Origin of the sequence: Anaerorhabdus sp. (assembly GCF_036657415.1) — a bacterium.
Classification (GTDB): domain Bacteria; phylum Bacillota_I; class Bacilli_A; order Erysipelotrichales; family Erysipelotrichaceae; genus Anaerorhabdus.
Window position 1 is genome coordinate 1 of sequence record NZ_JAVXGL010000011.1, and the last position, 42,064, is coordinate 42,064.

44 protein-coding genes and 1 tRNA gene are annotated in these 42,064 nt (G+C 31.3%); 36 read left to right on the forward strand and 9 right to left on the reverse strand.

The annotated features are described in order from the left end of the window. The 15 genes from RSB60_RS02705 to feoB all read left to right on the forward strand — a co-directional run. A partial coding sequence (locus RSB60_RS02705) for a PTS sugar transporter subunit IIC (protein WP_332614424.1) occupies nt 1–368 on the forward strand: 368 nt, incomplete at its 5' end. Continuing rightward, a complete protein-coding gene (locus RSB60_RS02710; protein ID WP_332614426.1) occupies nt 361–1,173 on the forward strand; it encodes a PTS system mannose/fructose/sorbose family transporter subunit IID in 813 nt (270 codons plus the stop codon). The genes RSB60_RS02705 and RSB60_RS02710, both read left to right, overlap by 8 nt. Before the next feature lie 16 nt (nt 1,174–1,189). Continuing rightward, nucleotides 1,190–2,035: a class II fructose-bisphosphate aldolase gene (locus RSB60_RS02715; protein ID WP_332614428.1), complete on the forward strand. Its 846-nt coding sequence runs from the start codon at nt 1,190–1,192 to the stop codon at nt 2,033–2,035. A gap of 8 nt (nt 2,036–2,043) precedes the next feature. Next, on the forward strand, nt 2,044–2,496 hold the full coding sequence (locus tag RSB60_RS02720) for a PTS sugar transporter subunit IIA (protein WP_332614430.1): 453 nt from the start codon (nt 2,044–2,046) through the stop codon (nt 2,494–2,496). Nucleotides 2,497–2,504: 8 nt separating this feature from the next. Further along, nucleotides 2,505–2,972: a PPC domain-containing DNA-binding protein gene (locus RSB60_RS02725; RefSeq protein WP_332614432.1), complete on the forward strand. Its 468-nt coding sequence runs from the start codon at nt 2,505–2,507 to the stop codon at nt 2,970–2,972. A gap of 53 nt (nt 2,973–3,025) precedes the next feature. Continuing rightward, nucleotides 3,026–4,249, forward strand: a complete 1,224-nt coding sequence (locus RSB60_RS02730) for a four-carbon acid sugar kinase family protein (RefSeq protein ID WP_332614434.1) — start codon at nt 3,026–3,028, stop codon at nt 4,247–4,249. 4 nt (nt 4,250–4,253) lie between these two features. After that, complete coding sequence (locus RSB60_RS02735; RefSeq protein ID WP_332614436.1) at nt 4,254–4,862, forward strand: class II aldolase/adducin family protein; 609 nt, start codon at nt 4,254–4,256, stop codon at nt 4,860–4,862. A 697-nt stretch (nt 4,863–5,559) separates the two neighbouring features. After that, complete coding sequence (locus RSB60_RS02740) at nt 5,560–6,258, forward strand: cytochrome c biogenesis CcdA family protein (RefSeq protein ID WP_332614438.1); 699 nt, start codon at nt 5,560–5,562, stop codon at nt 6,256–6,258. 13 nt (nt 6,259–6,271) lie between these two features. Next, complete coding sequence (locus tag RSB60_RS02745) at nt 6,272–6,901, forward strand: redoxin family protein (protein WP_332614440.1); 630 nt, start codon at nt 6,272–6,274, stop codon at nt 6,899–6,901. Nucleotides 6,902–6,916: 15 nt separating this feature from the next. After that, on the forward strand, nt 6,917–7,987 hold the full coding sequence (gene msrB / locus RSB60_RS02750; protein ID WP_323382831.1) for a peptide-methionine (R)-S-oxide reductase MsrB: 1,071 nt from the start codon (nt 6,917–6,919) through the stop codon (nt 7,985–7,987). Between the two features lie 52 nt (nt 7,988–8,039). Next, nucleotides 8,040–8,804: a response regulator transcription factor gene (locus RSB60_RS02755; protein ID WP_323382832.1), complete on the forward strand. Its 765-nt coding sequence runs from the start codon at nt 8,040–8,042 to the stop codon at nt 8,802–8,804. 2 nt (nt 8,805–8,806) lie between these two features. Next, nucleotides 8,807–10,510 carry a cache domain-containing sensor histidine kinase gene (locus tag RSB60_RS02760; RefSeq protein WP_332614442.1) on the forward strand — a complete coding sequence of 568 codons (1,704 nt, stop codon included), beginning with the start codon at nt 8,807–8,809 and terminating at the stop codon, nt 10,508–10,510. 191 nt (nt 10,511–10,701) lie between these two features. Next, a complete protein-coding gene (gene brnQ, locus RSB60_RS02765) occupies nt 10,702–12,045 on the forward strand; it encodes a branched-chain amino acid transport system II carrier protein (RefSeq protein WP_323382530.1) in 1,344 nt (447 codons plus the stop codon). 191 nt (nt 12,046–12,236) lie between these two features. Beyond that, entirely contained in the window at nt 12,237–12,452 is a 216-nt protein-coding gene (locus RSB60_RS02770) for a FeoA family protein (RefSeq protein ID WP_323382531.1), read from the forward strand. Nucleotides 12,453–12,506: 54 nt separating this feature from the next. Further along, complete coding sequence (gene feoB, locus RSB60_RS02775; RefSeq protein ID WP_332614444.1) at nt 12,507–14,519, forward strand: ferrous iron transporter B; 2,013 nt, start codon at nt 12,507–12,509, stop codon at nt 14,517–14,519. A 265-nt stretch (nt 14,520–14,784) separates the two neighbouring features. On the opposite strand, the gene RSB60_RS02780 is transcribed toward feoB, so the two are convergent. The 6 genes from RSB60_RS02780 to RSB60_RS02805 all read right to left on the reverse strand — a co-directional run bounded on the left by RSB60_RS02780 (nt 14,785) and on the right by RSB60_RS02805 (nt 18,562). Continuing rightward, complete coding sequence (locus RSB60_RS02780) at nt 14,785–15,435, reverse strand: hypothetical protein (RefSeq protein ID WP_323380418.1); 651 nt, start codon at nt 15,433–15,435, stop codon at nt 14,785–14,787. A 112-nt stretch (nt 15,436–15,547) separates the two neighbouring features. Next, on the reverse strand, nt 15,548–16,069 hold the full coding sequence (locus RSB60_RS02785) for a hypothetical protein (RefSeq protein WP_332475226.1): 522 nt from the start codon (nt 16,067–16,069) through the stop codon (nt 15,548–15,550). After that, entirely contained in the window at nt 16,062–16,289 is a 228-nt protein-coding gene (locus RSB60_RS02790) for a hypothetical protein (RefSeq protein WP_323380416.1), read from the reverse strand. The genes RSB60_RS02785 and RSB60_RS02790 overlap by 8 nt, the downstream gene beginning before the upstream one ends. 1 nt (nt 16,290) lies before the next feature. After that, nucleotides 16,291–16,659 carry a hypothetical protein gene (locus RSB60_RS02795; RefSeq protein ID WP_323380415.1) on the reverse strand — a complete coding sequence of 123 codons (369 nt, stop codon included), beginning with the start codon at nt 16,657–16,659 and terminating at the stop codon, nt 16,291–16,293. A 167-nt stretch (nt 16,660–16,826) separates the two neighbouring features. Next, nucleotides 16,827–17,894: a HAMP domain-containing sensor histidine kinase gene (locus tag RSB60_RS02800; RefSeq protein ID WP_332475227.1), complete on the reverse strand. Its 1,068-nt coding sequence runs from the start codon at nt 17,892–17,894 to the stop codon at nt 16,827–16,829. Then, the gene (locus RSB60_RS02805; protein ID WP_323380413.1) at nt 17,891–18,562 is read right to left on the reverse strand and encodes a response regulator transcription factor; all 672 of its coding nucleotides are present in this window, start codon (nt 18,560–18,562) and stop codon (nt 17,891–17,893) included. Before RSB60_RS02805 ends, RSB60_RS02800 begins: the two co-directional genes overlap by 4 nt. A gap of 752 nt (nt 18,563–19,314) precedes the next feature. Here RSB60_RS02805 and RSB60_RS02810 point away from each other — a divergent pair. The 14 genes from RSB60_RS02810 to RSB60_RS02875 all read left to right on the forward strand — a co-directional run bounded on the left by RSB60_RS02810 (nt 19,315) and on the right by RSB60_RS02875 (nt 33,141). Beyond that, nucleotides 19,315–21,516 (forward strand): bifunctional diguanylate cyclase/phosphodiesterase, encoded by a 2,202-nt coding sequence (locus RSB60_RS02810; RefSeq protein ID WP_332614448.1) that lies wholly within the window; start codon nt 19,315–19,317, stop codon nt 21,514–21,516. Nucleotides 21,517–21,673: 157 nt separating this feature from the next. Beyond that, nucleotides 21,674–22,393 carry a GntR family transcriptional regulator gene (locus RSB60_RS02815; protein ID WP_332614450.1) on the forward strand — a complete coding sequence of 240 codons (720 nt, stop codon included), beginning with the start codon at nt 21,674–21,676 and terminating at the stop codon, nt 22,391–22,393. A 58-nt stretch (nt 22,394–22,451) separates the two neighbouring features. Continuing rightward, on the forward strand, nt 22,452–23,438 hold the full coding sequence (locus RSB60_RS02820) for a sugar ABC transporter substrate-binding protein (protein WP_323382548.1): 987 nt from the start codon (nt 22,452–22,454) through the stop codon (nt 23,436–23,438). 57 nt (nt 23,439–23,495) lie between these two features. Then, on the forward strand, nt 23,496–24,989 hold the full coding sequence (locus RSB60_RS02825) for a sugar ABC transporter ATP-binding protein (protein WP_323382549.1): 1,494 nt from the start codon (nt 23,496–23,498) through the stop codon (nt 24,987–24,989). Between the two features lie 10 nt (nt 24,990–24,999). Further along, nucleotides 25,000–25,938 carry an ABC transporter permease gene (locus RSB60_RS02830; RefSeq protein WP_323382550.1) on the forward strand — a complete coding sequence of 313 codons (939 nt, stop codon included), beginning with the start codon at nt 25,000–25,002 and terminating at the stop codon, nt 25,936–25,938. 6 nt (nt 25,939–25,944) lie between these two features. Beyond that, nucleotides 25,945–26,652, forward strand: coding sequence for an N-acetylmannosamine-6-phosphate 2-epimerase (locus RSB60_RS02835; RefSeq protein WP_332614453.1), 708 nt, complete (start codon nt 25,945–25,947; stop codon nt 26,650–26,652). Next, nucleotides 26,649–27,563 (forward strand): ROK family protein, encoded by a 915-nt coding sequence (locus RSB60_RS02840; RefSeq protein ID WP_332614455.1) that lies wholly within the window; start codon nt 26,649–26,651, stop codon nt 27,561–27,563. Before RSB60_RS02835 ends, RSB60_RS02840 begins: the two co-directional genes overlap by 4 nt. 137 nt (nt 27,564–27,700) lie before the next feature. Next, entirely contained in the window at nt 27,701–28,552 is an 852-nt protein-coding gene (locus RSB60_RS02845) for a metallophosphoesterase (RefSeq protein ID WP_332614457.1), read from the forward strand. 73 nt (nt 28,553–28,625) lie between these two features. Beyond that, a complete protein-coding gene (locus tag RSB60_RS02850) occupies nt 28,626–29,348 on the forward strand; it encodes a GntR family transcriptional regulator (protein ID WP_332475228.1) in 723 nt (240 codons plus the stop codon). A gap of 91 nt (nt 29,349–29,439) precedes the next feature. Continuing rightward, nucleotides 29,440–29,883 (forward strand): PTS sugar transporter subunit IIA, encoded by a 444-nt coding sequence (locus tag RSB60_RS02855; RefSeq protein ID WP_332491854.1) that lies wholly within the window; start codon nt 29,440–29,442, stop codon nt 29,881–29,883. Between the two features lie 12 nt (nt 29,884–29,895). Further along, the gene (locus RSB60_RS02860) at nt 29,896–30,630 is read left to right on the forward strand and encodes an SIS domain-containing protein (protein ID WP_323382557.1); all 735 of its coding nucleotides are present in this window, start codon (nt 29,896–29,898) and stop codon (nt 30,628–30,630) included. 18 nt (nt 30,631–30,648) lie between these two features. Then, on the forward strand, nt 30,649–30,927 hold the full coding sequence (locus RSB60_RS02865; protein WP_323382558.1) for a PTS sugar transporter subunit IIB: 279 nt from the start codon (nt 30,649–30,651) through the stop codon (nt 30,925–30,927). 15 nt (nt 30,928–30,942) lie between these two features. Then, a complete protein-coding gene (locus RSB60_RS02870; RefSeq protein ID WP_323382559.1) occupies nt 30,943–32,271 on the forward strand; it encodes a PTS ascorbate transporter subunit IIC in 1,329 nt (442 codons plus the stop codon). A 132-nt stretch (nt 32,272–32,403) separates the two neighbouring features. Next, a complete protein-coding gene (locus tag RSB60_RS02875; RefSeq protein WP_332614460.1) occupies nt 32,404–33,141 on the forward strand; it encodes an HAD-IIB family hydrolase in 738 nt (245 codons plus the stop codon). Here RSB60_RS02875 and RSB60_RS02880 read toward each other — a convergent pair. After that, nucleotides 33,138–33,980 carry an AraC family transcriptional regulator gene (locus RSB60_RS02880; protein ID WP_332614462.1) on the reverse strand — a complete coding sequence of 281 codons (843 nt, stop codon included), beginning with the start codon at nt 33,978–33,980 and terminating at the stop codon, nt 33,138–33,140. The genes RSB60_RS02875 and RSB60_RS02880 overlap by 4 nt on opposite strands. Before the next feature lie 147 nt (nt 33,981–34,127). Here RSB60_RS02880 and RSB60_RS02885 point away from each other — a divergent pair, with 147 nt between their 5' ends. The 5 genes from RSB60_RS02885 (at nt 34,128) to gnpA (ending at nt 39,664) form a co-directional block, all read left to right on the forward strand. Further along, nucleotides 34,128–35,474 (forward strand): carbohydrate ABC transporter substrate-binding protein, encoded by a 1,347-nt coding sequence (locus RSB60_RS02885; RefSeq protein ID WP_332475230.1) that lies wholly within the window; start codon nt 34,128–34,130, stop codon nt 35,472–35,474. Nucleotides 35,475–35,542: 68 nt separating this feature from the next. Further along, nucleotides 35,543–36,436 (forward strand): carbohydrate ABC transporter permease, encoded by an 894-nt coding sequence (locus tag RSB60_RS02890; RefSeq protein ID WP_323382565.1) that lies wholly within the window; start codon nt 35,543–35,545, stop codon nt 36,434–36,436. 11 nt (nt 36,437–36,447) lie between these two features. Further along, a complete protein-coding gene (locus tag RSB60_RS02895) occupies nt 36,448–37,317 on the forward strand; it encodes a carbohydrate ABC transporter permease (protein WP_323382566.1) in 870 nt (289 codons plus the stop codon). A gap of 9 nt (nt 37,318–37,326) precedes the next feature. Further along, nucleotides 37,327–37,500 carry a DUF6903 family protein gene (locus RSB60_RS02900; protein ID WP_323382567.1) on the forward strand — a complete coding sequence of 58 codons (174 nt, stop codon included), beginning with the start codon at nt 37,327–37,329 and terminating at the stop codon, nt 37,498–37,500. Nucleotides 37,501–37,510: 10 nt separating this feature from the next. Next, nucleotides 37,511–39,664: a 1,3-beta-galactosyl-N-acetylhexosamine phosphorylase gene (gene gnpA / locus RSB60_RS02905; RefSeq protein ID WP_332614465.1), complete on the forward strand. Its 2,154-nt coding sequence runs from the start codon at nt 37,511–37,513 to the stop codon at nt 39,662–39,664. Nucleotides 39,665–39,779: 115 nt separating this feature from the next. Here the strand turns inward: gnpA and RSB60_RS02910 are convergent, their stop codons facing one another. Both RSB60_RS02910 and RSB60_RS02915 read right to left on the reverse strand, forming a co-directional pair. Beyond that, complete coding sequence (locus RSB60_RS02910; protein WP_332614467.1) at nt 39,780–40,022, reverse strand: TM2 domain-containing protein; 243 nt, start codon at nt 40,020–40,022, stop codon at nt 39,780–39,782. Between the two features lie 108 nt (nt 40,023–40,130). Further along, a complete protein-coding gene (locus tag RSB60_RS02915) occupies nt 40,131–41,036 on the reverse strand; it encodes a nucleotidyltransferase family protein (RefSeq protein WP_332614469.1) in 906 nt (301 codons plus the stop codon). 65 nt (nt 41,037–41,101) lie between these two features. On the opposite strand from RSB60_RS02915, the gene RSB60_RS02920 reads away from it, so the two are divergent. Together RSB60_RS02920 and RSB60_RS02925 are read left to right on the forward strand one after the other, a co-directional pair. Next, complete coding sequence (locus tag RSB60_RS02920) at nt 41,102–41,668, forward strand: Maf family protein (protein ID WP_332475231.1); 567 nt, start codon at nt 41,102–41,104, stop codon at nt 41,666–41,668. Nucleotides 41,669–41,701: 33 nt separating this feature from the next. Further along, nucleotides 41,702–41,775 (forward strand) — tRNA-Thr (locus RSB60_RS02925). The last annotated feature ends 289 nt before the right edge of the window (nt 41,776–42,064 follow it).

A 42,064-nucleotide genomic window follows, 5' to 3' on the forward strand; every position in this document is an offset into this window, starting at 1 on the left:
GGTATGGTTTCGGAGCAGTAACAATATTCATAGCATTAGCTGCAGGTGCTGATGCTACTCAAGCGTTTATTAGTTCATTACCACCATTTGTTATGGGGGGACTTCAAACAGCAGCAGGATTATTGCCTGCATTAGGATTGGGAATTTTATTAAGTATGCTTTGGGATAACAAAAAGGCGATTTATTTCATTTTGGGATTTATCTTAGTAGTATATTTGAATATTCCAACATTAGCTTTAGCGGTGATCGGAACATTCTTAATGTTGACAGATTTTTATAAAAATCAAGAACTTTATAGTATTAGAAAATTAGCTACAAGTAAATCTGCTGAAGTTAGAACAGAAGAGGAGGACTTCTTCAATGAGTAGCATAAAAGATAATAAGATGTTGAAAAAAATATTAAATAGAAGCTGGACTGTTGGTGCTGCATATAATAATTTACGTGGACAAGGACATGGTGCAATTTATTGTTTATTTCCTATATTCGATAAATTATATCCTAATCCAGAAGACCATGATAAAAAGGTAGAAGCAATAAAAAGGCATGAAGTATTTTATAATATAACTCCTCAAGTAAATACTGTAGGGTTAGGATTATTTGCGGCTTTAGAAGAAAAAATAGCAATTGATGATAGTTTTGATAAGAAAACTGTTAATGCTATTAAAACTGCAATTCAGGGTCCAGCAAGTGGCATAGGAGATGCTTTATTCCAGGTAACAATTAAACTGATTGCAGCAAGTATAGGATTAAGTTTTGCACAAAATGGTTCACCTATCGGAGGTATTCTATTTTTCTTGATATTTAATCTTTGTAGTTATTTTTCGCGCAAATATTTATTAAAGTTTTCTTATAATGCAGGAGAAAAAATTGTTGCAGCAGCATCGGAAAGCGGTGTATTGAAAATGTTAACTGGCGCAGCATCAATTATTGGATTATTCATGGTTGGAGCAATGGTAGCAAATTCTGTAAAATTAAATATTGGATTAAGTTGGGAAGCAGCAGGAGGAGTAATTGCAGTACAAAGTTTCTTTGATTCAATTATGCCACAATTCTTACCATTTGTAGTTACTTTATTAGTAACTTATGCAATACGCAAAAAAGTGAATGCAAATTTAATAATGATTTTAATAATTGTTATATCAATTGGTGGAAAGGCTGTAGGACTATTTTAACTAGGAGGAGAGAAAAATGTTAGTAACAATGGCAGAGATTTTAAATAAAGCTAGAAAAGAGAACTATGGTGTTACAGCTCCTAATGTTCAAAGCGAAGACACAGTAAGAGCAGTTATTAGAGTTGCAGAAGAATTAAATGCTCCTATGATTATTGATGTAAATGCTTTTATTCATCCAGATTTACCGTGGTTTATAAATATGATTAGAGAGTTAGCAGCGTTATCAACTGTCCCAATTGCTATCAATCTAGATCATGGAAGATCTTATGAAGATGTAATGATAGGTATTCGTTCAGGTTGCACATCGGTAATGGTAGATCGTTCAAGTTTGTCATATCAAGAAAATGTTGATCAAACTAAAGAAGTGGTAAAAATGGCGAAAGCTCTAGGGATAAGTGTTGAAGCGGAATTAGGTCATGTAGGAATGGGCGATAATTACGCGGTAGATGGAATCAGTAATTTAACAGAACCTGAAGAAGCCGCTAAATTTATTAAGGAAACAGGAGTTGACTGCTTAGCGGTTGCTATTGGAACAGCACACGGTAGATATAAAGGAACACCACATATTGATTTTGAAAGATTAGCTAAAATTGTAGAAGCATGTGGAGAAGTTCCGTTAGTTTTGCATGGTGGATCAGGTACTGGTGATGAAAATTTAGCAAGAGCAGTTAGAAGTGGTATTCAAAAAGTTAATTTAGCAACTGAATTAGTGGTTGCAGGAAAAGAAGAGCTAGAAAAATTCATTGAAGATCCAAATTTTGATAAATGGAAACTAATTCCTACTTTTATTAAAGGGTATAGTGATCGTTTAGCACATTATGTAAAACTATTTGGACAAGATGGAAAAGCTTGGACTAAATAGAGGAAAACATGATTAAATTTCTTATTGCAGGACATGGATATTTGGCAGATGGAATTAAAAGCACAATATCAATTATTATGGGTGATGAAATAGCTAATCAAATAATGACATTAAATGGGTTTGTTGAAGATGGTTCGATGGATGTGAATGGAGATATCGAAAAAATTATAAACTCAATTGATGAAAATGATAAATTGATCATTTTTAGTGATTTAATGCATGGTAGTATTAATCAATTTTTAATTCCATATATTGATGAAAATAGAATATATATCATATCAGGAATTAACTTTCCATTAGTGTGCGAAATAATTTCAAAATATATATTCGGTAATTTGGAAGAAGTTAATGTTGATGATTTAAAGGATGACATAGAAAAAGCTAAACAAGAAATTATTTATGTAAATGAATATGTAAAAGAAAATTCATTTGAAAAGAGTGATGATGAATTCTTTAGTTAGGAGAAGAAATGATAAGATTTGTAGATGCATGCGGTAAAGCAGGAAAAACAATCGTAGCACGTTTATTACCGAGTACTGATTTAATAGAAGGTATTGAAGAAGTATGTAAAAAAAATAATGTGAAACATGCTTATGTTTCATGCTTTGGTAGCTTTTCAAAAACAGGGTATATGTATTTAGTTCCCAAAGAGGATGCAAAAGTTGGAGCGGGATATGGAGATGTTATTACGGTTGATGGACCTGTAGAATTTTTAAATGGAACAGGTGTTGTATGTCAAAATAAAGAAATATATGATATTCATTTCCATGCAACAATGTGCGATAAGACAGGTAGAGTATTTGGAGGTCATATAGTAAAGGGATATACACCAACATTAACAACAGTAGATTTGATGATTTTGGAAATAGAAGATGTTGAGATGTTGAGATGTTTTGACGAAGAAACAGGATTAACCCAATTTTTGCCAACTAAATAATGTAATGTTGAGAGGTTAGCGTAAGTTAACCTCTTAATTATCTTGGAGGTTATATGAATGAATTGATAGAAAAAAAACTATTTGGCGTGATTGCAGATGATTTTACAGGAGCGAGCGATGCAGCTTCTTTTCTTGTAAAATCTGGAAATCGAGTTGTTATGGTGACGAGTAATCATATTAATAATATAAATGATTGTGATTGTATCGTTGTCGCATTAAAAATAAGAAGTGTGAAACCTGAAATTGCAATTGAGCAAGTAAAAGAAGTTCTCCAGTTATTTAATGAACTTAATGTAGATAAAATTTATTATAAATTTTGTTCAACATTTGATTCTACACCAAAGGGTAATATAGGTGTTGTTATGGACTACTTACTGGAAACGTTTAACGAGCGATATACTATTCTAGTTCCTTCGCTACCAATCAATGGCAGAATAGTTAAAAATGGGTTTCTATATGTGAATGGGACATTATTGTCTGATAGTTCAATGAAGAATCATCCGCTGAATCCAATGTGGGATTCATATATACCAAATTTGATGAAGCCACAGTCAAAATATGATTGTTATGTAATCAGTGAAAATAATTCTGATATTATTAATCATATAAAGGATGATAAATTCTATTTGATTCCAGATTATGAAAATGAAGATGATGGAATGAAAATAGCATTTAAGTTCAAAGATTTAAAGATATTTGGTGGAGGCTCTGGAATCTTAGAGTATTTTTGCTTTAATCAAATGAAAAAATGTCAATATACTGATAATAAAACTAAAAATGAAAAAGCGATAATTGTTTGTGGAAGTTGTTCCAAAAATAGTGCTTTACAAATAGCTAAATTTAAGGAAAATAATAAAACCATAAAAATAAACTCTTTGGAATTACTGGAAAATAAAATTAATGCAAATTCATTAATAAATATTGTAGAGAAAAATTTACCTGATGTAACATTGATTTATAGTGATGGAATCGAAAAGGACATGAGTGATTTTGGCAAGCACAAAGATTTTAGTAAAATATCAAATCTTGTTGAACAACTGAATGCTGATATATGTGCATTAGCAATTAGACGAGGCTTTAATAAAATTATTGTAGCTGGTGGTGAAACATCAGGCGCAGTTATTTTGAAAATGGGATATGATTCTTTTATAATTGGAAAATCGATTTCACCAGGAGTTCCTATTCTTATTCCGATAGAAAATAACGAAATAAAGCTTGTATTAAAATCTGGTAATTTTGGAGATGAAGATTTCTTTGAGAAAGCAATAAGAGGATAGTGGTATGAAAGAAAAACTAATAAGAGTAATTGAGATTGCTAAAGAACTTTTTGACCGCAAATTAGTAAATGGAATGACTGGGAATATAAGCTTTAGAGATAATGAATTCATATATATATCAAAAAGTGGCACTTGCTTTAAATATTTAAATGAAGATTCATTTGCTAAGATTTCGTTAAATGGTAATTTTATAGAAGGTAAACCAAGTAAAGAGTATCCGCTTCATTTAGAATTATATAAAAATGATGAAAATATTAATTGTGTTATTCATACACATAGTTTTAATAGTGTTTTAGTGTCAATGTTGAAAAACATAGATGTTGAAAAAAAAGAATTATTTTCATATACTCCTTATTTAAAAATGAAAGCAAAGAATCATATAAGTATTGTGGATTATTTTAATCCAGGATCAAGTGAGTTGTTTGAAAATTTTTCAAAAATTGTAAATGAAAATTGCAATGTATATTTGTTAAAAAATCATGGGTTAATAGTTAGAGGAAAAGATGTATTGGAAGTTTTTGATATAATTGAGGAATTTGAACAAAGTTGCAAAATTTTAATTTCAATTAAACAATACAATGAAAATGATTTTGATAAAATCAATAAATGTTAATACGATGATGAAAAGCTCTAGAATGTTATCAATTATCGAATCTTCTTTGGATAAACAAAATGGTTAGGTTATTTAACTCATATCTGTGGAGTAAAGATACTCTTTATTTATCCATATTTATAGTGCTATTTACAAAAAAGATTTCATTCTGTATTAAACTATTTATAACAAATTTAGTTTGAGAAAAATAAAAAAATGAAACTAACTTAATTGTTGTTTCATTTTTTTATAATATACCTTTTCTAAGAGACTCATAGAGCAAATTATAGATTTTCCAATAATCCAACTACAACATTATTTATAATATTCACGCTCATAATCATATTATCCGCCAAGATAAATTTTTTTCTTTGTCGGATTGAAATATATTTAGTTTTTGTTTATCCAATCTTCAAAATCAATTAATAATTGCTATCACCTGTGTACATAAAATAGTAAACAGAATTTTTTTTGATTTGTCACGTAAATTGCCGAGATAGCTAGGAATATTATTAGAGCCAACTAGAGTTATGGTTTTAGTTTCATTCCATCTGAATCAAATACAGAAAGGCAAAAAAATTAATCGTACTTGTTTCTCCATCAGAATTCTTAATGTAACCAAAATATAAAAAAATCTAAGATTTATCCAATGTGAGTCCATAGATAGTTTTACAGAAACAGATAGAATTTAATTGTATAAACGAGGAGGTGAAAAACGATGAATGATACATTATATCTTAGTACAGTATTTATTGGCGGGTTCTTGTCCTTTATGTCACCTTGTATATTGCCTTTATTACCTGTTTACTTTTCCATGTTTGCTGCTGAAGCAACAGGGAGTGTCAAAAAAGATAAATCAAGGCGAATACGAATGATTCATAAAACATTAGTCTTTGTATTGGGAGTATCAACAACATTTATTGTTTTGGGATTTGGCGCTGGACAATTTAGTGCAATTATTAACAATCGTTATTTCTTAACAGTGATGGGGATAATTGTAATCATACTGGGTATTCATCAAACAGGATTGATTAATTTCAAAATACTTAATTTTGAAAAAAGAATTCAGCTAAAGAAACAAACTAATAATAATTACATCAGTATTTATTTGCTAGGATTAACGTTTAGTTTTGGGTGGACACCGTGTATTGGACCTATACTTACGGCAGTACTAAGCTTGGCGGCAAGTGGTAGTAACGCAACTTATGGTGCAATTCTCATGACAATCTATTCACTGGGATTTGCGTTACCGTTCATCATAATTAGCTTTTTCGCAGATATACTCTTAAGCAAGATGAAGAAGCTAAATAAACATTTGCATACGATAAAAGTAGTAGGTGGGATTATCATCATTCTCATGGGAATCTTGTTGATGAGTGACAGTTTATATTTAATTACAACTCTATTTGAGAGATAAGGAAGGTAAAATTATGAAAAAAGGAATAAAATTAATTACAAGTGTATTGGGGTTATCGTTACTGTTAGTGGCATGTAGTGCTGCACCTAAAACAGACAAAATGGAAAAGACCCAAGAAAAGGATATGATGGAAACAACAGCGGCAACAATGGATGACAAAATGATGGATGAAACTAAAAAAGATGATACGATGATGGACAAAGAAAAAACAGATATGATGAATTCTGAAATGTCTTCTGTATTTGAGTATACTGATTTTGATGGTAATATGGTTTCTTCAAAAGATTTCGAAGGTAAAAAAGTATATATTAAATACTGGGCTTCATGGTGTCCAATCTGTCTTGGTGGTTTAGAAGATATTGATAAACTATCAACTATGGATAATGATTTTGTTGTATTAACTGTTGTAACACCAGGATATAAAGGTGAAAAAACTGCTGCAGAATTTAAAGAATGGTTTAATGGATTAGAGTATAAGAATATCAAAGTATTGTTTGATCAAGATGGTAAGATTGCAAAGGAATTAGGTGTTAAAGGATTTCCAACATCTGCCTATATAAGTAGTGATGGTTCATTAGTTAAAGTATCTCCAGGACACTTTGATAATGACGCAATTATTGAATCATTTACATCTATAAAATAAGTGTAAATAACAATAATGAAAAAAATATTATCTTTACTAGGTATATCACTACTACTTACAGCATGTACAGCATCACCAAAAAATGAAGTAGATCAAACAAAACAAACAATTGCAAAAAATAAATATCAAACAGAAGACACAAAGGAAATATACTTAGCAGGAGGATGTTTCTGGGGTGTTGAAGAGTTCATAGATAGAATTGATGGTGTTGTTGATGCAACATCTGGTTATGCCAATGGGAATACTGTAAACCCTTCCTATGAGGATGTGAGTTATCGTAAGACTGGACATGCAGAAACAGTTCGTGTAACTTATGATCCAACAATCATTTCTCTTGAAGGTATTTTGAATAAATATTTCTTAGTCATTGATCCAACAAGTATAAATAAACAGGGTAATGATACAGGGGCACAATATCGTACTGGTATCTATTATGTAAATGTGGAAGATAAAAATATTATCGATGGTGTAATCAATGAGCAACAAAAGAAGTACTCAAAAGACATTGTTGTGGAAGTAGAGAAGTTGAATAATTTCTATGAAGCTGAACAATATCATCAAGACTATTTGAAAAATAACCCAAATGGATATTGTCACATTGATTTAAATGCATCTGGTACCTTGCAAGATTTAATCAAGGAAAAAAATTATCCCGTTCCTAGTGATGAAGTATTGCGCTTAAAACTTACAGCGGAACAATATGCAGTGACGCAAGAAAATAAAACTGAATCTGCATTTTCAAATGAATATTTTGACAACAAAGAAAAAGGTATATATGTCGATGTGGTAACAGGGGAACCTTTATTCACATCACTGGATAAATATGATTCAGGATGTGGTTGGCCAAGTTTTGTAAAGCCAATTATTCCAGAAGTAGTTACTGAACATATAGATACAAGTTTCAACATGACTCGAACAGAAGTGAGAAGTCGTGCAGGTAACACTCACTTAGGCCATGTGTTTAATGATGGTCCAAAAGAAAGAGGCGGATTAAGGTATTGTATTAATAGTGCGTCAATTCGCTTTATCAATTATAATAAATTAGAAGAAGAGGGATATGGCTTCTTAATGTATCTCTTCGAATAAAAATGAAAGACAGGATAAAACTATCCTGTCTATCGGTATATAGGAGGTAAGTATGATTTCTCTCTTGATTGTTGATGATGAACCGATGATAAGAAAAGGTATTAAAACATTAGTAGATTTTGATGCATTAAATATTTCTACAATTTATGAAGCAGAAAATGGATTAGAAGCATTAGAAATAGTTAAGAATAACAAAATAGATCTTATTCTTGCAGATATTAATATGCCCAAAATGAATGGATTAGACTTTGTCTTGCAAGCAAAGCAATTATCTCCATCAACACGTGTTGCGATGATTACGGGGTATGATCATCTAGATTATGCAATTACAGCATTGAAAGTTGGCGTTGATGATTATGTACTGAAGCCAGTATCTAAAGTAGATATTGTGGCGATACTACATAAATTAATCGCAAAGTTTGTGGAAGTAAACCAAGAAAAAGAAGCATTAACGATTGCAAAAGAAATGAATGGTGATTTTCAAAATGATTCAAGTATGAAAAAAACATTAAGTGAATATGTCAACAAGCATCTTGCGGATACAACGTTTTCATTACAAGAGCTAGCTGATGAAACAGGGTATAATACTTCTTATTTAAGTCAATTGTTTAAAAAACTATTTGGCGTTAATTTTAGAGATCATCTTTTACATCTTCGTTTAGAAAAGTGTAAAATATTATTGCTTACTACAAATTTAAAAATATATGAAATTGCTCAACAAATAGGTATTGAAGATTCAAATTACCTTAGTGCCTGCTTTAAAAGAGTATATGGGCTTTCAATTAGTGAATTTAAAGATCAACAAGAGAGGAAATAAAAGTGGAAGGAAAAAAGCGAAAATATCGATTAAGAAATATCAGTAGCCAAATATCTATTTTATATATGTCGATTAGTTTAGCGATTATACTTATTTTTAGTGTGGTTATTTTTTATAATGTTTCTAATATTTTCGTTAATGATGCAGTTAAACAAATCAAAATGAATTTGAATCAAAGTAGTGATTACTTATCTTTGTATATTGAAAAAGTAAAACTGACTTCGAGTTTGATGGCAGATAATCCCAATTTGATATCTTATCTAAAACAAAATGATGATGAACTGAATGTTAGAAATGAAATTTCTACAGTATTAGAAGCAGATCCATATTTAGAAACCATTGTAATTGTAGCAAATGATGGACGAGTTATCTCTAATGAAGAAAAGCTAGAGATGCAAGTCTCTGATAACATGATGGAAGAAGAATGGTATCAACATGCGATTAGTGATAACATGCCTTTCTTAACAGGTGCACGGATGCAAAAATTATCAATGGATAATGATAAATGGGTTATTTCATTAAGTAGAGAAATTACCGATGATCAGGGTAATAATTTAGGTGTTTTACTAATTGATATTAATTATGAATTTATAACAGAATATATAAGTGCATTGAATTTAGATCAAGATGGATTTGTATTTATTATCGATAAGAATCAAAATTTGGTTTATCATAATGATTTGTCCTACTTTATTGAATCAGATAAACAAGAAGAATTGAAACAATATTTGAATAATACCAACAACAAAGGTTTGCTGACTTATCAAGTACCAATTAATAATACGGATTGGTCAATGATTGGTGTTTCTTACTTGAATAGTTTGGGACAATTACGCAGACAATTGTTAGAACTCATTGCAATTACTGGACTAATCATATTAGCAGGTGTTACTTTCTTAGGAAGATTACTAGTCAAGCGTATTTCTAATCCTTTGCGTGAATTAACAGTGGCAATGCAAGATGCAGAAAGTTTTGTACCAGCGAAGGTTAACCCAGATAGTTCTGATGAAGTCAAAAGTTTAGTTCAAAACTACAATGATATGTTAATTAGAATTAAGGACTTATTAGAAAAATTATCAATCAGTGAAAATGAAAGAAAAGAATTAGAAATTAAAGTTCTTATGGGACAAATAAATCCCCACTTCTTATACAATACATTAGATACAATTATTTGGATGTCAGAATTCAAAGAAAATGAACAAGTGATAGAACTAACAAAATCGCTTGCGAAGTTCTTCCGACTAAGTTTGTCAAAAGGAAATAATCTAATTCCGCTAGCACAGGAAATTGACCATTTGAAACAGTATTTATTTATCCAAAAACAACGATATGGAGATAAGTTAACATATGATATCCATATTGATGAATCTTTAAATAATTACTTAGTTCCTCGCATTATCTTACAACCGATTGTTGAAAATAGTATTTATCATGGAATTAAGAATTTAGATGGTCCAGGGAAAATTGATGTAGAAGCTTATCTTGAAAAGAATCATTTAATTATTATAGTTAAAGACAATGGGGTAGGGTTTAATCCTAAACAAGTTGATAAAACAAATGTAGCACAATTAAGTGGTATTGGTATTGATAATGTAATACAAAGAATCAAACTATATTGTGGTGAAGAGTATGGATTAACCATTGAATCGACAGAACATGTAGGGACAACAGTTACATTAGTATTGGCTGTAAATTTAGAAAATTAACTTTATCATTTACAAGATATCTATCTTTGTTTTTTTGAAATCAGAAGTTTAATTCAACCGTCTTTATAGATGGTTGTTTTTATTTTTCTTATAGGTCATAAAATAATCTTATTTGTAATGAGAAAGGAAGTAGCATATAATAATGAAAACTTATTTATAGTAAGGTGAATAATAAGTAGGGGGAGTGGAGTATGGATCGAAAGTTAAAGGGGAGAGAATACTTTTATATTAGTTCAATGTTATTTGGTTTATTTTTTGGAGCAGGCAATTTGATTTTTCCGGTACATATGGGTCAAGAAGCAGGGAGTAATGTATTTCTTGCGAATATTGGTTTCTTAATTACTGGAGTCGGGTTACCTTTTTTAGGGATTATTGCAATGGGTATATCAAAAAGTGAAGGTCTGTTTGATATGGCAAGTCGTGTAAGTAAGAAATATGCATATATTTTTACAATACTTTTATATCTTGTTATTGGTCCATTCTTTGCATTACCGCGTTTAGCAACAACTTCTTTTGAAATTGGAATAGCTCCATTTGTAGAGGAATCTAATATAGGAATAGTATTAGCGATATTTAGCATAGCTTTTTTTGTAATCGCATGTTTTTATGCAAGAAAATCATCTAAGTTATTAATCTATGTTGGTAAGGTGTTAAATCCTTTATTTTTAGTTTTGTTACTTATACTTTTTGTGATTGCTTTTATAAATCCAATGGGAACAATTAGTGAGATAGCTGTACAAAGTAGTTATCAATCGCAGCCATTTTTCACAGGTTTTATACAAGGGTATAATACATTGGATGCTCTAGCTAGTTTAGCGTTTGGAATTATAGTTATTGGAACATTAAGAAATAAAGGTGTTAATGAGCCAAAGAACATTGCGATGGATACAGTTAAATCAGGAATTCTTACTGTGATATTAATGGGATTAATTTATAGTTTGTTAGCATACATGGGAGCAATGAGTGTAGGACAACTTACAGTAAGTGCTAACGGAGGAATAGCTCTAGCGCAAATAACACATTATTATTTAGGAAGTTTTGGAAGTGTTGTTGTGGCTGCTATTGTTATTGTAGCTTGTTTAAAAACTGCTATTGGATTGATTTCATCATTCTCAGAAACATTTGTAGGCTTATTTCCTAAAGGTAAATATTTGGTATTTGCAATAGTAGTGAGTGCTATGGCTTGTTTATTTGCAAATGCTGGTTTAACAAAAATTATTGAATTTTCAATTCCTGTATTAATGTTTTTATATCCGCTAGCAATGACATTAATTCTATTATCACTATTTGGATCATTCTTTAATCATAGTAGAATTGTTTATCAAATGACAACGGGATTCACATTAATTGCAGCTATCTTTGATGGGTTAAATGCATGTCCACCATTTATTCGCAATACATCAATAGTTCAAAGTATAATTTCAATTGGAAGTAACTTACCATTTTTTGAAATAGGAATGGGTTGGGTGGTGCCTGCATGCATAGGATTTATTATTGGTATCATTTTGATGGTAATGAATAAAGAGAAAAAATAGATATGACAAATAAAGGCGATAATCAAAATTCAGATTTCGCTTTTTTAATGTCAAAAAAATTATTGAAATAGTAATGTATAGAATATTAAATTTATTATTTATAGATAGCAGTTGACAAAAAAAGAGAAGTCGTATATTATAGTTAGGTATAACTAACTCATGGCTTTTTAGACAAGGAAGAGGTAAAGAGGATGACATTATTGAATGCAAAAATTGGTGAAAAATACATAATAACGTGTATTGAAACAAATGATGAAGAACTAAATAATTTTCTTTTTACTTTGGGATGCTATTCAGGTCAAGAAATTACTTTAGTTTCAAAAATTAGTGGTAATTACGTTGTTTCGATAAAAGATGGTCGATATAATATCGATACAGATTTAGCGAATGCAATCGTAATATCATAAATTTTTTTATTTATGAGTTAGTCATAACTAACCAAAAAGATGAGGAGATAAAAAATGAGAATTGCACTTACAGGTAATCCAAATAGTGGAAAAACAACCCTTTATAACGCACTCACAGGTAGAATGGAGCGCGTTGGTAACTGGGCTGGGGTAACAGTTGAAAAAAAAGAAAGTTCAATCAAATCAAGCTATACAAATGGAAAAGAAAATTTAATAGCGATTGACTTACCAGGAGCATATTCCATGTCACCATTTACATCTGAAGAAAGTATTACGAGTTCGTACGTTAAAAACGAAAAACCAGATGTAATCATTAATATTGTAGATGCAACGAATTTAAGTCGTAGTTTATTTTTTACTACACAGCTATTAGAGTTGGGTATACCCGTAGTAGTTGCATTAAATAAAAGTGATATTAATCAGAAAAAAGGAACTGTGATTGATATACGTAAATTATCACAAGAACTTCATTGTCCCGTAATTGAGACAATTTCAATCTCTACCACTAATAATGGATTAAAAGAAGTGGTAGAAAGTGCACTTAGTGTTTTTGGTAAATCTCAAGAATCACCATACATGCAAAGTAATATAGATTTGCACAATAAAAAAATGGTAGAGGAAGCAGATAGAAAACGTTTTGAATTTGTTAATTTACTTGTATCAAAAGTTGAAGAAAGAAAAATACTGACTAGTGATAATAATTTCCAAGATAAGATAGATGCAGTATTGGCACACAAGTGGTTAGGTATTCCCTTCTTTGTTGCGATTATGTGGGCAGTCTTTGCAATATCGCAAACATATTTAGGACCTTTTATTGCAGATTATCTAGTATCCTTAATTGAAAGTTTTCAGGGGTGGGTTGGTACACTTGTTGAAGGTGCTTCACCTTTTCTTCAAGCATTGCTTGTTGATGGAATCATTGGAGGATTTGGTGCTGTTGTAGGATTCTTACCATTGGTTATGGTGATGTACTTCTTGATTGCACTATTAGAAGATTGTGGATACATGGCACGTGTAGCTGTCGTTATGGATCGATTCTTTAAAAAAGTAGGACTTTCTGGAAAATCAATTATTCCAATGGTTATCGGTACTGGATGTGCAATTCCAGGTGTTATGGCTTGTCGTACAATTCGTGATGAGCGTGAAAGAAGAACAACAGCAATGTTGACTCCGTTTATGCCATGTGGAGCAAAACTTCCAGTAATTGCATTGTTCGCAGGGGTGTTTTTCCAAGATGCATCATGGGTAGGTACATTAATGTATTTTGTAGGAATTATTTTGATTTTTGTTGGTGCACTTGTTATTCAAAAAATTACAGGTCATAAGTTTAGAAAATCATTCTTTATTCTAGAATTACCTGAATATAAAGTTCCAAGTATCAAACGTGCATTTTTATCAATGATGGCACGTGCAAAATCATTTATCATTAAGGCGGCAACGATAATATTAGTATGTAATGCTTTAGTACAAATTATGCAAACATTCAATTGGAATTTACAAGTCGTTGCAGAAGGAGCAGAAAGCACATCAATTCTAGCATCCATCGCATCGCCATTCGCATTTTTATTAATTCCATTAGGTTTTGGCTTGTGGCAACTTGCAGCAGCAGCCATTACTGGATTTATCGCAAAGGAAAATGTTGTGGGAACACTTGCGGTAGTATATGGAATTACAAATTTCATTGATGTTGAAGAGTTAGCGTTAGTTAGTGGTTCAAGTGAGGTAGCAACAATTATGGGAATTACTTCAGTAGCAGCATTAGCATACTTAATGTTTAATTTATTTACACCACCTTGTTTTGCTGCAATAGGTGCAATGAATGCAGAGATGCAAAATAAGAAATGGTTGTTTGGAGGAATTGCGCTACAGTTTGGAGCAGGATATATTGTGGCATTTATCGTTTACCAATTTGGAACATTACTTACAACAGGAATAGTAGGTTCTGGATTCATACCAGGTTTAATTGTTGTTTCTCTGCTTATTTTAATTCTTGTCATTCTTATGAATAAGGGTGATAAAAAAATTGATGATTATTCATTAGGAAGTAAAAACACGTTAAATGTGTAGAGGTGAAATATGGATTTTGTGGTTGTGGCTTTAATAGGTTTAATACTGACTATAGCTATAATTTATATAGTTAAGTCAAAGAAAAACGGTAATAAATGTATAGGTTGTCCAGATGGGAAAAAATGTTCTTGTTCTGGATGTGGCTCTAAATGTTAAAAAAAGATATCTTATCATGAAGATGTAAGAAAAAAGCAGATACACGGAAAATACAGAGATGTATTTAAAGCGTATCTGCTTTTTATTATGAAGTAGGAACTGATAAGGATTAACTGCATTTTTTAAGTATCATCGTTATACCTATGATAATGAATAAGATACTGCATGCAATACCAAATAACGAACTACTAATAATTGCATTTTCAATTGTGCCATTTAATTCTATAAGTGCGCATTGTACCATAACGATAGTCACCATAGCATCTATAAAAGAAAAGATTTTCAAAGTAGATATAATTGGATTTTTAATTTTTCTAGAAACAATGATTCCATATATTGAAGTGTATATTTTGAAGAATGCGACTCCTGCAATACCATATACTAAATAATAAGGGTATGTAGTATGAGAACCAAAAACATACATTCTAATACATACAAATAGATAAGCAATTCCAGTAATACAAACAAATATCCCACTTCTTTGAAATATCATCAATTGTTTGTTTTTACTTGTATTATCATCAAGAGTACATCGTTTTAATAGAGCATATTCATATAAAACTTGACCTTTTGCACTGCATAGTACTAAAGAATATATTGCTGTTGTAATAAACCAAGGTGATTGCAAAACGAATCCAAGAATTAATTTTGCAATGCTAACTATAATGTTAGAGACAAATGATCCTGCAGAAGAGAGAACAGTACGATCATAATAGCTTTTGAAATATCGATCTTTGTAATGTAGAATTAAACTCATCATTTTTTAGCTCCTAAGATGAAAATCAAATGTGGTAACAATTAATAGATATAGAAATAGTAACAACTCTCATATCTAGTTAATTCCAGAATATATTTTATTTCATGATATATATTTAAGTTAGTAACCCATTTGCCTTTTCGCAAACTTCGTAAATTTCATCATATTTTTTATCAATAAGGGGATTAATTTTATTGATTTGCTTACTTTTAAGTAAAGAGTAACAAAAGTATGGTAATATCCAACAAATGAATCCAGGAATTGCTGCAATGATGGATACTATGATATTTGGAGTTACTGCAGTAATTGCAAATACAGATATTGCCATACATACACATCCAATTAGACCAATTGTAAATGCTGTAATTGTGGGCATGATTGTTTTAGATCTTTCTAACTCATTCACTTCTTCTACACATGCATCAAATTGACGACTTAAACGTATTAACTCTGCTTTATTGCGTATTTTTCGATCTCGCTTGAATTTGATTGCTAAGCCTCCTTTCAAAGAATTAGGAAGTGATGATTCTAAAATCCAGCCAAAATTGTGATACCCATCAATATATAGAGATTCCATTTCTGGATTAATAATCATACTTTTGTATTCATAACCAATAAATGTATTTTCTTCAATCATTTCTACTGTCTTCCTTTCTTTTTTTGTCTAATCTTTTTTTAGCTTCATCAACAGTTTCATTCTCGTTTAATAAATATTTTTCAACAAACTTATCTTCTATTTTTTGATATCCGTCAACAACTTCTTCTTCAATTTTTTTGTAACTTCCAACAACAGAGTCCTCAATTCTTTTATAAGTTTTTACTACTTTTGTTTCTATTTCATTTAACTTCTTGTTCATCCTATTTAATTCCTTTCCAGATTGGAAATAGACTAAGTAAAACAAGAATTCCGCAAAGACCAATACCAATGCCAAGAATAAGGTTTCCCCAAACCATCGCGTTGCACATACCAATACCCAATCCCAAAGATCCAGTGATACTTAATAGAATGATTAATAATCCTTTACCTGTTATTTTAATTGCAGGTAAATTTTCCATCTTGCGCCATACTAAAATTGTGATTAATCCAAATACTAAACCTATGCAACCGATTACGACTCCTTGATTAAACAAATTCCATTCAGGTTGTAAAGCCATACACATACCTAAACCAAAGAATACAATACTTATTGTTCCTAAAATCATTGCTGCAAAACTACTTTTTTTCATTGCCATTACCTCTATATTTTTTCTTTCTATGACAGTATCTACTTTATAGAGTTTATATTTGTGAATTGATTATAAAATGTTTACGAAATGTTAATTATAATTGAATATTTATTCATAGGTTGTGAAATATAAAAAAAAACAGTCTTCTTAATTAGATAAAACTGTTTTTATTTTATGGGGAGAACAACGATAAACGTACTACCTTTACTAAGCTCACTTACTACTGAAAGTGTACCACCCATTCTATCAATAATACGTTTAGCAAGAGCTAGGCCTAAACCGTTACCTTGAGTTGAATGTGATGTGTCACCTTGATAAAACTTATCAAAGATATGTTGCATTGTATTGCAATCCATACCACATCCAGTATCGGTAATCGATATGATAATCTCATGATTTTGTGAATATTGCTTAAGGGTAATTTTGCCACCATCAGGAGTGAATTTAATAGCATTTGAAATTAGGTTATTCCAAACTATTTCTAATGATTCTCGATCATAAGCAATTGTTGCTTTATCCTCAATGTCAACAATGAAGTTAATTTTCTTGCTTTCCCAAAATGATTCGAATCCAAGTGTGCAATCGCATAGTTGCTCACATAAATCAAAAGGTTCAGGAGTTGTACTTATTTCTTGATTCTCAATTTTATTGAGTCTTAAAATATTGCTTATAAGAGACGATAATTTTTCAGTAGTTTTTACTATGATATCCATATATTCATTTTTTGTCTCTACGCTCAATTCAGTATTTTGAAGTGCTTTTGTATAATTTTGAATAACTGCAAGAGGTGTTTTGATTTCATGTGATACGTTTGCTACGAAATCATTTTTCAAAGTTTCTATACTTCCAAGTTCTGCAACCATCTTATTAAAATCGAGAAATAGGACATCAATGTAATCATATTTATCAACAGTATGACGTGGTTCAACATAAACAGAAAAATCACCAGAAGCTACTTTTTTAGTAGCTTTACTCAATATTCGCATTGGTTTATCATAAACAAATCGAATTTGCCGATTTGTGACATTAATAAATACTATAGTTATTAATACCCAATACAATAATATTAAGTTGATTTTCCAAAAGTCAGATAGAAATTGAAAAGGAGCAGATACAATTATTCCCATTTGTATTCCAACTAAAAGTAACATAATAAGATATGTGAGTGCTGCTTTGCCAAATCCCCACGCAGTTTTTTTGATTCGTGAATCAGTTATTGCTTGTTCTTTATTCATAGTAGTACCGCCTTATAACCAAGTCCATGGATAGTAACAATTTTAAATCCATTGCATGTTGAAAACTTTTCTCTCAGCTTTGTAATATATACATCCACAGACCGTAAACTTGTCTCACTTTCAGCATCCCAAAACTCATTCATGAGAGAAGCTCTAGAAAAAGCTTTATTTGGATAAGAGAGTAATTTATATAGGATGTTGAATTCACGAACAGTGATAGCAATCTCTTCATTGTCAATAGCAGCACTCAACGCATCAGCATCTAATAAAAGGTTACCTACATTCATTTTTCTATTCTGCATGATATGTGATCTTCGCAATAGTGCTCCCACACGCAATAATAACTCATCCATGTCAATTGGTTTTACCATATAATCATCAACACCGATCCGAAATCCTCTTTGCTTAGATGAAATATCATCACGTGCGCTCATAAATAGTATAGGAATATTTTCATTTAAACCTCGAATGGTTTTCGCAAACTCAAAGCCATCAATTTGGGGCATCATAATATCTGAAATTATTAAATCAAAGGAACCATGATATATTTCATCATAAGCAGCATTTGCTGAAAGAGCACCCACTGAATGATAACCTTGATTAGTTAAATAATTACATGTAAGCATATTGAGTTTTTCATCATCTTCTACGACTAGTATATTAATCATAATTTTTCCTCGTTTTTCTCTATTAGACTATACTAATGAAATGTTAAAAAATTGTTAAAAGAATAAGTTTTATTTAGGATTATTATACAGTATTTTAGATTTACTTGCGGTTTTATTGAAAAGAAAGATAAACATATGAATAGTTTATGAATAAAAAAATATGATTTTGTAAAAATAGTACAATATACTGTTAATGAAGGAATTTAAACGTGCCTAATCGTATAACTAGCATATAACTGAAAAATGACGAATTTGAAATAAAATTGCAATATCTTAAATATGTACTAATTAAAAGCGATATTGATAAGTACGTAATTCAGCTCAAGCTAAATCATTATTTCCTTGTTTATTTATGGTTTTAGAAAGGTTATATATAGATTAGATTGAATGAATAAAAAATGACTTTTGAAACTTTTCTTTAACTTGACCATCATAAAAATATATGTTATAGATTAATTGGCTTAGGAAATAAGTTCATAAAAATTAAAATATTATTGTGTTTAAACATAATAAGTTGTTATGCTCCAAATATTGGAGGAAAGGGAAGACACCTAGAAATATACCAAGAAAAAATCTAAAATTAATTTAAACTAATAACTTACAATGTGTTTATTCTTAATTAAGCAATTTAGATGATAATTTATATGGTGCTTTCTAGTCTGTCTTTGCGACAGTCTCAAAAAGAAAGCACTTTTATTTTTTTAAAAATGCTTTCTATAGGTTATGCTTAGAAAGGTAGAAATCATTAGAAGATGAAGAATAAAAAAATACAGTTTTTTATTGGAGCATTGCTAGTATTAGTGCTAATTGTAGTAACACTATCAGGCTTTAATTTACAAATTAGAAAGAGTATCGAAGAAACATCACTTAATTCACTAGAAGAGGTATTGTATCAACAAGAATACAACTTTGAAGAAAAACTTAAAGGAGAGTTAAGTGCTGTAAATCATATTGGCAAAATGTATCCAGATTTTAGTGGTGATATTTCTGAAATCGTTGCATATATGAATTATATAATTGAAGATTCTAACTTTAACACAATGGTATTAGTAGGTGTTGATGGTATTGGAGTATCTAATTTGGGTAATGTTATTGATGTTTCAGACAGGTTATACTTTCAAGAAACAGTTGATAAAAATCGTCCAATTATCTCCGATCCAATTGTATCAAGAGTAACCAATGATGACGTTGTAATTGCGTTATCTTCTCCAATTAATCGTAATGATGAATTGGTGGGTGTGATTATTTGTACACTGAAGACAGCTTCATTAGATCAACTATTTGGTACATCATTTGATGGTGCAGGGTATGCCTATGTGACTACAAAGAATGGTGATATTATTGCTAAAACAACAAATAGCTATACTATTACAAAAGAGGATAATTTATTTGATACTTGGGGGAAAGCGGTTTTCTCAAATAAAAAGAGTTTAGATGAATTAAAAATGGATTTAGAAAATCAAAATCCAGGTTATTCAGTTTATGATGTGCAAGGTAAGAATAGATATGTGTACTATGATGCACTAGATACAAAAGATTGGTATATCTTCTCTATTGTTCCTAAAGAGGTTATGTTAGAGAATGCATATAATGTAACTAATTGGGTTTTACTGCTTACAGTAATTATTACTATAGGGTTTGGATTATTTTTTATAGCACTTGTAATTATTCAATCAAGAAATATTAAAAAACTATATAAAGTTGCGTTTATTGATGAATTAACAAATATATCAAACTTTAAGAAATTTATGATGGATGCCCCAAGAATTATCAAAGCACATAAACACAATGAATATATTATAATCAAATTTGATATAGATCGATTTAAACTATTCAATGATGTTTTTGGAATGAAAAAGGGTAATGAACTACTACAAACGATTGCACTTGCTTGGAAAGAAATGTGTGATAATTCTATTGAAATGGTAGCGAGAATAAATGCGGATGAATTTATAATACTAAAAAAGTTTACTTCATTTGAAAAGACTGAAGAAGAAAGAATACAATTTGAAGAAAAAGTTAATGATAGCATGAAGACTAATTATGAAATCAAATTCAATTATGGGCGCTATCTAATAGAAAGCAAAGAAGTGAATTTCCAAGATATTTACGAAAAAGTAAATTTTGCACATAGAAATGCAAAAGAAAATAAGGATACAAACTTGTGTGATTTTGATAATAAAATTATGCAGATGAAATTACGTGAAAAAGAAATAGAAAATAAAATGAACTATGCACTAAAGAGTGAACAGTTTAAAGTTTATCTTCAACCAAAGTATCGTTTGATCGATGAAAAAATAATTGGTGCAGAAGCATTGGTGCGTTGGCAAGAAAATGATATAGATGTTGTTTATCCAGGAAGTTTTATTCCTTTGTTTGAAAGAAATGGATTTGTGACAAAAATAGATATGTACATGTTTGAGAAGGTTTGTTCATTAATACATAATTGGTTAAAACAGGGATTATCACCTGTACCAATCTCCGTCAACTTCTCAAGACTGCATTTAAGCAATGAATACTTTGTTAAAGAGTTGATTGAAATTACTGAACGTTACAATGTTCCACCTAGTTTAGTTGAAATTGAATTAACAGAAACAGATATGATTCAAAATGAGGATATTTTATTAGGATTCTTAAATCAAATTCATGAAGTGGGCTTCAAATTATCGATGGATGATTTTGGAGCAGGATATAGTTCATTAGGACTGCTTAAGAATATTCCAGTAGATACTATTAAGATTGATCGCAGTTTCTTTATTAATGAAGATGATCCAAAAAGAATGCGAATCGTATTAAAAAATGTAATTATGATGGCTAAGGAATTAGATATCGAAACGGTTGCTGAAGGTGTAGAAACATTGGAAAATGTTACCTTATTAAAAGAAATAGGGTGTGATATCGTACAAGGCTTCTATTATGAAAGACCTATTCCAGCCAATAAATTGAAATTTTAATAAAAGAAAAACAAGAAAGTATTAGGAAATTTCTCCTAGTACTTTTTTTATATACGGTAATTTTGCGATTATTTGCCTAATTTTAAAAAAAGACATTGACAGAGAAAGCACTTACATTTATTATGTTGTTATAACAACATACACTTTAGGAGGACTTATGATTAAGAAAACATCACCTGTACCTGCGTATTATCAAGTCAAAATTGATATTCAGGAAAAAATTAGGAATGATATCTATAAAGTTAAAGAACAATTGCCTACCGATATGGAGTTTTGTGAAATGTATCAAGTTAGTCGCATTACAATTCGTCGTGCTTTGGCTGAACTTGAGTCAGAAGGTTATATTGAAAGAATTCAAGGTAAAGGGAGCTATGTAAAATTTAAGGAAATTAAACAAAATATATCTAAGTTTTATAACTTTACCGATGAAACGATAAAAATGGGATATGTGCCTTCTTCAGTATTCTTGAAACTGGAGCTAATTGAACCGAATGAAGAAGTTCGTGAAATATTAGATTTAGAAGAAGGAGAGAAAGTTTTTTTACTTGAACGTTTACGACTTGCGGATGAGATGATAGCTGCCTATGACCGCTCATTTATTCCAGAGAAATTAATACCTGGTTTTAAAAAGGAAATGCTTCAAGAGGGTTCATTGTATAAAGCACTTCAGGCCAACTATGGTTTTGTGCCAAACAATTCTGAAGAAACAATTGAAGCTGTTACTATTGATGAAAAAGATGCGATGAAAATGCGAATCAAAGTGGGTAGTCCGCAGCTACTTGTAAAACGTGTATCATTTTGTGACGATAAGAAAGTAGAGTTTAACTATCGTATCGTGAACTCTAAAGTATATAAGTATAAATTGAAACTTGATTAATGGTTATTAAAGAGGACGCTCTTTAAAAATAGGGTCAATAATAAAGGAGGAAAAAATCATGAAGAAATTATTGAAGGCACTTATTGTAATGCTTAGCTTAGTTCTAGTGGCTGGTTGTAGTACACCGGCAGCAACACCAGATCCAACAGCAAGCGCTGATCCCACAGCAACAAATGGAGGTACGAAAGAGTATACGATTGCATATTCTGTACAAACTCTAGCAAATCCTTATTTTGTTACTGTATCAGAAGGTTTTGAAAAGTATGGACAAGAAATTGGTATTAAAACTATTGTGACTGATGGCAAGCAAGATGCTGCTGCACAAGTTTCACAAATTGAAAATTTCATCGCTCAACAAGTAGATGCAATTGTTATTACACCAGTGAATGACAAAGCTCTTGAAGATGTAGTAAAACAAGCAACAGATGCAGGTATCGTTGTTATTGCTGCAAATCAAGACTTTCCAGGATCACAAGCATTTGTAACAATTCCAGAATATGACTTAGGTAAATCATTAGGTGATGTTACTGGTAAATATATTAAAGATAACTTTGGTGATGAAGAAGTACAAGTTGTTGTATTTGACTATCCAGAAGTAGAATCAATTATTGCGCGTGGAGATGGTATCCGTGAAGGTATTATGGAATTTGCTCCAAACGCAAAAATTGTTCAAAGCATTTCTGCAAATACTCCTGAAAAGGGAGCAGCTGCAATGGAAGCAGTATTACAAAAATATCCTGATGTACAAGTTGTAGCAGGTGTTAATGATGCTGCAGTATTAGGTGCATATGAAGTTGTTATGGCAGCTGGTAAGAATACTGATAAGTTCTATCTAGGCGGTATGGATGCAACTGAACAAGCATTACAATTAATTAAAGAAGGCACTATTTATCGTACAACAATTGATATCAACCCTAAAGGAACTGGGAAAATTTTAATTGATACAGCGATTGATGTAATTGAAAATGGTCCAAAAACAGAACCAATTGCTATTAGCTTGAATCCTGTTACTATCGACAATGTAGCTCAATTTATTCAAGAATAGAAAGACGGGTAGAGACAAAGAAATTTGTCTCTATCTTCTTAAAAAAGGAGGCAAACTATGGAAAAGTTAGAAAATACTCTACTAAGTCTAAAAAATATAACAAAAGAGTATTTTGGAGTTCCAGCTTTGAATGATGTTTCATTTGATATTCGTCAAGGAGAAATACATGGTTTAGTAGGAGAAAATGGGGCAGGCAAATCTACCTTAATTAAAACAATTGCAGGAGCAATTAAAGCAACTAAAGGTGAGATTTATTTTGAAGGAGAAAAATTAGAACTTCAAAGTCCAATTGATGCAATTAAAAAGGGAATTGGGGTTGTTTATCAAGAATTTAATTTATTTCCAAACTTAACAGTATATGAAAATATATTTTTTGGAATTGAAATAAAATCAAAATCAACTTTATTAAATCGAAAAGAAATGATTGAAAAATCAAAAGAGTGTATTGCTCAATTAGGATTTGATTTTGACGTAACTCAACAAGTTAAAAATCTTTCAACAGCCTATCAACAAATCGTTGAAATCGCAAAATGTATTAACCATAACATTAAACTAATCATTATGGATGAGCCGAGTGCTCCGTTAACAGAAACAGAAGTAGTTGAAATGTTTAAGGTGGTACGTAGATTAAATGATAAAGGAGTAACTGTTATTTATATTTCGCATAAACTTAATGAGATATTAGAGTTGACTGATCGTATAAGTGTATTGAGAGATGGAAAATATATAACAACAATCAATACTTGCGATACTGATGAAAATGAACTAATAAAACACATGGTTGGTAGAAATATAAATGATATATATCCAGAAAAAGAATTGTCTGATGGTGATGTTGTTTTGCAGTGCAAGAATATTGCGAGTAATCGTGTTCATGATGTCAGTTTTGAATTACATAAAGGTGAAGTGTTGGGATTTGGTGGTTTAGTTGGAGCAGGTAGAACTGAATTGATGCGATTAGTTTTTGGTGCCGATTCAAAAGACTCTGGTGAGATTTGGATTAATCAAAAAAAGGCTGTTATCAAATCACCAACTGATGCAATTGAAAATGGAATAGGATTAATTCCAGAAGATCGCAAACTTCACGGATTGGTTTTAAATAAAAGTATTTATTTAAATTGTTTGTTGCCATCATTGAAAAATTATTCTAAAAATATTTTTAAATTTATTGATTTTAAACAATCAAAAATAGATATTGATAAATACTATAAGCAATTAAAAGTAAAAGCACAAGGACAAGATCAACTAGTATTAAATCTATCAGGTGGTAATCAACAAAAAGTCGTATTAGAAAAATGGATATTAAAGAATTGTGATATCTTAATTTTGGATGAGCCAACACGGGGTATAGATATTGGAGCTAAACAAGAAATTTATCAATTGATAAAAGATTTAGCTAAAGCTGGAAAATCAATCATCGTTATTTCTTCTGAAATGCCAGAACTAATTGGTGTAAGCCATCGAATATTGGTTATGCATGAAGGAAAAATATCAGGTGAACTTCAAGGAAACAAAATTAGCCAAGAAGCAATAATGGAATTGGCTTCTTAAGGAGGATAATGTGAATATTAATTTAAAAAATTTCTTTGCGAAATATGCAATCTACTTTGTCTTATTATGCTTAATTGTTTTCTTTGCATTTAATTCAAAAGTTTTCTTAACTCCAACAAATTTAATCAATGTACTTCGACAAACAGCAGTGGTAGGTATTGTTGCAGTAGGTATGACTTTTGTTATTCTAACAGGAGGAATTGATCTATCTATTGGTGGTGTTATCGCATGTTCAGGAGTAATATGTTCAACGCTTATGATTAATGGTGTTCATCCAGTGCTTGCAGTACTTGCCGCAATTGGATTTGCCGCAATCGTTGGGATTGTAAATGCTTTTTTCTCACATGAATTTAAATTGAATCCAATGATTGTTACATTGGCAACACTTCAAATATTAAAAGGTATTTCATACATACTAACAAGTGGTATTCCAGTTTATGGATTTACTGAAAAATTTAAAGTAATTGGACAAGGATATATTGGTATTGTTCCAATTCCAGTAATTATTATGATTGCATTCTTTATTATAGGATTTATTATTTTACGATTTACATCTTTTGGTCAAAGTATTTATGGCATTGGCGGTAATGAAGAAGCAGTTCGTTTAACAGGTATTAATATTAGAAAAGTTAAGTATAAAGTTTACGTTCTATGTAGTGTACTTTCAGCTATAGCTGGAATTGTACTTCTATCTAGGGTCAATAATGCACAACCAAATGCTGGGTTCGGTTATGAAATGGATGTAATCACAGGAGTAGTACTTGGTGGTGTAAGTATGTCTGGTGGTGAAGGTAAAATCACGGGTGTATTCGCAGGTATTCTAGTAATGGCAGTTCTTGGTAATGGTATGCTTATGATGGGAATAAGTGAATATTATCAATGGGTTGTAAAAGGTATTGTAATGTTAGCAGCAATTTCATATGACAAGATAATTAAGAAAGGGAGATAAAGATTTATGGTTTTATTAAAAAAAGGATTAGTAGTTTCATGTCAAGCAACACCGGAGGAACCAATGTTCGGTTCAGATATTATGGCAAGGATGGCCATTGCAGCAAAACAAGGTGGAGCTGTGGGTGTACGCGTTAATACATATAACGATTTAGTTGCAGTACGCAAAGCTGTTGATTTACCTATATTAGGATTAATTAAAACTCCGTATGATGGATTCTATCCATATATAACACCAACAATGAAGGAAGTAGATAAGGTTGTTGAATCAGGTGCAGAAATTGTATGCGTTGATGCAACACATTATCCTCGTCCAGATGGGAATGATTTAGAAACATTCATCATATTGATACGTGCTAAATATCCAAATGTTGAAATTCTAGCAGATGTATCAACCTATGAAGAAGGTATTGCAGTAAGTAAAATGGATGTTGACTATATCGCGACTACACTTGCTGGATATACACCAGAAACAGTAGATGAAAATAGTGAACTTATTCAAGAATTTAGAGAACCAAACTTTGAGATTATTGAGAAGCTTTCAAAAGATACCAATATTCCTATTGTTGCGGAAGGAAAATTTTGGGATGCTGAAAATGCAATTAAAGCATTAAAACTGGGTGCTCATGCAGTTACAATTGGTGCGGGTATCACACGTCCACAAATTATCACGAAAAAAATTGTTGATGAGATAAAGGAAAATATTTCACTATGAAACACGTAATAGCCATTGATATTGGGGGTACTAAAACAATTGGTGCAATCATCAATGAAAATGGTGAATTATTAGATTCCATTCGCATTCCTACAAATCCTAAACTTGGCCCAGAAAATTTAATGAAATCATTATTTGAGATTATTGAACAATTAAGAGTAGCTAAAGAAATTGATTGTATTGCGATAGGTAGTGCAGGACGTATTAATACAGATACTGGTGAAGTATTTTTTGCCAGTGATAATATACCTGGATGGACAGGCGTTAAAATCAAAGAAATAGTTGAATCAAAATTTAAAATAAAAACAGTTGTTGATAATGATTGTAAGGTAACGGGTTTAGGTGAAGAATGGAAAGGTAGTGCAATCGGTAAGAAATCATATGTATGCATTGCCCTAGGAACAGGTATTGGAGCTGCAGTCAAACTCAATGGTGAATTAATTCATGGTTGTCACTGGAGTGCTGGAGAATTGGGACATATGACTTTGTATCCAAATGGAAGACAATGCAATTGTGGACTAAAAGGATGTTTTGAACAATATTGTTCAGGCACAGCACTTGTAAAAATATTTAATGAAAAATCTGAGAATAAAATATCGACAGGATATGAGTTCTTTGATTTAGTAAAAGATAAAAATGAAATTGCCTCTTTAGTATTAGACAACTTCATTGATGATTTGGTCATAGCGATTCTTTCATTATCAAATATCTATGATCCTGAAGTCTTTATTTTGGGTGGAGGATTAATTGATACGAAATGTTATTGGTGGGATAAGATGATTGATAAAATAGAAAAATCACCACTGACAAGTTTGTTTGTTCCATCGATTGTGCCTGCTACTCTAGGCAGTAAAGCAGCAATCTATGGTGCTGCATATTTAGGATTTAAAGAGCTAAATGGAGATGATTAATTAAGCACTCTTCCCGTATACTTTCGCTTTGTTAATCACGTGTAGAAAAGTCTAGTCCCTTCAACTAGACTTTTAATATGTTAGGAGGAAGTAATGTTAAATGGTACAATAATACTATTACAATTAAGGAGGTAAGCATGGAATTAAATGATAGTCTAATTATGTTTTTACTAGCAGGAATAATACTTTTAATTATTATTATTTGGATCTTTAAAAATAATCATGCATTACGATTAACCACGTATCAAATTAAAAATGATAAACTACCAGAATCGTTTAATCAGTATAGAATTATACATCTCTCTGATATCCATAATATTGATTATGGTGATAATAATAAAATAATAATGAATCAAGTTATAAAAGGTAATCCTGATTGTATAGTTATTACTGGAGATTTGATTGATTCAAGAAAAACAATTCCAAGTATTTCTTTGAAATTGATTTTAGAATTAATAAAAATTTCTCCCATTTACTATGTTACAGGAAATCATGAATCGAGATTGAAAATTTATGATCAATTTGAAAAGGAATTAAGACAAGTAGGTGTCATTGTTTTAAGAGATGAAGCAATTCTTTTAGAAAAGAATAAGCAAGTGATACAGATTATTGGAATAGATGATCCAAATTTTGATAGATCAAAAGATAGAAAGATTGTCCCATCAGTTATCGTAGATAATAAACTCCAAAAACTAAAAAAAGATAATTTATTTATATTGCTATTAATTCATCGCCCAGAGTTATTCGATGTGTATGTAAAAAATGGAATAGATATTGCATTAACTGGACATACACATGGTGGGCAAATAAGAATTCCTTTCATCGGTGGTATTATTGCACCCAGTCAAGGATTCTTTCCAAAATATGATGCAGGATTATTTCAAAAAAGTGGAACAAACATGATTATCAGTAGAGGAATTGGGGATAGTTCATTTCCATTTCGCATTAACGATAATCCTGAAGTGGTATTAATTGTACTCAATAAATAAGAAAAAAACATAAATTTTAACGTTGACAAACTGGTTATGACCAGTTATAGTTTAGACATAAGGTGGGTAGGAAATGAATCAATCATTTAATAAAATTCCTCTATATTGCAAGCTTGCAGATATCATAGAAGATCAAATAAATACAGGTGAACTTAAAAAAGGACAACTTATTCCATCAGAACGAGAACTTTGCAAAATCTATAACATGTCACGTATAACTGTGAGGATGGCAATTGATGAACTCGTTCGACAAGGTAAATTAGAAAAAGTTCAAGGGAAAGGAACTTATGTTCTAAGTAAAAGTATTATTCAGAATCTAGGAAATGTGTATAGCTTTTCTCGAGAAATGGAAAAACAAGGTAAGATATCTTCAACTAAAATTACGAATTGTTCAGTTTTGGTTGCTGATTATAAATTAGCTCAAAATCTAGGTATAAACGAAGATGAGCAAGTTGTTTATATTGAACGTTTACGTTGTGCAGAAAATGTTCCAATTATGATTGAGAAAACATATTTTCCATTTATGCAATATGGATTTCTACTTTCGATAGACTTTTCTAAGAAAGGTTTATATAAGACATTAGAAGATGATTATGGTAAACGTATTAATCGAGCTATTGAAACGTTTAAAGCAACAGAACTTAACAATGTTGAATGTAGATTATTAAATTGTCCCAAGAAACAATATGGATTACTTGTGAAGCGTACTTCATATTGTGATGATAAAATCGTTTGTTATTCAACCATCGTATCTAAAGGTGATGTATTTGAATTCACGATTAAACTTGAGTCTTAAATTCTGAGATATGCGAGTATCTCATTATTTTCAAAATAAGTGGTTATGACAACATAACCACTTACCCCTTCCCAATTAGAAAGGATTACTTATGATTAAAGACACTTTAACAAATGAACTGGTATTAACAAATGTAGAATGTAAAACATGGCGTGAGGCTATCCAGATCTCTGGAAACTTACTATTAAAGGCAGGAAAAATAAAAGAACCATTTATTGGTTCTATGGCAAAGGTTGTTGAAGAACTAGGACCTTATATGATTTTGTTGCCAAAGGTATGTTTCTTCCATGGACAACCAGGTGAAAATGTAAATGAACCTTGTTTATCCTTAATTGTATTTAAAGATTCTGTGTATTTTGATGATTTTGAGAATCAAGAAATAAAATGCGCATTTGCATTTGGAGCTATTGATTCAGATAGTCACATGCAAATGCTTATGAAAGTTGCACAATTATTACAAAATGAAGAATTTATTTCGCTGATTACCAACAATGGTGAAAAAGATAAGATTTTGGAAATCATACAAAAATATTAGGAGGATAGATGTATGAAGCATAAAGAGTATTATGACATTGTCACAAAACAGTTAGAACAGCAAGTAACAGAAGAGGAAAGTACAATTGAAGCAGCAGCTCAGGCTTGTGCAGATTCGGTAAGAAAAGATCGTTTGATTCATGTGTTTGGTTGTGGTCATTCACAAATGTTTGCGATGGAGGTATTCTATCGTGCAGGAGGATTGGTTCCTGTTAACGCTTTATTGATTCCACACTTGGCTTTATTTCCTAAAGCTAAGTTGAGTACAATTCAAGAAAGAGTGGAAGGGATATCACGTGAATATTTGAATTTATGTGATGTAAGTGCAGATGACACAATAATTATTGTATCAATTTCAGGAAGAAATGCAGGCGTTATTGATATGGCGTTAGCTGCTAAAGAAATTGGAATGAAAGTTGTTGCGTTAGTTTCTAAGAATTTCTCGTCAGGAGTATCTAGTCGTCATTCTTCAGGAAAAAAACTTGCAGATGTAGCTGATATTGTCATTGATATCAAATGTGTAGAGGGAGATGCATGTCTATCACTTAATGAAATGCCTGACAAATTTACAGGAACTTCAACTATTTTAGGGATGACAGTGATGGATATGATTATGGCTAGAACAATTGAACTTAGTGTTGAGTCAGGAAAAATACCACCTGTTTATGTAAGCTCAAATTTAGATAAAGGTGATGCGATTAACGCAGAACATATTAAAAATTATTGTAACAAAATAGATTGTCTGTAAAAAGAAAGGAGGATACATATGAAGATTATTACAGTATGTGGTTTAGGTGTTGGATCCAGTCTAATTTTAAAAATGACCGTTGATAGTGCAATGAGTCAACTAGGTGTTAAATGTACGATAGAACATTGGGATATGGGAACAATCAAAGGACAAAATTGTGATCTTATTGTTACAACTGAAGGGTTTAGAAAAAATTTTGCTGATCAAGAAAATGTTGTTTACATCAACAATATTGTTGATGTAAAAGAAACAAAGGAAAAACTAGAAACATATTTAAAACTACATAATTTAATGTAAGAAAGGGGATAAAATATGTTAGATTTTATATTAAATATTATTAAAACACCGGCTATAGTTTTAGCACTAGTAGCACTAATTGGATTATTATTACAAAAGAAAAATGCGGGGCAAGTTTTCTCAGGTACAATGAAAACTGCAATTGGTATGCTTGTACTCAGTGCTGGTTCAGGATTAATTGTTACAGAGATTCTTCCATTTGTTGATTTATTTTCAACAGTATTCCATCTTCAAGGGTTTGCGACATCATCAGAAGCAGTTGTTGGCGCAATGCAATCGGCTATTCCAGTTATTGCATCAACAAGTGCGTTAATCATGGCAATTGGATTCTTAGTCAATGTTGTGATTGCTCGTTTTAGTCCATTAAAATATATCTTTTTAACAGGACATATGATGTGGATTTTATCTGTAGCAATTGCTGGAAGTTTGTATAGCGCAAACTTTAGTGAAACTATGATTATTGTCATAGGATCAATTTTACAAGGTATCTTAATGGTATTGTTTCCAGCTATTGGACAACCAATGGTTCGAAAAGTTACCGGTAATGACAACTTTGCCGTTGCCCATTTAACAACATTAGGAACAGTGCCAGCTGCCTACATTGGTGGATTACTTGGTGATAAGACTAAGAGTGCAGAAGATATTAAGTTACCTGAATCACTTGAATTCTTTAAAGATACTTCAATGTCTGTTTCAATAGTAATGGGTTTATTCTATTTAGTTGTTGTTATTCTTGCAGGTCCTACAGTTGTAGCACCATATGCTGGAACAACGAATTATATTGTTTATGGTTTACTTAAAGCAATGGGATTCACAGCAGGTATCTTGGTACTCTTGCAAGGTGTACGTATGTTCTTAGGTGAATTAGTTCCAGCGTTCAAAGGTATTTCTGATAAATTAGTTCCAGGTGCAATTCCTGCACTTGATGTACCAGCATTATTCGCATTTGCACCAAATAGTTTGATGATTGGTTTTATTACTGCAGTTGCAGGTATGATTGTTGCAATGTTTGTATCTTCAGCAGTATTTAAAGTAGTACCATTAGTTTCAATCATTGGCGCTTTCTTTACAGGAGGTGTTGCAGGTATATTTGGTAATGCAGCTGGTGGAAGAAGAGGGGCTATCATAGCTGGATTAGTTTATGGTTTCATGCTAATTTTTGGATCAGCATTATTGTTTACTATCTTTGACTATGCAGCTTATGGAGCAGCAGGTGTTGGACATGACTGTATTGATGTTATGGTGACTATGGGATTATTAAAATATCCATATGTTGGAATCGCAGTGATTGTAGTAGCATTTGTTGGCTATTGCTTCTATGAAGTTAAAAGAAAAAAAGCGTAAGCTAAATTAATGATTTAAAGAGAACCTTATATGAACTTTCATACAAGGTTCTCTTTTTGTTTGGAACATTGTTTTGTCGGTGATAATTTAGTACTATTATAGTGTTTACAAATTTAAGTTGGGGAGAAGAAGATGAGAGCACTTGCAAGCGATTTTGATGGAACAATATTTTTTGAAGATGGATTTAGAGATGAAGATTTAAAACAAATACAAGCATATAAAAAACAAGGGAATATGTTTGGTATATGTACAGGAAGACCACTTGCAGATTTACAACGAGATATGACAAAAAGTTTAGATTTAGATTTTTATATTTGTTCAACAGGAGCGCTTATTCTAGATAAAGAATTTAATGAAATTTACAAAAGTGTTATTGAACGCAAATTAGTAGAAGAACTTGTTAATAAGTATATAAAAACACTTGGAGTTTATATCCAATCAGATCGTGGATTTATGACAATGAGAAATGAAGTTAATAATCATGTTATTAACGATGTAATTAACTCATTAGATGATGAAAAGGGTGAAATCTACTCTGTCGGGCTCAATGCATTTAATGAAGAAAACGCAAAAAAGATATGCTTAGAATTAAAAGAAGCATATCCTAATTTAGAAGCCTACCAAAATAATGGTGGAATTGCTCTTGTTCCTAGTGGATGTTCAAAGGGTAAAGGAATTCAAATTATAAAAAATCATTTTAATATTCATCATATTTCAGGAATTGGTGATTCTTATAATGATATCCCTTTAATTATAGATTCAGATTGTTCCTTTACATTTAAGAGTTCACCAAAAGAAGTCATTGCACATGCTGACTATGTTGTTGACTCTATGAGTGATGCAATAAATATTTTATTGAAAGAGAGTTAAATCTCTTTCAATTGTGATTGTTTACGATATTCATTGGGTGACATTTGATATTGTTTTTTAAATGATTGGCAGAAATATGATTGAGAAGACATACCAATAATACTGGCAATTTGAGCAATTGAATGATTTGTAGTTCGAAGAAGCATGCATGCTTCCTTTAAACGTTTGTAGTTTAAATAATTAATTGGTGTCATGCCAGCATATTTTTTAAATGAGTGCACAAGATAATATTTGTTGATATAAGATATCTTCGCAAGTTCATCTAAGTTAATATTTTCGCTAAAATGTTGATCAAGATATTGTTTAACATAAGCACACTCATGAGATATCTTATTAGAAGTTTCGATAATTAATTCAGATTTTGTTCGACGTATTATATTCATAATTAAAACATCAAGTAAGTTTTGTGATATAAGATCATAATAATCAGACTTAGTAGAGGCTTCTTGTAATAATGTTTTAATATAAAAAAGAATCTCATGTTTATAATTTTCATAATTATGCAAACTATATAATTGAACTTCATCATTATTTCCAGCCAAAATAGAGATACCCTCAATACCTAAAACGATATACTCTAAAGGTGATTCACCATTCGATGATTCGGTATGATTGATATTACTATTAACAATGACCAAATCATCTTCAGTAACATCAAGTACACGATCTTCAACATGAAAGGTACCTTTTCCTTTCAATACATAGAAAAGTTCTGTAAAGGGATGTGTATGCATAATGGAGTGCCAATCGGTATCAAACCGTGCACTTGTAACATAAAGCAATTTACTATTTATCTTGGATAACGTTGAATAATTTATTTCATATTGTGCATTTCCCATGTTATTCACCACCATTTATATTTTAATAATATTGAATAATTTATAAAAAAGCAATATAAATAAAAAATACCGCAATATTCATGTAGTAGTGAAAGGTCATATTTCCTATACTAAAATTAACAAAGGCGAAAGCTAGGAGGAAAAGAAATGAAAAAATTAGTAGCACTTCTTTGTACAGGTCTAATGCTAGTTTCTCTAGTTGGATGTTCAAAACCTGCTGATAACGGTGGAGATGGAACAGCAACAGCGACAACTGACCCAAATGCACCTGTATTAAAAATTGCAGGTCTTGATGGTGGGTATGGAACTGCTGGTTGGGAAGCTGTAGCAAAAGCATTCGAAGCAAAAGAAGGAGTTAAAGTAGAACTTCAACTTGAAAAGAATATTGCTGAAACATTACGTCCAGTAATAACTTCTGGTAAGAATGTACCTGATATTATCTATTTATCTGTAGGAGCTGAAGGGAAACTTACAGATGCAATGGTTGCAGAAAAACAAATCTTAGATATTTCTGATGTATTAACAATGACTATTCCTGGAGAAACAGGAACAGTTAAAGATAAAATTTTACCTGGTTTCACTGATGCATTAACATCTAGTCCTTATGGAGATGGTAAATTATACTTAGCACCTATGTTCTATTCACCATGTGGTTTATTCTACAATGCTGGATTATTCGAAGAAAAAGGTTGGACAGTTCCAACTACTTGGGATGAAATGTGGGCTTTAGGTGATGTAGCAAAAGCAGAAGGTATCGCATTATTCACATATCCTACAACTGGTTATTTCGATGCATTCTTCTCTGCATTAATTAATGCAACAGCAGGTCCTGAAGTTTATACACGTTTAATGAATTACGATGTTGAAGCTTGGCAACTTCCTGAAGTTAAACAAGCATTTGAAATTGTTGGAAAACTTGCTAGCTATACAGAAGAAAACACTGTAGCTAATGCTAATAAAGATGGTTTCACAAAGAACCAACAATTAATACTTGATAACAAAGCATTATTTATTCCTAATGGAACTTGGTTACCAGGTGAAATGGCAGATGCTCCTCGTGCTGATGGATTCAAATGGGGCTTCACTGCATTACCAGCTGTTACAGCAGGTGGAGATGGTTATTCAACTACATTTGCAGAACAAATGTATATTCCAACAGCTGCAGCAAACCCAGATTTAGCTAAGAAATTCATTGCATTTGCTTATTCTGATGAAGCAACTAAATTATTTATTGAAAACGGTGGTGCTGTAATGCCTACAGTAAATGCATCTAGTATGCTTGCAGGAACAGACAATGAATTATACTATTCAGTTTATGACAATGGAGCTAAAGCTAATGCTGTAGGATTCGCTGCTCATGATGCTGTTGAAGGTGTTGATTTAACATCTGCAGAAGGTATCATTTATGGAACAGTTAATTCAGTAGTTACTGGCGATAAATCTGTTGAAGATTGGTATAATGCCGTAGTTGAAGCAGTTAAAAAATTTAACTAATACATATTATATTAAGTTGTAATAGCGGTGTTTAACGCCGCTATTACTTTCTAAGAAAGGGGAAACTTATGCGTAAAACAAGACAAAAATCTAAGTTTATCGCTTTATGCATGATGCCATCTATCATATTATTTACATTATTTATGATAGTGCCAACAATTAATGTATTTACAATGTCTCTTTATAAATGGGGCGGATTATCAGCGAATAAAACATTTGTGGGATTTAAAAATTTCATGGTTTTAATTCAAGATATGAATTTTATAAGAGCCTTGCAAAATACATTATTCTTAATTGCGATTGTAACAATCGTAACATTGGTAATTGCAATCGGATTTGCAGCAATATTAGTTCGTGAAAAGATTAAAGGACAAAATTTCTTTCGAATTGTTTTCTATATTCCCAATATTTTGTCAGTTGTTGTCATATCCGCAATTTTCAGTGCTATCTATGATCCAAGTACAGGCTTATTAAATAGCTTAATTAGTATTTTTAAACCTGAAACATGGACAACAATCAAATTTTTAGGAAGTCAAAAAATTGTATTGTATTCAATTGCAGGAGCGATGATTTGGCAAGCAGTTGGTTACTACATGGTTATGTACATGGCGAGCATGAGTTCAATTTCTGTCCATTTATATGAAGCAGCAGATTTAGAAGGAGCTGGGAAATTCACACAGTTCTTTAATATTACGCTTCCACTAGTATGGTCTAATATTAGAACAACACTTACGTTTTTCATTATTAGTACAATTAATTTGAGTTTCTTGTTTACCAAGGTAATGACTAGTGGTGGACCAGATGGTGCAAGTGAAACCGTATTAGGATATTTATATAAACAAGCTTATGACAACGTAAGCTATGGATATGGTATGGCGATCGGTGCAACAGTTTTCGTAATTTCATTTATTTTAAGTGCAATTATTAATAAAGCAACAGAAAGAAAAGTAATTGAGTACTAGGGGTAAGAGAAATGAAGAAAAAAAATATAAAACTATATAAAATATTTATCTATATCGCATTAATTGCAGTTGCAATTTCAATCATTGTTCCAGTTGGCTGGGTATTCATGGCTTCACTTAAACAGAATGCTGAATTTTATACTAGTCCATGGAATTTACCAAATGGCTTTTATATACAAAACTTTATTAATGCTTTTCAAAAAGCAAAGATGGGTGAATATTTCTTGAATTCGATTATTGTAACAGGGTTAGCATTAGTGATTCTATTAGCCGTTTCATTACCAGCAGCCTATGTACTTGCGCGTTTCGAATTTAAATTCAAGAAATTAATTAATACATTATATATGGCTGGATTATTTATCAATGTAAACTATATCGTTGTTCCAATATTCTTAATGTTACTTGATTGGGATGATGTTGTATATGAGTTCTTTAAGACTTCATTTTTCTTAGATAACATATTTGTACTTGCTGTAATTTATGCAGCTACTGCTATTCCATTTACAGTGTATTTACTTGTAAGTTATTTTAAGACATTACCAAAGACGTATGAAGAAGCAGCACACATTGATGGATGTTCATATTTCCAAACAATGATTAAAATTATGATTCCTATGGCAAGACCAAGTATTGTAACAGTTATCTTATTTAATTTCTTAGCTTTCTGGAATGAATATATTATTGCATTAACGTTACTACCGGGTGTAAATAAAACTTTACCTGTTGGACTTGTAAGTTTATCACAAGCAGCTCGGGGTAAAGCGGAGTATGGAATGTTGTATGCAGGATTGGTAATTGTTATGTTACCAACATTAATTCTATACATGATGGTACAAAAGAAACTAACACAAGGTATGACTGTTGGTGGAATTAAGGACTAGGAGGAAATTATGGGAAGATTTACAAGAGAAAAACTAATAGGTATGTTGGTCATCTTTATAATTTCTATAATTATGGTTTTTGTAGGGCAACGATATACAGGTTATATAGGATTAGCAACAGAAACAGTAGGGGTCATTGGTTTGATTTTTCTACTTTATTATTACAATAAACAATACAAATGAAGGAGTATTTATGATAAGAGGCGGACGTTTAACAATTCCTACTGATTTAGATATGATTGAAGAAACATTAGCACTAAAAGAAGAATTAGATGCTGATGCAATTCGTGACTGTGATGGAACATTGATGCCGAATGAATTGTTAGAGTGTGGTGCGAAAGTATACGCAACATATTATACGACAAGAAAAGATAACGAGTGGGCAAAGAATAATCCAGAAGAGGTCCAACAAGAATACTTGATAACAGATAGATATACTGCAAAAGCAGATACTTTAGAAATAAAATTAATGCATGGTTTTCATACTCAACAATTAAAAGTAAATGAACTTGATGACCCCAAAGAATGGTGGGAAGTCATTGACCGTACGACTGGCGAAATTGTTCCAACAACTGATTGGGAATATGATACTCATACGGGTTGTGTAACTTTACAATCTAAAAAATATCATGAGTATACAGTTAGTTTTCTAGCTTTCTTAATTTGGGATCCCGTTCATATGTATAATTTTATTACAAATGATTGGAAAGACGCTCCACATCAATGTACCTTCGATGTACGTCAACCTAAGACACAACAATATGTTAAAGAAAAACTTCGTAAGTTTTGTGAAGAGAATCCACATATTGATGTTATCCGTTTTACGACTTTCTTTCATCAATTTACATTGACATTTGATGATCAAAAACGTGAAAAATATGTAGAATGGTTTGGTTATAGTGCAAGTGTAAGTCCCTATATTTTAAAACAATTTGAAAAATGGGCTGGATATAAGTTTAGACCTGAATTTATAGTAGATCAAGGTTACCACAATTCTATCTTTAGAATTCCAAGTAAAGAATTCAAAGATTTCATTGAGTTTCAACAAATTGAAGTGTCTAAACTTGCAAAAGAGTTGGTAGACATTGTTCATAGCTATGGTAAAGAAGCAATGATGTTTTTAGGTGACCATTGGATTGGGACAGAACCTTTTGGTAAATACTTTGCGAATATTGGACTAGATTCAGTGGTAGGTTCAGTAGGTAATGGTGTTACCATGCGTATGATTTCTGATATAAAAGGTGTTAAGTATACGGAAGGAAGATTTTTACCTTACTTCTTTCCAGATGTGTTCACAGAAGGTGGCGATCCAATCAAAGAAGCAAATGAAAATTGGCTTCAAGCTCGCCGCGCGATGTTGAGAAGTCCGCTAGATCGTATTGGATATGGTGGATATTTAAAACTAGCAACAGAATGGCCAAATTTTATTGATACAATTAAAAATGTTATAAGCGAATTCCGACAAATTCATGAATATACCGATGGTACAAAATCATATACGGCACCATTTAAAGTAGCAATATTAAACTCTTGGGGAAATATTCGTCGTTGGATGAGTAATCAAGTTCATCATGCTATTTGGTATAGAGAAATCTATAGCTATGTAGGTGTGATTGAATGTTTAAGCGGTATGCCAATTGATGTAGAATTTATCAATTTTGATGATATACGCCATGGAATTGATCCAAGTATTAAAGTAATAATTAATGCTGGAACAACAGGAACATCGTGGACTGGTGGAGAAAACTGGATTGATGAAGAAATTGTTACAAAGATTCGTGAATTTGTGGATTTTGGCGGTGGATTCATTGGCGTAGGAGAGCCAACAGCTTACCAACATCAAGGAAGATATTTTCAATTGAGTGATGTGATGGGTGTAGATAAAGAAGTTGGATTTACATTAAGTCATGATAAATATAATTCATTGAATACAAATCATTTTATTCTTGAAGATATTGAAGAAGCAATTGATTTTGGTGAAGGTATGTCAAGTGTATATGCACAAGGAGATCATTATCAAGTATTGGCGATGGATCAAAAATATTGTCAACTTGTAACAAATCAATATGGCAAAGGAAGAAGTGTTTATTTTGCAGGACTTCCTTATTCACCACAAAATTGTCGTTTGCTGTTAAGAGCAATTTATTTTGCGGCAAGTGAAGAAGAAGCAATGAAGAAATATTTTGTAACAAATATGAATACCGAAATAGCAGCATTTGAAAAAGTAAATAAAGTTGTTATTATTAATAATTCAGTAAATGATGTAAATACTGAATTATATGTTGAAGGTAAACTATATAATTCATATAATTTAAAAGCAATGGAAATGAAATGGATTGATCTTTAAGTCGCTAGAAATAGCGGCTTTTTGTATGGGGAATAAGTAGTGAACATTTATACGTGAAAATGATAAACATGGCAAAGAATGGTGTTAAACAAAAAATAAGAAGTCATCTGACTTCTTACCATTTATTGGCGATATATGGATTTTGTTTAGGTATTAAACTAATAAAATCAATGACGATGCCAATACCAACTAAACCTAGAGAAAACAAATAAATAAACCCAAGTAAATATTTTCCTTCGTAAAATTTATGTGCTCCGGTATATCCAAAAAATAGACATAGAACAAGGGTTACATATTTATTTTTATAAACAGGTTCTTCAACTGTAGTTGGCTTTGATTCACGATTAAGTTCAGACATAATGTTACCTCGAAAGTATATCTTTCATTACTACTTTTACTATAGCACTTTATTTAAAAATGTGGTGAAACATAATAAAAACCTATGTATTGCTACATAGGCTTAAGATTATTTCCACAAATCAAATGGATATAGACCTTTATCTTTGCATTCTTGAAGTTTTTGAACAACCCCAGGTTTATCTTCTTTATAAGTAACACCAAACCAATGATCAGCACTACTCATAACTTTTACTTTACATTTTCCTTCTTTTACAAGTTGTCCAACTGCAGTAGGGAGCACGTGTTCACATTTCATTGGATTTTCTTCAATTCCTTTTCTAATAAAGTCATCGAAGATTTCTTGGCAGTCTTTCAAAATTTTAGGTGTAAATCCCCAGAAATTCATTGAAACAACAGCATCTTCAGATAAAGGTTTCCACTCACCATTTTCTTCAAAAATAGGTTTTCCTTGATCATTACGAGCAATTTTTTGAATTTCTACAATCTTAGTAAGATATCCGTCTTCTTTTTCACAAACACCGCGAGTTACTGTACCATTATCGGTCAATGTGTTGTTGCAAAGATATCCAACCATTCCGTAATTATCATCGCTTACTTCATTTGATAAGAAATCATAAATTACCTTGAAAGAATCTTTTCCATAATAATCATCAGCATTGCAAATTGCAAAAGGTGCATCTAAATTTTTACAAGCGAGTAGGGCGTGAGTTGTACCCCAAGGTTTTTCTCTTCCTTCAGGAACTGTAATACCAGATGGAACATCATTGATGTCTTGATAAGCAAATTCAACTTCCATATGTTTTGAAACTTTGTCAGTTAAACATTGTTTGAATGCTTCTTCATGTTCTTTGCGAATAATGAGAACTACTTTTTCAAATCCTGCTTCATGAGCATCATAAATTGAGAAATCAATAATTGATTCGCCATTATTTCCAACGGTATCAATTTGTTTAAGACCTCCATAGCGGCTACCCATTCCAGCAGCCAAGATAACTAATACTGGTTTTTTCATACTCTCTCCTTTAAATATTCTTGAAAATATTATACCATGCTTATAAGGGATTAGAGGTATGAAATATGAAAAAAGTAGAGTTAATCTTAGCAAGTTCATCACCAAGAAGAAAAGAATTGATGGAAACAATCGGAATACCTTTTAAAATAGAAGTTTCAGATATCGATGAGTCAATGAATATGGAAAATAATCTAGTTGAAGAAATTAAAGAACTAGCTTATCGAAAAGCAAAAGTTATTGCAGATCAACATCCTGATGCAGTGATTTTGGGTGCCGATACAATTGTTGTTTATAAGGATGAAGTATTAGGAAAGCCGATTGATGAACAAGATGCATTTCGTATGTTAAAAAAGCTATCAAATCAAACTCATGAAGTACTTACTGGAGTATGTATACTTAATCAAGGTGTCAAGAATACTTATTGTTCAATTAGTGAAGTAACTTTTGCGGAGTTAACAGATGATGAAATATGGAAATATATCAAAACAAAGGATCCGATGGATAAAGCAGGTGCCTATGGAATCCAAGGATTTGGGGGATGTTTCGTAAAAGAAATTAAAGGTGATTATTATACAATCATGGGATTGCCGCTATCACTTGTTTATCATGAGCTAATGAAGATTATTTCTTGATATTTTTCCATGTATTCGGTATTATAAAGAGGCGCCGCCTTGGTATAGTGGTAACACACATCCATGGTAAGGATGAGCGGGCAGTTCAATTCTGCCAGGCGGCACCATTTTCTAATTCGTGGCTTAAATAGCCACTTTTTTAATGCTTATTTTATTTTACTGACCATTTACTGACCATTTTTGAAATATTACTTAAATTATTTATGATATTCATCATGCCATCATTACTATCTTTCATTAAATGTGTGTATGTTACTAATGTTATTTTCACACAACTATGTCCTAGCTTTTTAGACACTGCAACGATATTAGTTCCGTTATTGATTAGTTTTTATAATTAAATATAGGATACTTTTAATGCAAAATTCGAATAAAATAAAATCAATGAACAGCAAA

Coding starts and splice junctions, on each gene's coding strand:
- RSB60_RS02710 (WP_332614426.1), top strand. CDS start 361: ATGAGTAGCATAAAAGATAATAAGATGTTGAAAAAAATATTAAATAGA.
- RSB60_RS02715 (WP_332614428.1), top strand. CDS start 1,190: ATGTTAGTAACAATGGCAGAGATTTTAAATAAAGCTAGAAAAGAGAAC.
- RSB60_RS02720 (WP_332614430.1), top strand. CDS start 2,044: ATGATTAAATTTCTTATTGCAGGACATGGATATTTGGCAGATGGAATT.
- RSB60_RS02725 (WP_332614432.1), top strand. CDS start 2,505: ATGATAAGATTTGTAGATGCATGCGGTAAAGCAGGAAAAACAATCGTA.
- RSB60_RS02730 (WP_332614434.1), top strand. CDS start 3,026: ATGAATGAATTGATAGAAAAAAAACTATTTGGCGTGATTGCAGATGAT.
- RSB60_RS02735 (WP_332614436.1), top strand. CDS start 4,254: ATGAAAGAAAAACTAATAAGAGTAATTGAGATTGCTAAAGAACTTTTT.
- RSB60_RS02740 (WP_332614438.1), top strand. CDS start 5,560: ATGAATGATACATTATATCTTAGTACAGTATTTATTGGCGGGTTCTTG.
- RSB60_RS02745 (WP_332614440.1), top strand. CDS start 6,272: ATGAAAAAAGGAATAAAATTAATTACAAGTGTATTGGGGTTATCGTTA.
- msrB (WP_323382831.1), top strand. CDS start 6,917: ATGAAAAAAATATTATCTTTACTAGGTATATCACTACTACTTACAGCA.
- RSB60_RS02755 (WP_323382832.1), top strand. CDS start 8,040: ATGATTTCTCTCTTGATTGTTGATGATGAACCGATGATAAGAAAAGGT.
- brnQ (WP_323382530.1), top strand. CDS start 10,702: ATGGATCGAAAGTTAAAGGGGAGAGAATACTTTTATATTAGTTCAATG.
- RSB60_RS02770 (WP_323382531.1), top strand. CDS start 12,237: ATGACATTATTGAATGCAAAAATTGGTGAAAAATACATAATAACGTGT.
- feoB (WP_332614444.1), top strand. CDS start 12,507: ATGAGAATTGCACTTACAGGTAATCCAAATAGTGGAAAAACAACCCTT.
- RSB60_RS02780 (WP_323380418.1), bottom strand. CDS start 15,435: ATGATGAGTTTAATTCTACATTACAAAGATCGATATTTCAAAAGCTAT.
- RSB60_RS02785 (WP_332475226.1), bottom strand. CDS start 16,069: ATGATTGAAGAAAATACATTTATTGGTTATGAATACAAAAGTATGATT.
- RSB60_RS02790 (WP_323380416.1), bottom strand. CDS start 16,289: ATGAACAAGAAGTTAAATGAAATAGAAACAAAAGTAGTAAAAACTTAT.
- RSB60_RS02795 (WP_323380415.1), bottom strand. CDS start 16,659: ATGAAAAAAAGTAGTTTTGCAGCAATGATTTTAGGAACAATAAGTATT.
- RSB60_RS02800 (WP_332475227.1), bottom strand. CDS start 17,894: ATGAATAAAGAACAAGCAATAACTGATTCACGAATCAAAAAAACTGCG.
- RSB60_RS02805 (WP_323380413.1), bottom strand. CDS start 18,562: ATGATTAATATACTAGTCGTAGAAGATGATGAAAAACTCAATATGCTT.
- RSB60_RS02810 (WP_332614448.1), top strand. CDS start 19,315: ATGAAGAATAAAAAAATACAGTTTTTTATTGGAGCATTGCTAGTATTA.
- RSB60_RS02815 (WP_332614450.1), top strand. CDS start 21,674: ATGATTAAGAAAACATCACCTGTACCTGCGTATTATCAAGTCAAAATT.
- RSB60_RS02820 (WP_323382548.1), top strand. CDS start 22,452: ATGAAGAAATTATTGAAGGCACTTATTGTAATGCTTAGCTTAGTTCTA.
- RSB60_RS02825 (WP_323382549.1), top strand. CDS start 23,496: ATGGAAAAGTTAGAAAATACTCTACTAAGTCTAAAAAATATAACAAAA.
- RSB60_RS02835 (WP_332614453.1), top strand. CDS start 25,945: ATGGTTTTATTAAAAAAAGGATTAGTAGTTTCATGTCAAGCAACACCG.
- RSB60_RS02840 (WP_332614455.1), top strand. CDS start 26,649: ATGAAACACGTAATAGCCATTGATATTGGGGGTACTAAAACAATTGGT.
- RSB60_RS02845 (WP_332614457.1), top strand. CDS start 27,701: ATGGAATTAAATGATAGTCTAATTATGTTTTTACTAGCAGGAATAATA.
- RSB60_RS02850 (WP_332475228.1), top strand. CDS start 28,626: ATGAATCAATCATTTAATAAAATTCCTCTATATTGCAAGCTTGCAGAT.
- RSB60_RS02855 (WP_332491854.1), top strand. CDS start 29,440: ATGATTAAAGACACTTTAACAAATGAACTGGTATTAACAAATGTAGAA.
- RSB60_RS02860 (WP_323382557.1), top strand. CDS start 29,896: ATGAAGCATAAAGAGTATTATGACATTGTCACAAAACAGTTAGAACAG.
- RSB60_RS02865 (WP_323382558.1), top strand. CDS start 30,649: ATGAAGATTATTACAGTATGTGGTTTAGGTGTTGGATCCAGTCTAATT.
- RSB60_RS02870 (WP_323382559.1), top strand. CDS start 30,943: ATGTTAGATTTTATATTAAATATTATTAAAACACCGGCTATAGTTTTA.
- RSB60_RS02875 (WP_332614460.1), top strand. CDS start 32,404: ATGAGAGCACTTGCAAGCGATTTTGATGGAACAATATTTTTTGAAGAT.
- RSB60_RS02880 (WP_332614462.1), bottom strand. CDS start 33,980: ATGGGAAATGCACAATATGAAATAAATTATTCAACGTTATCCAAGATA.
- RSB60_RS02885 (WP_332475230.1), top strand. CDS start 34,128: ATGAAAAAATTAGTAGCACTTCTTTGTACAGGTCTAATGCTAGTTTCT.
- RSB60_RS02890 (WP_323382565.1), top strand. CDS start 35,543: ATGCGTAAAACAAGACAAAAATCTAAGTTTATCGCTTTATGCATGATG.
- RSB60_RS02895 (WP_323382566.1), top strand. CDS start 36,448: ATGAAGAAAAAAAATATAAAACTATATAAAATATTTATCTATATCGCA.
- RSB60_RS02900 (WP_323382567.1), top strand. CDS start 37,327: ATGGGAAGATTTACAAGAGAAAAACTAATAGGTATGTTGGTCATCTTT.
- gnpA (WP_332614465.1), top strand. CDS start 37,511: ATGATAAGAGGCGGACGTTTAACAATTCCTACTGATTTAGATATGATT.
- RSB60_RS02910 (WP_332614467.1), bottom strand. CDS start 40,022: ATGTCTGAACTTAATCGTGAATCAAAGCCAACTACAGTTGAAGAACCT.
- RSB60_RS02915 (WP_332614469.1), bottom strand. CDS start 41,036: ATGAAAAAACCAGTATTAGTTATCTTGGCTGCTGGAATGGGTAGCCGC.
- RSB60_RS02920 (WP_332475231.1), top strand. CDS start 41,102: ATGAAAAAAGTAGAGTTAATCTTAGCAAGTTCATCACCAAGAAGAAAA.